The sequence below is a fragment of the Shewanella waksmanii genome, from assembly GCF_043643685.1.
GTDB classification, from domain to species: domain Bacteria; phylum Pseudomonadota; class Gammaproteobacteria; order Enterobacterales; family Shewanellaceae; genus Shewanella; species Shewanella waksmanii_A.
Genome location: NZ_JBHZSN010000006.1, coordinates 173,014 through 230,684, shown reverse-complemented (window position 1 = coordinate 230,684; position 57,671 = coordinate 173,014). Strand labels below are relative to the sequence as shown.

Below are 57,671 nucleotides of genomic sequence, written 5' to 3'. Positions count from 1 at the left end.
ATGGCTGCTTCGTGCTGGTCTTGTAAATCGCCAGATGTGGCTCGCATGTATGACTTAATTGGTGAAGGTAAGTTTGCCAATAACAGTTGGTCTACTTGGGGCCATGAAATGGGCAACACTATTGGTTGTGCAGATTGTCATGAGCTAGGAGAGAATACCATTCGCTTGTCTCGCCCTTATGCAGAGCGTGCGATGGAAAAAATTGGCTATACCTTTGCTGAGCAAGATCATAATGGTCAAGCCAGTCAAACCTGTGCCCAATGCCACGTTGAATACTACTTCGATGGTACCGATGACAAAAAAGTGCGTTATCCATGGGATCACTGGGTACCTGGCGTAGAAACAGACTATGCCGATGTCGTAAGCTATACAGGTACTGACATGCTGTACAAGGGTTTTGCTGCGGAAGCGCAATTGGCCTACTACGATAAGATCAATTTCAAAGATTGGACTAACGCAATCTCAGGTGCGCCTTCATTGAAGACCCAGCACCCTGAGTATGAAAACTTAATGGATCGCACCAGCCATATGATGCCGAACCATTTAGAATTTAGTTGTAATACTTGTCATATGCCTAAAGCTGAAAATGCTCAAGGTACAGAGTACTCAAATCATAACGTTAAATTTGATGCAACTAAGTTGCCTAGCGATTGTACTATGTGCCATAGCGCCAGCGACTTTGAGACTAAGTTTGCTAACAGAAAAGCTGAAATCAATGCATTACGTTTTGAGGCCAACGGTACAGATCCTCGTTTAACTGAAGCACACTTCAAAGCACAAGCGATTTGGGCTGCAAATGGGGTTGAAGGTATCGAGTCTGGTAAGACAATTGGTGAAGCGAAAGGTAACTATGAGGCTGCACTTAATGCGGGTAATGAGCTAGCGACTGAAATGAATAGCTTGCTTGGTAAAATCCGTAATGCCCAGTGGTTCTGGGATAGTGCGACAGCATCGCATGGTATTTATGCTCACAACTTTACCGAAGCTAAGCGTCTATTGGTTAAATCAAATACTATTTTAGATGCAGCTATTGTTGAAGCTGATGCATTACTTGCTAAATATGCGCCAGATTACGTTTATGACGCTAGTAAGTACGACACTAAAGCGAAAGTACAAGTGGAAGCCGGTCTTGATTACGACAAGATGAAATCTGATAAAGATAACTTCATCAATGAGCGTGTTAAGAAAGAGTGGCCAGTTGAACTGCGCTAATTAGTGTAACCATCTCATCTCTATAATTCTCCTGCAAAAAGCCAGTCCGCTCCAGACTGGCTTTTTTTATGAGGAACGCCTAACAACGCAGCACAATAAGTCGTGAAACTTGTCTATCTATGCTGCATAATCAATATGTTAAGGAGTGGCTTAATTAGCCTGTTTTTTATTGTCAGCAGGGAAGTATGATGAATCAGTATGGCAACCAAGTTGCGGTTTTATGTGGTGCTTTGGTCATTAGTGCCAGTGTTTCTGCCAAAATCTATCAATGCCAAGTCGATGGTAAAATGGTGTTCCAAGACCATTTATGTGAAGCGGTTGAAAGTCAGCAAGAAGTGGCCGTAGTAGAAAACATCAAAAGTGAATTCTCTGAGCAAGAGCGGCGTTTAATTAACAACAATGAAGTGGCCATCGGCATGAGTGAGCAAGCGTTATTAAAAAGCCGAGGTGAGCCCAGTGAAAAACATCGCTCAGGCCGTGGTGCGGAGCAATGGTTGTACATGAGTGAAGATGGCCGACTTTTTCAAGTGCTGCTCATCAATGGTAAAGTTTATGACTGGCGCGATTAGCGATTAAATTGGCCAATAAAAAGCCCACTGTGTTTTGTGGGCTTTGATGTGTTTATTACCAATAAAGCAAGATTACTCTGGATCGTAATCTAACACTGGCGCTAACCAACGCTCAGTTTCTTCAATACTCATGCCTTTACGTTTGGCGTAATCCTCTACTTGATCGCGGCCAATATTAGTCACACCAAAGTAGCGTGATTGTGGATGGGCAAAGTACCAACCAGATACCGCGGCTGTTGGGAACATGGCGTAGCTTTCTGTGATATTTAAATCAATGGTTTCGTCCGGTTTAAGCAGATCCCATAGCAAGCCTTTCTCGGTATGGTCTGGGCACGCTGGATAGCCAGGTGCAGGGCGAATGCCTTTGTATTTTTCGCGAATCAGCGCTTCATTATCCAGTTGCTCATCAGCGGCATAACCCCAGAACTCTTTACGCACTCGCTCATGCATACGCTCGGCGAAGGCTTCTGCGAGTCGGTCAGCTAAACACTTAAGCATGATGGCGTTGTAGTCATCATGTGCAGCTTCAAAACGCGCCACATGCTCATCAATTCCATGACCTGCAGTCACTGCAAAACCGCCCATATAGTCAGCGACACCTGAATCTTTTGGTGCCACAAAATCCGCCAAGCAGAAGTTATCATTACCCACGCGTTCAATTTGCATGCGTAGATGGTGGGTGGTCATTTCCAATTCATCGCGGTTTTCGTCGGTATAGATTTCGATATCATCATGGTTAACGGTATTCGCTGGGAACAGGCCGATAACGCCTTTTGCTGTCAGCCATTTCTCAGCAATGATGGTCTTTAACATCGCCTGAGCGTCTTGGTAAAGCTTACGTGCTTCTTCGCCAACGACTTCATCATCAAGAATTTTAGGGAAATGGCCGTGTAGTTCCCAACTGCGGAAAAACGGTGTCCAGTCGATGCGATCAATTAAATCCTCAAGCGGATAATCTTCAAAGACTTGGCGCCCTAACTGTTTAGGAACAAATGGGGTGTAGTTTTCCCAATCATGCTGACAACGGTTATCTCGGGCTGCTTCAATGCTGACAATTTGTTTGCGTTTCGCCTGTGAGTTACGCTTATCGCGCATTACTTGATACTCGTTATAGGCATCATCAATGGTTGCTTGGCGCGTTTCATCGTTAATGAGTTTAGACACCATGGGCACAGCACGTGATGCATCGGCAATGTATATGGCACCTTCAGGTGAATGCGGTGCTATTTTCACTGCGGTATGAATTTTTGAACAGGTTGCGCCGCCAATAATAGAAGGGATCGTTAGCCCTGCTTTGTGGAACGCTTTGACGTTATGGACCATCTCATCCAGACTGGGTGTGATAAGTCCCGACATACCGATAATGTCAACATTCTCGGCCTTGGCAACCTCAATGATCTTCTCCACTGGCACCATTACGCCGAGATCGATCACCTCATAGCCATTACACGCTAATACTACGCCAACGATATTTTTGCCGATATCGTGTACGTCGCCTTTAACGGTGACCATCAAAATCTTACCGTTAGATTCACCTTCCACTTTTTCAAGCTCAATAAATGGATTGAGGTAGGCTACGGCTTTTTTCATTACCCTGGCAGATTTCACCACTTGAGGCAGGAACATCTTTCCTGAACCAAATAGGTCGCCGACAATGTTCATGCCATCCATTAACGGACCTTCAATCACATCCAGTGGACGGCTTGCCGCTAAGCGGGCTTCTTCGGTATCTTGGTCAATAAAGTCGGTGATCCCTTTAACCAAGGCGTGGGCTAAACGCTCATTAACGGGTTTATCACGCCATTGCAGGTCTTCTTTCTTACCGGCTGAACTACCATCTCCTCGATATTTTTCAGCAATATCAAGTAACTGTTCAGTATTGTTAGAATCTGCAACCGGGCAGGGAGTGTTTCGTACAACCGCTTCAACTTTTTCTTTAAGTTCGGCATCAATATCATCATAGATAGCTAACTGACCCGCATTGACGATGCCCATGTCCATTCCAGCTTGAATGGCATGGTAAAGGAACACCGCATGAATCGCTTCTCGCACAGGGTTATTGCCGCGGAAGGAGAATGAAACATTCGACACCCCGCCAGAGACCATGGCGTGGGGTAGGGTACGCTTGATTTCTCGGGTCGCTTCTATGAAGTCTACGGCATAGTTATCGTGCTCATCGATACCGGTTGCAATAGCAAAAATATTGGGGTCGAAAATAATGTCTTCCGGTGGGAAGCCGACTTTATCGACTAGCACGTTATAGGCGCGGGTACAGATTTCAACTTTACGCGCCATGGTATCGGCTTGGCCGACTTCATCAAACGCCATGATGATAGCCGCAGCACCATAACGCTTAACTAACGTGGCTTGCTCAATGAACTTATCTTCACCTTCTTTGAGTGAGATGGAGTTAACCACACCTTTACCTTGAATGCACTTGAGGCCAGCCTCAATCACTTCCCATTTCGACGAGTCAATCATAATGGGGACACGACTGATGTCTGGCTCGGAGGCAATCAAGTTCAAGAATTTTTGCATGACTTCAACGCCATCTAACATGCCTTCGTCCATGTTGATGTCGATGATTTGTGCACCGTTTTCAACCTGATCTCGGGCTACTGACAGCGCTTCTTCATATTCACCGGTTTTGATAAGTCTTAGGAACTTAGCAGAGCCGGTTACATTGGTACGTTCACCCACATTTAAAAAGAGCGAGTTTTCGTCGATGTTTAGTGGCTCTAGGCCTGACAACCGACACGCAACGGCTATTTCAGGTAATGGGCGGTGTTGATGCTTTATGACCGCTTCTCGAATGACACGAATATGATCTGGCGTGGTGCCACAGCAGCCACCAATGATATTTAAAAAGCCTTCTGCTGCCCACTGCTCGATAACTTCAGCCATCTCTTCGGGCGTTTCATCGTAGCCGCCAAATTCATTGGGCAAGCCTGCGTTGGGGTGAGCGGAGACATAACACTCTGCAATTTTTGATAGCTCTTCAACATAGGGGCGCAACTCTTGCGGGCCTAATGCACAGTTTAAACCAATAGAGAGCGGCTTAACGTGACGTAGCGAATTGTAAAATGCTTCGGTTGTTTGTCCGGTGAGTGTTCGTCCTGAGGCATCGGTAATGGTGCCAGATATCATGATGGGTAAACGCTGACCTAGTTGGTCAAAGACGGTTTCAATCGCAAACAATGCCGCTTTTGCGTTGAGGGTATCAAAAATGGTTTCAACCATAATGATATCGCTACCGCCGGCTACTAGCGCTTCAATTGACTCAATGTAGGCCTCAACCAGTTCGTCGAAGGTGATATTACGATAGCCAGGATCGTTAACATCTGGGCTAATTGAGCAAGTACGGTTGGTGGGGCCAAGTACCCCAGCGACATAGCAATGGCGGCCGGTTTCAGCTTCAACTTCGTCGGCTGCAGCTCGGGCGACGCGGGCGCCTTCAAGGTTGATTTCAGCCGATAACTCTTCCATTTCGTAATCGGCCATGGCGATACGCGTGGCGTTGAACGTGTTGGTTTCGATGATGTCAGCGCCTGCTAACAGGTACTGTTTATGGATATCTTTAATGATGTCAGCTTGGGTAAGTACCAGCAGGTCATTGTTGCCTTTAACATCACATGGCCAATCCTTAAAGCGCTCGCCGCGAAAGTGTTCCTCTTCTAACTTTCGCTCTTGGATCATAGTACCCATGGCACCATCTAAGATTAGGATCTGCTGTTGAAGCTGAGCTTCGATTTGTGCACTGATTTGCCTAACTTGTGTTATCGGGGTACGGGTCGCCATAAATTCTACCTATTAAAACTGACTGCAGACACACTCGCTTAAAGCGAAACAAGCTGATAAGCACGCTATATTGTGATTATTGTTTACACCATTAACGGTGCTGTGCCTAGCTTGTTATTTGGATGTTTATACGTATAGACGTCTATACTAATCAGTTGGCTGCCGAAGAGCAAGAGTAAGCCGTGATGTTTGTGCCGCTATGATGGTGAATTTTTTCATCATACATAGGCTGTATAGCTGGTCCTTATAGTACGCAATCTTTGTACTATGCTTATGGAAACAAACTCTTTGGAGGTGATGGTGATAAACAGGACAACCCTACCTGCGTTTAGGTGGTTAATTGTTATTTTAATGTCGATGGTGATCAGTTGGCCAATTGCCACCCATATCGTATTTGATATCGCCAGCCTTATCGCCGTTGTCTCTGGCATCTGGCTTGGGTTAATCGCCTTACTTTTTGTGATGAGCCGTCACAGTCAATAACTAGCCTGCAAATATGATAACACCACTGACACTCGTGCTAATCATCGTTGGGTATATCGGCGCTTTGTACGCCATTGCTCACTGGGCGGAGTCTGGCGGTCAGCGCGCCAGTCAGCTGACCAATAGTGTGTTAGTTTATGTGCTCTCCATTGCCATCTATTGTACCAGTTGGACCTTTTTTGGCAGTGTCGGCATTGCTACTACCTCGGGTATTTTAATGCTGACCATCTATTTGGGACCCAGCTTATTGATGTTGGCCATTTGGCCATTAATGCAGCGGATTTTATTAGTTAAGCAGGTATATCATGTCACCAGCATTGCCGATTTTTTATCGGCACGCTTTAACCGTAGCGTGGTGTTAGCGGCACTGGCTTCAATTGTCGCAATGGTGGGGATCGTGCCGTATTTGGCTTTGCAGTTAAAAGCCATTAATAGCGCCATTAATACCCTTGTTGACGGTTCGGAGCAGAGCTTTCAGCTATTTACTTGGTTGATATGGGGTGGTGTCGCTCTGTTTACTATTGTGTTTGGTATCCGTCACCTTGACCCAACCGAGCGCCATCCAGGGATGATGTTAGCGCTAGCGATAGAAGGCAGTGTGAAATTGGTGGCGATGTTGGTAGTCGGGTTATTTGTCAGCTTTTACCTGTTTGACTCTCCATGGGATATTTTTAGCCAGTTGCAACAAAATTTGCCACAGATGGCAGATACGATGGCGCAAAAACCCGCGCTGATGACATGGTGCAGTTATTTGTTGTTAGCTGGCTCAGCTTTCTTACTGCTGCCTCGGCAGTTTCACGTCATGGTGGTGGAAAACGCCAAACCCAAACATGTTTTACAAGCTCAGTGGTTACTGCCTTTATATCTGTTTTTGATGACGGTTTTTGTTACACCTATTGCAGCAGCCGGTTTGCTGATGCTTGGTCCTGAAAACCCAGACATGTATATGTTAGCCTTGCCAATGGCATCAGGCGCGACTTGGCTTACTTTGTTGGTATTTGTTGGTGGCTTTTCCGCCTCTATGGCAATGTTGATGGTGTCAGGTATGACGCTATCTACCATGTTCAGTAACCATATCGTGTTGCCGTTTTTACAGCGGTTTTTCCCAAAATCCGGTTTAAAGCGATATTTACTGCAAAGTCGGTGGCTGGCGGTGTTTGTGATTTTAGGCGCGGGGCAGTTCTTTTATCTGTTTCTTGGTGAATCTTACATGCTAGTCAATATGGGCATGTTGTCTTTTTGCGCGGTATTGCAATTTATGCCGTTAGTGATTTGCGGGCTTTACTGGCCTAGCGTCACCACCAAAGGCGCTATTGCAGGTTTAATCGCTGGGTTCTTAATTTGGGGTTACTGCTTGTTATTGCCCTCCTTGATGAACAGCGGCTGGTTAAACAGCAGCATTTTAACTCAGGGGCCATGGGGTATTGCTTGGTTGCGCCCAGAGCAACTGTTTGGCTCGCAAATGCAGAATATTAGTCATGGCACTTTTTGGTCTTTGATAGCCAATGTCTCTTGTTTAATCATGGTGAGTTTATTTACCAGCACAACAGCGGAAGAGCAGCGTTATAACGCTGAGTTTATTGATGTGATGTCTGATAAAGGCGAAGACAATGAAGCCTTGTTTGAGTTACTGCCACAAGATATCGAATTGGCGCCGAAGCTCACCATTATCGCCGGAATATTTGGCCAATACCTCAAAGCGGATTTAGTCAAACTGAAAGTAGATATGTGCTTGCTTGAAGTCGGACTCTCGGTCGATGAACCGGTGAATGTGCAAGAACTGGCAAATTTGGAGCGCGCTACAGAGCGTTTGTTAAGCGGTATCACCGGTGCCTCGGTTGCCCATATGGTGGTCAGTCAGTCTAATTTGTACTCTCAATCTGAAAAACAGGTGTTAGCGCGTTATTATCGTCAGCTATTGACTCAACTGAAGATTAGTCCTGCCCAATTACGCCAACAATTAAATTACGCCAAAGAGAAAGAGCAGCTTGCTAAGCAATACTCGGCCAAAATGGAAGCACTAGTTGCCCAGCGTACTGAAGAGTGGCAAGCGGCAATGGACAAGCTAAAGCGCACTCAAAACCAGCTGGTGGAACATGAAAAACAAGCTTCTTTAGGCAAGATGGTGGCGGGCATTGCCCATGAAATTAATACGCCCATAGGTGTATGCGTGACTGCTGCTTCGCATATGAATGATCAGGTTAATGAGCTGAAACGGTTATTTTTGGCTGGGGAGCTTGATGAGCAAGAGTTTGTGCGTTTTATCGATACCTGTCTTGAGGCGATGGACATTATTTTAAAGAACAATGCCCGAGCATCTAATTTAATCCAAAGTTTTAAGCGAGTTGCCGTGGACCAATCCAGTGAGCAGCAGCGGCAATTTTTATTAAAAGAGTATTTAGAGGAAGTACTGTTGTCGCTGCGGCCAACGTTGAAGCAATTACCTCATCAAATCGTTATTGAATGTGATGCAGATATTAGCTGTCATACATACCCGGGGGCATTATCGCAGATTGTTACTAATCTTATTATGAACAGCATTTTGCATGGCTTTAAGGCGGACCAAGTGGGCAATATTGTTATCGAGGCCAGTTTAGCTAATCAGCAGGTGGATTTTACCTACCGTGATGATGGTGTGGGCCTTGATGATGAGGGAGTAAAGAAACTGTTTGACCCGTTTTATACCACCAAACGTAATGAAGGTGGCAGTGGTTTAGGGGCGCATCTTGTCTACAATTTGGTGACGCAAAAATTGCAAGGAAAAGTTGAGATCACGACCGCGCCCGACCAAGGGTTAATTTATCATATACGCTTCCCTCAGGTGCTAGAAAACCAGTCGCACGACACTCATTATCAAATTTAGCGGCTTACCGATATCAGCTGTTGTTGTACTCTTTATGATAGTTTCGATAGGCTAGCGTCAGATAATCTAAGCTCGCAGTTAACTGAATTATGCAAACAACCAGTTTATATTTATTACGCCATGGTCAGTGCCAAGGTGGCCAGATCTTGCGTGGTGCAACCGATGTCGCGTTAACTGCAGCGGGGCAAGACTTGATGTTGCAGCGCGTTGATACGCTGATATCACAATTATCGGCTCAGTCAAAACAGCTTGATCTTTGTCTTAGCTCGCCCAAACAGCGTTGTGTGTCGGTGGCGAAGCAATTGCAACGCCGTCATGGCTTATCTTATCAATGCCGACCTGCATTGGCTGAAATTGATTTCGGTGATTGGGATGGCAAGCTATTAACCGACCTTTACCAGCAGCAAGCGTCATTGATGCAGGAATACTGGCAAAATCCATGGCAAAACACACCGCCTAATGGCGAAACCATGGCCGATTTTGAGTGTCGAGTAAAGCAAGAGATTGGGTTAATTGCCGAGCAATATCGCGGTCAACAGCTATTGCTGTTGACCCACGGCGGGGTGATTCGCCATCTGATTGCCACGGCGCTGGGTGTGCGGCAGGCAAATGGGGTTTATACGCAGCTCGATGTACCTTATGGCGCTTTGGTTCAAGTCTCTCTAATTCATGACGATGACGGCAAGATGTACTATCGATTGCATTGGCCGGCCTAACCAGTGAACAAAAAACTCATGGCAAAAAGACAAAAATACTGCGGGTAATGTCAAATAAGTCATCTGATTACTTTGGATTTTAAGGCTTAGATTTGCGCCTTAGGTCAAAATCGGCATAATAGCTGCCATTGAAGGTTATTGGCCATCTAGATGTCGATAATCGAAAGTGAGGTGTTGAGCGTCTTAATGGTGAAAATCATCAAGATAAGCTTAACTTAATAGGGAATTGTGCAAATAGTGATGCTATTTGGCACAAGCTGTGCCCGCAACTGTGAGTAAAAGTCATGCCGACGGCGATGACTGATTACCAGCCAGGATACCTGCCTTACTTTTTGCCAAGAAACTCGAGCGGGTAACTCGAGGGAGCTTGAAATGATCCACTTTGCTAATCTCACGTCAATTGCGACTGAGGATAACCGTTGCCACAGTAGCGGTAATGCTAGCCTGAATTTGCCACCCTTCACATGGTTTTTGGGGCTGGCGAGTTTGCCTGCACGGAGTGCGGGTTAACCATGGCTGCTACTCACTCATCAAAGCAACTTGAACTCGCCTTAGCGGTGAGCGATTTGAGTTGGCATACCAACAACAGAACCATTTTGGACGGCGTTAACCTACAACTTCCTGCTGGGAGCATGTTGGGGATTATTGGGCCTAATGGCGCGGGTAAATCCAGTCTATTGCGTTGTTTGTATCGCTATCTTAGCCCCAGTGCCGGCAATATCCGTTTGTTTGGCGACAATATTCACAAATACCAGCTTAAGGCTTTTGCTCGTGAAGTGGCGGTAGTGCTACAAGATACGCCACAGCATTTTGATATGACCACTGAGCAGCTGGTGATGCTCGGTATCACACCGCACAAATCAGCATTGTCTATGACCAGCCAGGCTGATCATGTCGCTGTTGCAGAGGCCCTGGAAAAGGTAGGCTTATGCCACGCCGCTAAACAAGCTTATGAGCACCTTTCTGGCGGTGAGAAACAGCGGGCTTTAATTGCCAGAGCGATTGTGCAGCAACCGAAATTATTGATCCTCGATGAACCAACAAATCATCTGGATATTCGTTACCAAATTCAAATTTTAGAGCTGTTACATTCGTTAGGCATTACTGTGGTGATCAGTATTCACGATCTTAACTTAGCCAGTGCCATGTGCGATCAACTGCTATTGCTTAATCAAGGCCAAGCTGTTGCGCAAGGCAGCCCTTCACAAGTGTTGACAGAGCAGATCATTGGCGATGTTTTCCAAGTTTGCTGTGCGGTTGCGCCGCATCCGCAGCATCAACGGCCGCAAATTACCTATTACTACGGTTATCAAGCTGAAAATGGCCAGCACGGGGAGCAAGATGATGTCTGAACAAGCGCAACCTAAGTCGTGGTATGTGTTAGCTCTTGCTTGCTTAATTGTCGCAGTGACGGTGCTTACGCCTATGTTGGCGGCAAGCTTTGGTGCCGCAGACATCAGCTTTAATCAAGTTTATCGTACGCTGACTGCGCAGTTGTTAGGTGATACGGCCAACTTTAGTGTCACAGAACGCATTATTATGGAGCTACGCTTGCCGCGAATTGTACTGGCTTTTGCTGCTGGTGCTGGACTTGCGGTAGCAGGTGCAGTGTTGCAGACAGTCACTCGCAATCCGTTAGCCGACCCTTATCTGTTTGGTATTTCATCTGGCGCTTCATTGGGTGCGGTAGTGGTGATTACTTTACAAGGCCAGAGTGAGTTAGCTGCGCAGCTAAGTTGGTTAAGCTTGCCCCTTGGCGCATTTTTTGGCGCTGTGCTATCGGTGCTGTTGGTGATGGCATTTTGCGGTGGCCGCTTAGCTATTCAGGTTGAACGGATGCTACTTTCTGGTGTAGCGATATCCTTTATGTTTGGTGCAATGACAAGCTTGTTGCTGTACTTCAGTGGCCCACAAGCTGCGGCATCAGTGTTGTTCTGGAGCCTAGGTAGCTTTGCCAAAGCCACCTGGGCCGATGTCGGCCTACCTGTATTGACTGTCTTGGCTGCCACTGGGGTGGTGTTACTGTTTAAACGCCAAGTGATGGCAATGAAAGCGGGTGATGAAACGGCACATACCCTAGGCATTGCCGTCGGGCGACTGCGTATCGGCATGTTATTACTATGCTCGTTAATCACCGCGGTGCTGGTGGCCAATTGCGGTGGTATTGGCTTTGTCGGTTTAATGGTGCCACACATTGTCAGGATGTTGATGCCGGGGCGTTTTGCGCTACTGACCATTGCCTTAGCGGGTGGATTATTCATGATTTGGGTGGACGTGATTGCCCGCAGTTTGTTGAGTTATCAAGAACTCCCTATCGGCATCATCACAGCGGTGATAGGTAGTGGGTTTTTCTTATTTATTCTGGCAAATAAACGACAAGCCTAGTGAGCATCAGCAGAATAATAGTGACTTGATAACCCTAAAGATTACCATCTTAATGATTAAAAAAATAACTAATTAGACCTTGAGTTCAATAGGAAGCAGCATGTATCAAATAGACCCCATTGATCATCAGCATGATGAAGCCATTCAACATAAAATCGATAATAAAACCAAACCGATAGGCGCATTGGGTGAGTTAGAAAACTTGGCGATGCAGTTGGCTCAAATTCTTGGTGATCCGATAGTGATTCGCCGACCTAAATTATTGGTATTTGCCGGTGACCACGGCATCGCGGCGTCGGGAGTATCCATCGTACCGAGTGAAGTTACCACGCAAATGGTAGTTAACTTTCTCGAGGGTGGCGCAGCAATCAATGTGTTTTGTCGTCAGAGCGGGTTTGAGATGGAAGTCATAGATTGTGGGATCGCCCAGCAGCTTGATATGCCCGGTTTGATTGACCAAAGATTAGGAGCTGGTACTAATCCAATACACCGACAAGCAGCTATGACCATTGGCGCAGTGAAACAAGGCTTCGCTCTGGCTAAGTCTAGAGTCGCTCATCATCATGCTCAGGGGACGAATTTACTCGGCTTTGGTGAGATGGGAATTGGCAATACCTCATCGGCATCGGCGATTATGGCGGCAGCGCTCAACATTGAGGTTGCCGATTGCGTTGGACGCGGTACCGGAATCGATGCAGCAACACTAAAGCGCAAACAGCATTTAATTGAAGAGGCACTGCGAATTCATGAGACGAGCCTTGCCGATCCCATTGAGCTGTTAGCCGCACTAGGTGGATTTGAAATCGTGCAAATAACCGGTGCTATGCTTGCCGCCGCAGAGTTAAAAATGGTGATTGTCGTCGATGGGTTTATCACCACAGCGGCTGCCATCATGGCAGTAAAAATTAATCCACGATGCCGTGACTACATGGTGTTTGCTCACAAGAGTGATGAACGCGGTCACATGTTAATGCTGGAATTCCTGCAAGCCAGACCGCTACTTAATTTAGGTATGCGCTTAGGTGAGGGGACGGGGGCTGCTATGGCATTGCCTGTGATTGAGGCTGCGGCAGGATTTTATAATGAAATGGCCAGCTTCGATGACATGGGGATCGATATCGACACTAAGCAACCACCAATTAGTTAACCGGAGCAGATTATGGTATCACGTCAACTGGCGCTGTTTCTTATAGCAATTGGTTTTTTCACTCGCATTCCGATACCTGCATCGGTGCGTATCGATGCTGAACGACTCAACCAAGCCAGTCGCTATTTTGCCGCAGTCGGTGTAGTGATTGGGTTGGCGAGTGCTATCTGTTTTGTTGCGCTGTCTCAGGTACTGCCCACCTCGGTGGCAATTATTGCTGCCATGATTGTCAGTGTCATTATTACGGGTGGATTTCATGAAGATGGTTTGGCCGACACTGCCGATGGCTTTGGTGGTGGCTGGACCGTGGCTGATAAGCTCGCCATTATGAAAGACTCTCGCCTAGGCACTTATGGTGCTTTGGCCTTGGTATTGGCGTTATTGGCAAAGTTTGTTTTGCTAAGTGAGATAGCGCTGCTAGACCACTATTATGTCGCCGCGTCATTGGTGCTGGGACATTGTTTAAGCCGTATGGTGGCGGCGAGTATGATTTTCTCTGCCACCTATGTTCGCGATGGTGAAAACAAGAGTAAACCGTTGGCGAATAGCCAAACCATAAATGAATTAGCGGTGTTACTGATAACCGGGGCTTTGGTGCTGTGGTTATCTCCTATCAATCACTATCTGTCTTTATTTGCTTGCTTGTTTTTATGCCGCTATATGCTGCTATGGGGCTTTAAGCGTCAGATTGGTGGCTATACTGGTGATACTTTAGGCGCGGCTCAACAAGTGGCTGAGTTGGTCATTTATCTATTTATCTTAATGGTATTAGCATGATTACTTTAGTGTTAGGTGGCGCTCGTAGTGGCAAATCCCGATATAGTCTTAAGCTGGCCAATATAGCAGCCAAACAAGGCAAATCATGTGTGTTTGTGGCCACTGCACAGGCTTTTGATGATGAGATGCGTCAGCGAATTGAGCGTCACCGCCAAGAGCGCGAAACTGGTGAGACCCCGTGGCAAGTGATAGAAACCCCGATGACCTTGAGCGATACTCTAGCGCAGCATGGGGGCGCACATCAATTTGTGGTGGTTGATTGCCTGACGTTGTGGTTGACCAATCACTTAGTGAATCACAGTGATTGGCAGCAGGTGAAAGCTGAATTGCTGCAAACCTTGATGCAAACATCGGCAGACGTGGTCTTGGTGAGTAATGAAGTGGGCTTGGGGGTGATCCCTGCTGATCCATTAAGTCGACGATTTGTCGATGAAGCGGGGTGGCTACATCAAGACTTGGCGCAGATTGCCGACGAAGTGGTGCTGGTGACAGCTGGTCTGCCTCAGCGGCTTAAGTCTGCAACTTTGTCGACAGCTTCTGTCGATGACATAGGGGCGACAATATGAGCACCGCTGAATTGCGACACCCGGTTTTGATGGTGCAGGGCACCACGTCCGATGCCGGTAAAACCACATTAGTCGCTGGTTTGTGCCGTTATTTTGCTAATCAAGGTTGGCGTGTTGCGCCATTTAAACCGCAGAATATGGCATTAAACAGTGCCGTGACGGAAGAAGGGGGTGAGATTGGTCGTGCCCAAGCGCTGCAGGCGGTTGCTGCCCGCGTTAAGCCTCATATTGATTTCAATCCGATCTTACTTAAACCCAGTTCTGATAGTCAGGCGCAAGTTATTGTCCATGGTAAAGCGCTGGCAAACATGGAAGCGGCAGAGTATTTTGGCAAAGATAGCCAAGGATATCGCACCAAAGCAATGGCTGCGGTTGAGACTTCATTACAGCGACTAACCCAGCAATACCAATGTGTATTTGTTGAGGGAGCCGGTAGCCCTGCCGAGATTAACTTACGGCAAGGCGACATCGCCAATATGGGCTTTGCCGAGCAGGTAGACTGCCCAGTGATCATTATTGCAGATATCGATAAAGGCGGAGTATTTGCCCATTTAGTTGGCACGCTAGCGTTACTGTCTGAGTCTGAACAAGCGCGAGTAAAAGGCTTTGTGATCAATCGTTTTCGTGGTGATATTAGCTTGCTGCAAAGTGGCATTGATTGGTTAGAGCAATACACCCAAAAGCCGGTGTTAGGGGTGTTACCTTACCTAAATGATTTTCACCTTGATGCAGAAGATGCCATCGATAGTGTACCTGCCAAGCGAGCTGCACGTTTTAAGGTCTTAGTATTAGTTTGGCCGCGTGTTAGCAACCATACTGATTTTGACCCGTTGCGATTAAACCCCGCGATTGAATTTCAATATGTGCATGCTCAGCAAGGTATCGATTGGCAATCTTTACCCGATGTGGATTTGATTATCTTACCTGGCAGTAAGAATGTACGGGAAGACTTGGCTACCATGTTATCCCTTGGTTGGGACAAAGCGATAAAACGGCATCTGCGCTATGGCGGTAAAGTTTTAGGGATCTGTGGTGGCTACCAGATGTTGGGACTCGCCATTGATGATCCACAGGGCATAGAAAGTGAGATAGGCGAGTCAGAGGGGTTAGGTTTACTGCCGATGGTGACCACTTTAACACCCAACAAACGCTTGACTCAGGTGACGGGTGTCGTTGAGTTGCAGGGTAAACAAGCACCATTACAAGGCTATGAGATTCATTGTGGCCAATCTCAATTGCTCAAGCCATTGTTGCAACCGTTTAAGTTAACCACTGCCAATGCTGATGAGTTCCCTGAAGGTTGTATCAGTGACGATGAGCAGATCATTGGTACTTACGTGCATGGGGTGTTTGACCATCCACAAGCGGGACAATTGTTACTAGATTGGGCAGGCATGCAGCATGCTGTTAGTGTGGATATCAGCGCTCAGCGCGAAGCGCAATTGCAACGTTTATCTGATGGCCTAGCAAAGCATCTCGATATGGCCGCGATAGCGCGTATTCTGACAGGGTAAATCGTCGAGAACAAACCGTATTAAAAAAAGCAAAATAATAACGCATTAATCCATATAGGAAGGGACCATGAGTTCGGATCAACCAAAAACGGATAGTCAACTTGAGCGCGATAAAGTGAAAGCGCAGCGACACAAAGCTAGGCAGCAAAAAGTAAAAGCTGAGGTGGATGCAAAGATAGCCAAAGCCCAAACCGAAAAAGGGGTGTTGTTGGTGCTTACTGGTAACGGCAAGGGCAAATCTACGGCTGGCTTTGGTAATATTACCCGCGCTGTTGGCCATGGTAAAAAAGCCGCTGTGGTGCAGTTTATCAAGGGCAATTGGCCCTGTGGCGAACGGGCTGTTTTAGAGCAAGTTGGCGTTGAGTTTCATGTAATGGGTACCGGTTTTACTTGGGAGACGCAAGACAGAGAAAAAGACACCCAAGCAGCGATGGGAGCTTGGCAAGCGGCTGAAGCCTTGCTTAGCGATGAGACGCTCGATATCGTGTTATTGGATGAACTTACCTATATGGTGACCTATAACTATATTGATTTAGAACGTGTTCTAACGGCACTGAGAAACCGTCCTCCTATGCAACATGTGATTATCACTGGCCGTGCTTGTCACCGGGAAATTATTGCGCTGGCAGATACTGTAAGTGAAGTCCAGCCTATCAAGCATGCGTTTGAAGCTGGGGTTAAAGCCCAAATTGGTTTTGATTATTAAACTACTATTGTCGATAACTCATACTGCTTGCCAGTGTTGCTGTTGAAGCCAAAGATACATTAACCCGATACAACAAAGGATTGAAATGAGATTAGTGATACAGCTGCTTTGTTCAGCATTGCTTATAAATAGCGCTGCGGCACAGGCAAGCAAACCGGCGGAAAAGATCATTGCCTTGTCCCCCCATGCGGTGGAGATGTTATATGCCATCGGCGTGGGCGATAAGATTGTCGCTACAACCGATCACGCCGATTACCCAGCCCAAGCGAATAATATCCCACGTATTGGCGGTTACCATGGTATTCAGATTGAACGGGTGTTAGAGCTTAACCCAGATCTTGTTGTTGTATGGGGTAGCGGCAACAAGCAAGAAGAGATTGCGCGCATTAAATCGTTGGGTTTTAAGGTGTTTGATAGCGACCCAAAAACGTTAGCGGCGGTGGCCGACGAGTTAGTGGCGCTGGGGGAATTAACAGGGGGCACCAAGCAAGCACAACGTGAGGCTGACAAATACCTGCAATCTTTGGCACAGCTGCAAGCTCAGCATGCCGATAAACAGGCTGTTGATGTGTTTTATCAGTTGTGGTCGACGCCATTAATGACAGTGGCTAAAAATAGCTGGATCCAGCAGATCATTGCGGTGTGTAACGGCAACAATGTGTTTGTTGACTCCGACAGCGATTATCCACAGATAAGTATTGAAAGTGTATTGTTAAAACAGCCGCAAGTTATCTTGCAAAGTCAGGATGAGGGCAATATCTTAGGCGTTAATTGGCAGCAATGGCAGGATATCCCAGCGGTGAAGAATGGTCATGTTTACCAGCTAGATGCCGATATTTTACATCGCGCATCACCTCGGGCTATTGCTGGTGTTGAGGCATTGTGTAGTGCGCTCGATAAAGCGCGCTAACTTTTTATGAGATCACCAATAAAAAATACAAAGGATTGAATTGCTTATGACAATATTATTAACCTGTCTGTTTATCGCGATGTTATTGCCTTATTTGGCTAAGGGGCCTGTGGCCGTGGCCATGGCGAAATTGGGCGGGTATGACAATAATCATCCTCGAGAGCAACAAGCTAAATTGACAGGGTTTGGTGCAAGAGCAGTAGCAGGGCACCAAAATGCATTTGAATCATTGCTGATTTTTGGTTTAGCTGTGGTTACCGTTATTGCCGCGGGGAAGGTTAATGAAGTTGCAGAGATAGCGGCGATAGTCCATGTGGTTGCCCGCATTGCTTACCAATTGTTATATCTGGCAGATAAAGGAACCTTACGTTCATTATCTTGGTTCGTGGCCATCATCGCCTCATTTACTATTTTATGTCAGGCATTTTAGTGGCCGAAGTTGGCAGCAAAATTTAACATTTGATATCAAAAGCCCCACTGATAACAGTGGGGCTTTTTTGTCGTGCTAGCTTAGGCTAAAGCTGGTAATTAAAGGTCAGCTTAGCGTTACGCTCTTCACCAGGCATGCCTCCTAAGAACATCGCTTTGTTGTAATAGCTTTCGTTAAATAGGTTGTTCACGTTCAGCTGCAGTTGCCAGTTATCCGCTTGATAGCTAATTGCGGTATCCATTACTGTGTAGCTCGGCACATATCCGTCTGGAATACCAAATGAGCTTGAGTTGGTGCTGCGCTCATCAACATATTGTGCACCAAGGCTAATGTTTAATGGGCTGGCAAGCGAGAACCAATCAGCGCCGTAGGTGACCCAGGCGCTTGCAGTCACATATGGCACGCCTTTTTGGCGGGTATCATAGCTGCTGCGAGTTGGGTCTTTCTTGTCACGCGCATCTTGATAAACACCATTGACGTTGATAGACCATTGCTCGTTTAGGTGCGCATTCATGTCGAGCTCAACACCACTGGTTTCTTCCGCGCCATCATAGAAGTACTGAGCAACATTGGGTGCTGACACGCCTTCTTCATAGTCTGGATTGGTGTAACGTAGGTTAGTACGTTTACTCTTAAACACCACCAAGGAGGCCAACAGTTGATCGTCAAAAGCCTTATAGCGGATACCCAAATCGTCACTGACTGATTCAGAGTCTGGTCTGTCGTCATCACCACTGATGCTGCCTAATATGCTGTAGGCAGTTCTGCCTTTTGAGTGATTAATAAATAGCGACAAGTCGTCGGTCGGCATGTATGTGACACCAAGGTTGTAGGTGATACCATTATCGGTGGTATCTTGCTCAGGGGTTGGCTCAGCAGCGCTTGCGCGATAGCGAGCATCTACGCCTAGGTGTTCATAAGACTGTTTGATTTCGTTGAACGCGACCCCGATACGGGTGGTAAAGCCATAACCGAGGTACCCCACATGTTGGACACCGACACCCCAAGCGTTAACAGTTTTATTGTAGTTGCTGGTAAGCAGTGGATCGTAGTCTTCAAAGCTCCCTTGGCCCCAGTTAGGCTGACGAATATCGTAGATATAAGGGTGTTTACCTTGATAAATCACCTCGCCATTTTTGTCTTTGATGATTTTGTCAGCATCATAGATAGAAAACTGTTTGAAGCGAATTGTACGGTCTTCAAAATTGGCATTAACTAGCAGCTCGTTATCAATGCCGCCTAATTCAAAATCGTAGCGTAAATCAGCAAAATATTGCCATGAGGTCTCATCGGCTTCTACTTTTCGGTATTCCTGGCGACGAGCAGCAAATGGGTATAACACGCCATCTTCTACTAAGGGGCCACGAGGATCGGCGTTGATAGTGCCACGACGGTTCCAATAAACGTAGTTATAGGCACCGGTTTGGCGGGCAAAGCCCGAGGTGTAGTCGCGGTATTGCAGTTGCTGATTTAAGAAGAGGTTGTCAGTAAAGTAGATATTGTGGGTCAACTTAAAGCGCAGTTCTTCACCTTCGTTATCTTTAGCAATCGGTGAGATAATTCCGGCATCACCAAATGCGTAGGGGGTGAGGCCATCGTTGCTGGCGAGCGAATCAGCAAGTTGTTTCCGTTGCTCGTCAGTAAGATTGATGCCGTTGCCACTGGGATCGTTAATTAAATCTTCCCAAGTCACCTGATCTGCCGTTTTACCGCCAACAGACTCTGCATTAAAAATTCGAATAGGATGACCAATAGAATCTACTGCAATAGCATCTTTGATATAAGAGGCTGCAAGCATGATATCTTGAGTGTCATCAATAACATATTTCAGTGAGGTATAGACTTCATCGCGATCGGTACCAATATCACGGTAGCCGTCGCTGCGAGCGGTTTTAGCGACGACGCGGTAGGCTAAATCGTCTGTTATGCCACCTGTACTATCAACTGACAGGGCGTAGGTATTCCACTGACCCACTTCCACACCAATATCATGCTTTGACTCAAACTGCGGCTTTTTCTCAATCAGGTTAATAACCCCGCCAGCACTACCCATGCCATATAGACCAGTTGCCGGTCCCTTGAGGACTTCGACAGACTCAACATTGGTCAGTGAGCGAGTGGGATTGAAACTGTTACCAAGTCCAGCACCACCATACATACCATCGAAGGTGTAATTGGCCCCTAAACCACGGATAACCAAGTTGTCGCCAATGCCGTAGTTGTTACCTGCTTGGGTAACACCACTGATATTACGAACCAAGTCCTGCAAGCTATCGGCCCCTTGCGCGTTAATCAGTTCTTCATCCACGATCACCACCGCGGCAGGCGTTTCCATAAGTGACATATCAGATTTAGTTGCAAGACCTGAATTCATCACAACATGGTTCTGTCTTCCATAGACAGTAATATGTTCCACATCCTTGTTTTTCTCTGCTTCTGCTTGGCTTACGCTCGCTGGGTTCTCGGCTGAGACATCGGCTTGTTGTGCCAATACTCCAGCTGAAGAAAAGCTTGCGGCACAGGCGACTGCAAGTAGTGAAAAACGAAATTGTTGCATAAGTTAATACCCCTCATCATCATTGTGTGGCGAATGATAATTATTATCGTTCGCATTGCAATAGATGTTTCTGCGATTGATACAGTTTTGAGAGCTTTGTTATGTTTTTTAGGGTTTTAGCGGGGTGATTTACAATGTAAATCTTGTTTATTTAGTGTTAAATGTTTATTTTTGCTCAAAAAACAAGCTGAGTTAACAAAGGGAGTGCAGCGACTGATTGGTTACAAAATAGTAATAACTCAGGTCAGTTAGGGTATTAAATGCTTTGTCATTCTATTAAAGCGAGAAGCGAAATCTGCAACCCTTGATGGGAAGTTGGTTGGTAGTGGACGCTAGCTGAGGGCTGAGGGCTGAGGGCTGAGGGCTGAGGGCTGAGGGCTGAGGGCTGAGGGCTGAGGGAAGTGGTAGTGGTAGTGGGCAGTGGTAGTGGGCAGTGGTAGTGGGTACTTGTTTAGCCTGAGGAGTTGATGACCAATAGCCGCTCATGCAGACAAGCTATCAGTGTGAATTCAGCTCCCCGAAAATAAGTTAAGCAAGCTTGAAGAAAACGATACTCGCCATTAATACCAACATGACATAACCAAGAAATAATCTACCCGCTTGGCGGTGGTGAGTAGCTAGTTGATTTATTTTATAATTGTCTATGTTTTCTAGTAGATGACGGCCAGATTTAGAGACAAACACCATGGGGATTTTTAACCCTTTCGGCGCGCCTAATTGCTGCCAGATTTCTGGTTCAAATTGTTTTACTGCTTGATAGTAGCGATACTCCGCCATGACTGAGCGCAGCATTAATACTGCCCAAAGCGCCACAATAATACTGATTAGCCACATCTTAACTACTCCATGTCATTATCAATGGGGGATTTTAAGTAAAAGCTTAGTCGCGATAGTGAATCATCGCGACTAAGCTAGCAGGGAGAGTATAGCACTAACTCATTTGTAGGTGCGCTCTGCAGCAGTGTGAGTCGATTAGCGCTTCATATTGGGGTATTTGAATTCATGGCATTGGTTACAATATACCTTGCTGGATTTATGTTCCTGATGACAATAACTGCACGCGAGATCGGTGCCGTAATGCAGGCTGTCATGGGGGTTAGGTTCGACATCATGGCCAGCGTTGGCTGGACGTTTTGTTAGCTCTGCAATATCGCCTGGCGTGCCATGGCAAGTTTGACACGCGCTGGCGTCAGGAATGGTTTTGCGTTTTGCGTCACCATGGCAAAAGCTACATTCAACTTTGCCGTTATCATTGGTCATAATCTCTTTGTGGTAGTCTTTTAGTTTCATGGCGTTAGCACTCGGCAACGCCAAAACGAACACGGTAAAAATAGCCGCAATTATTCTTAACATCTTAATTCCTATCATTTTATGTGCCTTCAGGGGCAAGGCTATGCGGGGGGACCGGGGATTTGATGCTGGCAATGGGAGCGGTATCGCCGGCATCAAGCCCGGTCTATGCTTAATCGTTATGTTTAGTAAGCCGCGATAAAACTGGTGGCCGCCTCAATATCGGGTGTAAACGGACGGTCGATATCAACAAATGGCACCTGTTTACGGAAGCTTGAATACATCGCCTGTGTCGCTTGACCTTGTTTCAGTTGACTGTCTTTAAGTTTTCGTAAATCAATTGCTTGAGTCGAGTGCATTAGCTCAAGTCCATACATCACATTGGTGTTATCAACAATTTCAATAAGATTGTCAGAGGCCAACTTCAGGTTAGTGAATGTATCTTCGATGTTGCCAGCGATGGCGATACCATCAAATGATACTGGGTTAGCTAACGCTTTATTACGGACTTGCATGTCAACAAAGGTTTTTTGAATGGCACCAAAAGCATGGCCATTGTTACCCGGTGCGCTGAGGAAGCGTGGTAGCTGGGTAAAGTGGTTATCAGACAAATGAATCGTGCGCATCGCGCTATTGTGTGATACATGGGTGAGCGCAATGCTCAACTGCTGTACGGCTAAAGCGACCGGTAGTGGTTCAAAGTTGGTGGTTGGGAATACGCCGCCTTTTCCTTCAACTAAGTACTTTGATACTTGTGAGTTGTTACCATAATCTTTACCCGCGCCAACAATAACGCCAGGATTATCATCAGAGTGATTAATCTGTATATCAATCATCTGGCCGAGATTGGCTAAGGCTTTATAGGCGCCGGCAAAGGTATAGGCCGTAGTTCGGTAGCTTAGTGGATCTTGTAAGGGGCGCTCGCTGTTTGCGTCCCAAAGGTAGCTGCCAGTTAAACTGTTACGCACATCAGCTGTTGCTTCTTTTAGAAAGGGAAATGGGCGAATATCATTAGTTTGCGGTAAGAATGGCGCCACGTTTCCGTTAAGTCCTTCAAGGCTTAAACTAAATACCGTTGGCGAGACCTCAAGCAAGTGTTTTGCATCGCGGTAGCCTTTCATGGCATAACTCACAGCCACCGAGTTGTTTGATAAAATCGATAACGCATCTTTACCAACTGGATCAAGTGGTTTAATGCCCGCAAGCTGCATTGCTTTGGCGCTGTTCATGCGCTGGCCTTTATAAATCACATCCCATTCACCAATCATCGCAAGGCCCACATGAGATGACAGCAAGATGTCAGCTTCTCCAACAGTACCTTTAGCCGGAATGATGGGAGAAATGTCATTGTTTAAGAATGCTTTATATAAGTCTGCCACATAAGGTTGAACCCCAGTATGGCCTGATAATATGGTGTTTAGACGTACTGCCAATGCAACCCGAGTGAGGTTTACTGGTATGGCTTCGCCAACGCCGGCACTGTGGGCGCGTAAGGTACTATAGTTGAATGCCTTTGATGCTTTGATCACTTCAGGGCTTAGCTCACCATTGGCGCTAAACAGTTTATGATCTTTGTTTAAGCCGACCCCGACCGTTAAGCCATAAACAGGTTTACCTAAGCGAGCGGCTTCCATAAGTAGATCATGGGCTTTAACCAGCGCAGTTTTAGATTGGGCAGCGATATCAACTTTGGCGCCGTCAGCAATAGCCCAAGCCTGATCTTGAGTTAAGTGTTGTCCATCCAGCATCACAGTTTCTGTTGCCATAGCTTGGCTGCTAGACACTGCCAATGCGAGCGCAGTTAATGCAATTTGTTTGGTTGCTTTCATCTTCATCATTTCCATTATTTTCGGTTAACGATCGGGCGCTAACTTTTAAGTCATTAAATAAGTTGCAGTTCTACAGCAGGGCTTTGTGCACAATGTTGTCCAGCGTTGCGACCGGTTACTACCCCTTCTGCTACGGCGCAGGCACCAAGTCGGCTGGCACCATGGATACCACCTGTGGCTTCTCCAGCGGCATACAAGCCTTGAATAGGTTGATTGCTGACAAGGTGAAGGACTTCAGAAGCGGTATTGACCTTAACGCCACCCATGCAGTAATGAACTTTTGGCCACATACGTACTGCGTACCAAGGTCCTTGCTCAAGCTTAATGGCTTTTTGCATCGGGCGACCAAACTGCTCATCTTTACCTTGTGCTACCGCTTGATTCCAACGTGCCACTTGGTCTTTTAAAGCCTGTGCTGGGATACCGTATTGTTTAGCTAAGTCATCTAATGTGGCGGATTGACTAATGACTTTATACTTCAATCCCCAATCTAAGGTTTGTGCATCTTTTGCACCGATAGCGTTGGTAAATCCGATGGGGTAGACAGGTTTACCGTGCTCATCACGACGGGTCATAATGGCATCTGCACGGGCTTTGCGATCAGCAAGCTCGTTGAAGAAACGCTCACCTGTTCGCACATCCACTACGATGCCGCTTGGGTAGGTGGCGATGGTGTTAAATTGTGAAGCCGTGCCAAAACCTTTTTCATCGGGAGAGGCCCAAGGGCCTAACTGAATTTGATCTAAATGAATGGGGTTTGCACCGAGTAACATCATCTGTTTCAGCGCTTCAGAGGTTGCACCAGGGTGGTTAGTGGAATCTAATTCACTGGTGAGTTTAGGTTGCTGCATTTGCCGGTATTCGATATCGCGGCCAAATCCACCTGTTGCCATAATCACACCTTTACGGGCGCCTAATTTGGCCAGTTTACCCGTTCGTTGCTTAGGAAAATAATAACCTTCGCGAACTTCGACGCCGATCACGCGCCCTTGGGGATCTTTAATAAAACCTTCGAGCTTGGTCTGTTTTCGCATGTCGATGCCATGCTTAGTGGCGGCTTGTATTAATGGTCGAATGATACCGGCGCCAGAGCTTTGTATGGTTTGCAGTACTCTTGGTAATGAGTGTCCTCCGAAATGCTGCACAAACGGTTTCCATTGCACACCATAGTCTGTAAGCCATTGGCAAGACTCAGCAGTACCGTTACATACCAACTTGAGCATCTCAACGTCATTCATGCCGCGGCCAGCTTTAAGCATATCGGCGACCATGGTTTCAACAGAATCTTCAATACCTTCTTTTTTTTGTAGTGGCGATCCCGCCACTGCCATGGCACCGCCATTGATGGTTGAGTTGCCACCAAAAACCGGCATTTTATCGATCACCATAACGCTGGCACCGGCCTCTTTGGCCTGCAAGGCTGCAGACATGCCAGCAAAGCCACTACCTACAACGATGACATCAACAACGTGGTCAAACTTTGGTGGTTTTGCGGTGCATTCGCTGGCGTTAGCCGATAACGTAGTGCCAGCACTGATGCCAGCTACGGCAAAAGCAGCACCGCCTTTAAGCAGTTGACGCCGCCCAGGACTGGCCAGTTTATTGTCGTTCATTTCTCGCTTCCCTATTTGCATGTGTAATTAATGAATTGCAGCGATTTAGCTGTAATCACATACCGATAAAGTTGCACTGAGTGTGCCAACTGCCCAAAAAGAGGTAGATAACAGGTAATTTATGAGCAGGGGCACAGAATCACGAAATATAATGATTTACTATCACGAAACTTCGTGGCCACCTCGACATATCAATGAAGAAACAGTTTTATTACCAGGCAACCCAATGTTTATGCTGCAGCCTGTCATTGGAAAGCGCCCTTAAAAGTTACTTTGAGTATGTCAAACAGTACTTGCCCATTGACGGTATTTTCTTGAATATCTACCGCCCAGAGCATAGCGATATTCAGTTCTTGTCCCATGTTAACGATAACCAAGCCGTGGCCCTCGATAAGCAGGTGCCGATATCGGAGAAAATGGAACAGCTGCTGCAAAGTAACGATCGACCTGTTATTAGAATCATTAATGACATTGAATTAGATCATGTGACTAGCTTTGTTGCACCACAGGTGATTCCTGAGATTCGTTCGGTGATATTGTTGCGAATGGTGAGCAGCAATACCCATCTAGGTGTGGTGGGGTTTTACGCTAAACAGGCTGGGCAGTTTAAACCATTGCATGCCGATTTAATCGAACCTCATAAAGATACTTTCTCGTTGATCACCGCGTTCAATTTGCGCGGACGCAACCTGCTTAAGGCCAATCAGCAGCTGAGCCAAGAAAACGTTAATTTAAAACGCGCCATGTTCCGTGCCGATGGGGTGGTTGGTGCCCAAGGCGGTTTAAAGAAAGTGATGGAGCAAGTTGATGCCATTGCCGGGCTTAATACCACGGTATTGATGCAAGGAGAGACGGGCTGCGGTAAAGAGGTGATAGCGAATGCGATTCATGCCAAGTCAAACAGGGCCAATCAACCGTTTATTAAAGTCAATTGTGGCGCGATACCAGAAACCCTGATTGATTCTGAGCTATTTGGCTATGAAAAGGGTGCATTTACCGGTGCCGATAGCCGTAAAGCTGGTTATTTTGAGCAGGCCAATGGTGGCACCATATTTCTTGATGAGATTGGTGAATTGCCGTTATCGGCGCAGGTGAGATTATTACGAGTACTGCAAAATAGTTCGATTACCCGGGTAGGTGGCTATGAGAATGTTGACCTGAACATTCGCGTGATCGCCGCGACTCATCGAAACTTACAGGCGATGGTGCAAGACGCGACCTTTAGGGAAGATTTATGGTATCGCTTAGCGGTTTTCCCTATTGAGATCCCAGCATTACGACAACGCCGCAGTGACATCCCACTGTTAGTGCAGCATTTTATAGAGACCATATCTGCAAAATTTAATTTAGAGCAGTTGCCGCGGGTAAGCCCAGAGCAGCTGGCTTTGTTAAATAATTATGCTTGGCCAGGGAATGTGCGCGAGTTAATCAATGTTATTGAGCGAGCAATCATTCAGCAGCCTCAAGGTCCACTTTGCTTTGATAAACTCAATCCGCAATCAGAAGAAGAGGTGGTTACTCAAACAGGAGAAACCATTATCGTTGACCCCACTCATGCTAGCGATAAATTAGTGCCGCTGGATATCATGATAGGTAAATACATCAACCATGCTTTGCGTATTACGGGTGGTAAACTCTATGGTCCAGGCGGTGCGGCGGAGCTGTTAGATATCAATCCCAATACCCTGAAAAGTAAAATGAAAAAGCTTGGGCTTTGTTAGCTGAGATTTAATACAAGGCAATAGGTAATAAAAAACACTTCCGAGGAAGTGTTTTTTTCATTGCAGGTGATGAGTTATCTTTAATGTCAATTAAAAGAAGTAACGGATGCCCACCGAGTAGCTGTTATCTTGCAGCGCTTCAAAACTCTTGTCATCCATGTCGCTGAAATCAAATTTCGCCTCGGCAAACATAATGGTGTCATTGCTGTAGCGATAATGCAGGCCTACTACGGCGAATTGACGCGTCCAATCGCCTTTTATGCTGGTAGATGCGTCGGTATCTAAATCTTGGTATGACAACAAGAAGCTAGGTACAAAGCCATTTTCGTATTGATAAGCCACTAAGAATTCGCCGCCTGTTGAGTCATAAAGCTCACCAGCAACAAGTTCGTTTTGTTTACTTTTGTGGGCGTTGAAACCAAGGTATAGCCCTTGTGCTTCGCGATTTGGAGCATATTGGTAGAAGGCGCCATATTGAGCACCAACGCCGATAATTTCATTGGTGTCATCGACTTTTTCACCGGCCAACTCACCTTTAAAGTCGCCTCGGTTAATACCTGCTAGCACTTTAAACTTGTCTGTGAAATGGTAAGTAATGCTGGCGCCATAGCTGGTGTCGAAACTGATGTGGGAGCCGTCATCTAGAGCGACGCCATCTTTGTCATAAAGCGCGACATCGCCATTTTGCTTAGCGGCATATTGCAGCGCAATACTTAAGTTGCCAAAGCTGTTGCGATAGATAAACGCTGAATCAGCACGGCCCGCACCAGTTAGGCCACCGTCACCAAAGGTGTAGGCACCCACAGAGTAGCCGGTATACACATTGAGCACATCGGTTGTGTAGGCCACGTCATAGTATGCACCCCACTGTTTACCGAAGGTTAAGCTTCCCCATTTATCGTTAGCAAGACCCACGTAGCCTAGGCGATTGAATAGGAAGTCAGAGCTTTTTTCTGCCCCTAATTGTCCGCCGGTGTAACGTAGTGAGTCGTCACTGGTGACCATATTGATGCCCCATTCTGTATGGGCAAAGCTTCGCCAGCCGTTTTTCTCTTGGCGATCGAAACGAAAACCGATGCGGGAAAAGTTGTCGACTACAGCGGTATCATGGGAGTCGTTAATTGCTGCAAAGCCAAGCCATCCCATCATGTTGACACTATTTGTTTGATCGTTATAAAGCTCCATTGCTTGAGCTGACCCCGCCATTAATAGCGAAGGTATCAATAACGCTAATAGTTTCTTGTTCATTTTTTTCCCTAATTTTTATTAAATAAAGCTGTTGGTTTATTGGGTCAATCCAATAGCCCGATAGAGCAGCTTGTATGCCAATGGGGAAAATGAAGCTGAAACGCGAAAGAACTTGGAGCCAGATCCTCTAACCACGAAATATCGTGAAAAGAGATCGTTAAATATCGTGTTGATAGTGAAATATCGTTGTTAATTAAATGGAGCTAAGTTAGCTGACTCTTGCAAATAACAGCTGACTGTCCGCTCGTTGATAAAGCGTACGCTGACTATTGAAGCGGACACTTTTCGGTGTCCGCGGACACTTTGAGAGTGACCGTTTTCTATATGAAAATTAATAAAATTATATTTATCAGTGGGTTGAAGGTTTTGGCACGGCTATTGTAATGAACTATGGCATTAATGAGTTTTTTGCATCAGCGGACACAGTTAGGGAATAAGATCATGATTAAGGATACCAGCGCACAGGATAGAGCCGTTGCCCCCAGCATGAAGCGTAAGCTGAAATGGCCAGTAATTATTGGTGTAGGCGTTGTGATGTTGTCTGGACTGGTTTGGGCGAGTGTTGGCGGCAGTAGCGTCAGTAAATCAATTAATCGCACAGAACTAAGGTTTGCCACCCTTGAACGTGGCACGTTAACTCGCGATATCGCCACTACCGGTAAAATTGTGGCGGCCAATGCGCCCATTCTTTATAGCCCCGAGCGCGGTACAGTCACCTTAATTGCCAACCCAGGGGATCGTGTAGAGCAAGGGCAAGTGGTGGCGACCATCGAAAGCCACAGTTTAACCAACAGTTTAAAGCAGCAAGAGGCGCTACTTGAAGGAATGCAAAGTGCGTTAGAGCGAGCTCGCCTTGATGCGAGACGTGAGCAGCTAAAAGCACAGCAAACCATAGATATGGCCAAAGTTGATTTAGAAGCAGCAGATAGGGAAAGCCGTCGTGGAGACAAACTTATTGAGAATAAGCTTATCTCCAAAATTGATTTCGAGAAGAGCAAGGATGATCTGCATAAAGCTAAGTTACTGTTTGCCCATGCTAAGCAGGAAGCGGCGCTAATGAAAGATACCCTGAGCTTTGAAGTAAAAAATAAAGCGTTAGAGGTCGACCGACAGGCATTGGTAGTGTCGGACTTACAACGTCAGGTTGCTGCGCTCAATATCATCGCGCCGGTTGGCGGCATTATTGGTAATTGGCTCACGGAACAAAAAGCTCGTATTGACCAGAGCCAACCGATTTTAACCGTCGTTGATTTAAGTGCCTTTGAAGCTGAACTCGCCGTGCCAGAATCTTATGCTGATGAGCTTGGTTTAGGCATGGATGTGGAGCTGAGTTTTGGTACCGTCACCATCTTGGGCAAAGTGGCATCAATTTCACCTGAAGTCCGCAATAGAGAAGTTACAGCCCGAGTTCGCTTTGAGCAAAATGACGCGTTAAAGCTACGTCAGAACCAGCGTTTATCTGCAAGAGTGTTATTAGAGAATCGACCTAACGTATTAATGGTCAAGCGGGGTGCTTTTGTGTCATCAGGTGGTGGCCGGGCGGTGTATAGCATGAGCGACGACATTGCCACCTTGACAGAAATTCAATTGGGTGCTCGCAGCATGAGTCACATCGAGGTGATAGCGGGTGGTGATGTAGGTGACACCTGGGTGATTTCCAGTGTTGAGCCATTTAGCAATGCAGCACAGGTATTGGTTCGCTAGGAGGCGATGATGAAAAGTTTACCTATTAATAAACAACAACTTGTTACTGTGGTTGCTCTTGCAGTTCTATTATTTGCGACCCATAACCTCACTGCGAATCCAGGGGACTGGTTTCTGCTTGGATTGAATTTACTAGATATGTCAGCGCCTGCTGTCGACCCTACTGCTGATTTTGCTGAAGTAGTACACAACAGTGTCAGTGTTTTTGATTGGCTCGCGGCTGCAGCTAAACACATTTATTTATTTGTAACGTATTAATTTTAAAGGAATGAATCTTATGCTTTCAATGAAGAATATCAACAAGGTATTTAAAACCGATTTGGTTGAAACCCATGCGTTACGTGATTTCAATTTAGAGGTTAAAGAGGGAGAGTTTGTTGCTGTAACAGGACCATCAGGCTCAGGTAAAACCACCTTTTTGAACATTGCCGGGCTACTCGAAGGCTTTACTGATGGCGACTACTTTCTCGATGGCGTCAATATTTCAAACTTGAGTGACAATAAAAGCGCCGCGATAAGAAATGAGAAAATTGGCTTCATTTTTCAGGGGTTTAACCTTATTCCTGATTTGAATCTCGCCGAGAATGTTGAAGTGCCGCTGCGTTATCGTGGTTTCAGTCGCAGTGAACGCAATAAACGCGTTAAACAGGCGCTTGAGCAAGTGGGTTTAGGGGCTCGTATGAAGCATCTTCCTGCGCAGCTTTCTGGTGGTCAGCAGCAGCGTGTGGCTATTGCTCGGGCCTTAGCCGGTGAGCCAAGATTTCTACTCGCGGATGAGCCAACGGGTAACCTCGACAGTATGATGGCGCGTCAAGTGATGGAACTGCTTGAAGAGATTAATAAAGCTGGCACAACTATCATCATGGTTACTCATGACCCCGAGTTGGCGCGTCGGGCTCAGCGTAATATTCAAATTGTCGATGGACAAGTATGCGACTTTACCATGTACCAAGGTGGTCAACCGCAGCTTGTTACTGGCAATGTTCAGGCTGTGAGCTAAGGAGGGCGTATGTTTTTCTATTACTTAGATCTAGCCTGGCGCAGCATTAAGAAAACCCCATTTCTATCTATGCTCATGGTGCTGGCGATTTCAATTGGCATTGGTATTACTATCACCACATTGAACATTTACAAAATGGCTTCAGTTAACCCGGCAGGAGAGCGTTCTGACAAGCTATTTGCCGTGCAGCTATGGAGCCAAGATGAAGATACTTGGGATGAATTTAACCCACAAATCTCATATCAAGATGCCTATAACTTGCGCCGCGGTGATATTCCGCTTAGACAAACACCGATGTTTAGAACTGGCGGGGCGATTCAAACTGATGATCCAGATTTAGCGCCTATTCTTGAGAGCGTACGAGTAACCGACAGTGATTTTTTCAATCTGTTCTCTGTACCATTTATCTATGGCCAAGCATGGGATAAAAGTGTTGATCAGCAAGCTAAGTATCAAGTGGTGATCAACAGCGAGCTTAATCAGCAGTTATTTGGCGGCGAAAACAGTGTAGGTAACACCCTGTATATTAACCGTAAGCCTTATCAAGTAGTGGGGGTGATAGATAATTGGAGTCCAAAACCTAAGTACTATGACGTCAATAATGGTGCCTTTAATGACTCAGAACAGGTATTCGTGCCGTTTTCGCTCACGCCGATAGAGGAGTACCAAAGCTGGGGTAACAACCAAGGGTGGAAGCATGAAGATACCCGCACTGTTGCCGCTAAAATGGTCTCTGAGCAGCACTGGTTACAGTATTGGGTGGAGCTAAAAGATCAGCATGATGTCGAGCAGTATACCGCTTGGGTACGCAGCTATATTGAGCAGCAGCAAGCACTTGGACGCTTTAATTCACCTAATGCCGACGTCCAGATCATGGATGTTGCCGATTGGCTGGTTGATAACCAAGTGGTCGCCGAAGACAACAAAGTGCTAGTGGGGTTAAGTGCGCTGTTTTTAGTGGTGTGCTTAGTCAACATGCTTGGTTTATTACTGGCTAAATTCCTCAAACGTGCACCAGAGGTAGGAGTGCGTCGAGCCATTGGTGCCAGCCGCGGGCAAATCTTTTCTCAACATATGGTGGAAGTTGGTTTGATTGGTTTTTGCGGCGGTATTATCGGCCTGCTTTGGGCATGGGGCGCGCTGTCACTGTTGTCGGCCAAATTCGATTTGGAACAAGCGCTAACTTCATTGGATATCAGCATGTGGCTGGTGGCACCGACCATCGCGATTTCAGCAGCCTTAGTGGCAGGTATTTATCCTGCTTGGCGAGTCTGCAGTACCAATCCAAGTATTTATCTTAAGAGCCAATAGGAAGGCCGACTATGTTACAGATAAAACCTATTTTAAGTATGTTGTTACGCAGCAAGAGCTCGCCGCTATTGCTACTGCTACAGATTATTTTGTCGGTGGCGATTGTAGCCAATGCCAGCTTTATTATTCACGAGCGTTTAGCACTGATGGATAGAGAGTCGGGGTTAGCAGAGCAAGAGGTGTTTGATTTTACCATGTACAGTTTCGACTCTAGTGTCGACTTGGTACAACAGCAACATAAAGATCTGCAGTTAATTCGTGACCTTCCTGGCGTTAAAGCGGCGACATTTAGCAGCATGACACCGTTAAGTGGTGGTGGCTGGTCTTCGAGCTTTACCATTGGCACCAGTGAAGAAGACGAGCGCAGTACTCCCAATTCTGCCATGTACTATGGTGACGAGCAGATGGTCGAGACCTTAGGAGTTAAACTGATTGAAGGGCGCAATTTACGTGCAGAGGAAATATTGCCGACATTTACCGACAGCGGTGTTAAGGGGATCGTTTCCAAGGCCTTTGCAGAGCAGGCTTTTCCTGATGAATCAGCCGTTGGTAAGGTTATTTATAACGGTAATCTTGGTGATGAAGCCATTGAGATCATTGGGGTGGTTGAACGCCTACAAGGTGCTTGGGTAAACAGTGATAACCTTGAATACTCTGTGATTATTGGGGTAGAGCTAACCAATTCGTTTATGCGTTACTTAGTGCGGGCTGAAGAAGGGACTTTTACTCGCCTGAAAGAGCAAATTCCTGAAGTGCTGCATAAGGACCAACCAAACCGGGTGATTCGCAATTTTACTACCATTACTGAACATCGCACTAGCGTGTATCGTGACCATGACTTAATGGCATCAGTACTGTCTTTGATGGTGGTATTGCTGCTGCTCATCACCAGTTTAGGTTTGACGGGGATGGTGATGTTTAATATTGAGCGTCGTACCAAGCAAATAGGTACTCGCCGCGCATTAGGTGCAAAAAAGCGCGATGTAGTTAGCTTGTTCTTAGTCGAAAACTACATTATTTGTTTGGTGGGCGGCGTTATCGGTGGCTTACTTGCCGTTGCACTGGGTCAGCAACTGATGCAGCACTATGATCTGCCACAACTTGAATGGCAATATCCAGTATTTACCATACTTGGGTTGGTGATTGTGACCACGCTAGCGGTGATTTTTCCCGCCAATAAAGCGGCAAAAATTTCACCTGCGATTGCTACCCGTAGCGTATAACCGCGTAAAATGGGGGGTTGTCGTTCATGTAAACCGGATTGATGGTGGTATTCACTGTCAATCCGCTTTATCTTCTACACAGCACTTTTAACCGATAGATAAATAAGGACATATGGATACGATTCTTATCGTTGATGATAATCATGCGGTTTGTAGCGCTTTAGCTTTGATGCTTGAGCTTAACGGTTATCAAACTATCAGTTGTTACTCTCCGGATGAGGTATTGCCATTATTGGCGCAGCACGATATCGCTTTGGTGCTACAAGATATGAATTTCACCCAAGACACTACGTCTGGTGAAGAAGGTAAAGCGTTGTTTTATCAGATCCGCGCTCAGCAACCTAAGTTGCCGATTATCTTGCTTACCGCTTGGACACAGCTTGAAGTTGCGGTGGAGTTAGTTAAAGAAGGTGCCGTGGATTACATGGGTAAGCCGTGGGATGACGACAAGTTACTCACTAGTGTTAATAACCTCATTTCACTGCATGCATTAACTCGCGAAAATAGTGCCTTACAAAAAGCCGAACATGAACGGATGCAAGCGCTCAGTGGTGCTGATTTGTGTGGCATCGTATTTGGCAGTGTCGCGATGCAGCGTAGCGTTGATTTAGCGCTGCAGGTGGCAAAATCTGATGTGTCCGTATTGATAACTGGCCCCAATGGCGCAGGTAAAGATAAGTTAGCGGATATCATTCATGCAAATTCACCGCTAAAAACTAAGCCATTTATTAAGGTCAACATCGGTGCCTTACCCATGGAGCTGCTTGAGGCCGAACTATTCGGTGCAGAAGCGGGGGCGTTTACCGGCGCGAATAAAGCCAGAATTGGTCGATTTGAAGCCGCTGATGGTGGCACATTATTTCTTGATGAAATTGGCAACTTACCGTTATCTGGTCAGGTGAAATTATTACGTGTGCTACAAACCGGTGAGTTCGAGCGCTTGGGCAGCCATCAAACCCGCAAAGTCAATGTAAGGGTGATCAGTGCCACTAATGCCGATCTTGCTGATGATATTGCCAATGGCCGATTCCGTGAAGACCTGTTTTATCGCCTTAATGTGATTGAGCTGGCGCTCGCACCATTGCAGCAACGTGTCGAAGATATTGTGCCATTAGCCCACCATTTTGTGGGGGATAATTTCAGTATTGATAAGCCGGCGCAGCAAGCTCTGCAAGCACATAGTTGGCCAGGCAATGTCCGTGAGCTGGAAAATGCCTGCAAACGTGCGGTGATTTTAGCGCAAAGTAGCACACTAACTGCCACGGACTTTGGTTTAGATGGTGCGCAAGCTCCTGTCGCTGCTGCGCCTATGGCGCCGAGTGCGGCTTACCGTCAAGTCGATGAAGTTGCCGATGCGGGAATAGATGCCAATGCTGATAAGCCTGAGGTTGATAAGCTCGCCATAGAGCAAGCATTGGCGCAGCACAATGGGGTGATTGCGCGGGTGGCCAAATCTTTGGGGCTGAGCCGCCAAGCACTTTATCGGCGTATGGATAAGTTTGGGATCGAAAAGTAGCGTCGTTTAATAGGAGTGGATGGAGTGATGACACTACGGGCTAAATTAGTCTTGGCTGCCATGACAGCCAGCAGTGGCGGATTGTTATTGCTGCTGTTGTTTATCTTACTTGAGGTGCCCGACTTAGTTAACCTAATGGGCTATACCGCCTTAGGGCTAATCGTGGCAACTTGCTTATTGGTCAGCTGGTCGTTGGCAATCTATTTTACCCGTAACTTAGCCAACAGTTTAACGGCGCTTGAAGTCGGGTTGTTAAACTTCAAGGACAATGATTTTAGCGTTAATATCCCGGTAACTGGCGATAAGCAGTTACAGGCATTGGCTGATCTATTTAATGAATCCGCCGCAATATTGCGTAAAGAGCGACAATACATTTATCAGCGGGAGTTGTTGCTCGATAAGGTGATTCAAAGCTCGCCTAATATCATGCTACTTTTCGATGATGAGCAACGAATTATTTATGCCAATGATGCCGCCCGGCATGCATTTAATCACGGCAATCGCATCGAAGGCTGCTTATTACCTGATCTATTAACTTCGCAACCCGAAGAGCTGGTGAACGCGTTAAATAATCCCAAAGGCGGGTTATTTACTAGCGCAGGCCAAGAGGGGGCGGAAGATGAAACTTGGCACTTATCTCGCGGTCGCTTTATGCTCAATGGCCAGTATCACCATTTACTGCTGCTAAAACAGATGACGCGGGAGCTCAATCGCCAAGAAGTGGCAGTGTGGAAAAAGGTGATTCGCATTATCAGTCATGAGTTAAATAACTCGGTAGCGCCTATCGCATCAATGGTGAAATCAGGGCGTAAAATAACAGCATCGATTGATGATCCTAAGTTAGCGCTAATCTTCGATACCATTGAAGATCGCACTCAACATCTGAGCCAATTTATCTTTAACTATGCCCGTTTTGCAAAGTTACCTTTGCCGAAAAAGGCGGCAGTTGATTGGCAAAAGCTGACTGAGCAGTTGCGGCAGCACTATCAGTTTTCTATCGAGGGCGAACTGCCGCAAAGCCAAGGTTATTTTGATTTAATTCAGATGGAGCAAGTGCTACTTAACTTACTTAAAAATGCCCATGAATCAGGATCGGATGTCAGTGATATTAGTTTGTCGGTACAAGCAACCCAGCTTGATGAGCAACAAAGTGGTGTGTTGATTGTCATTGCAGATGCTGGCAGTGGCATGTCATCGGAAGTACTCGCGCAAGCACTGCTGCCGTTTTACTCCACTAAGCAAACGGGGACCGGATTAGGGCTACCGCTGTGCCGTGAGATCCTTGAGGCACATGATGGCCATATCAGCCTGCATAATCGCCAACCTAAAGGCTTAGAGGTGCGGTTATGGTTGCCTGATTAACCAAGCTCAACCCGCCAATTAAGTTGACAAATTTGCGCTAAATCAAAGTTCGTTAGATTTTTCTAATAAAAAACTTTTGCATATACTTGCGATTATATTACACTGCTGCATATCTTATGACGTGCAGAGGTTGAGATGAAAAAACTATTAATTGTTGGTGGTGTTGCTGGTGGTGCATCTGCGGCAGCGCGCGCAAGGCGACTGAATGAGCAAGCTGAAATCATCATGTTTGAGCGGGGTGAATTTGTTTCCTTCGCCAATTGTGGCTTGCCCTATCACATTAGTGGTGAAATCGAAAACCGGGACGCTTTAGTGTTACAAACTCCCGCGAGTTTTAAAGCACGTTTTAACGTTGATGTCCGAGTGCAGCATGAGGTGATAGCCATTGATAAAGTGGCTAAACAGGTCTCAGTTAAACACCTCGCCACCGGTGAGATTTACCAAGAAAGCTATGATGCATTGCTGCTTTCACCAGGTGCAGCCCCAGTTATTCCACCGATCCCTGGCCTACAAAACCCACTGACGTTCTCACTGCGTAATATACCCGACATGGATCGTATAATGGCCCAGCTTGCTAGCCAAAAACCACAACATGTCACTGTGGTCGGTGGTGGTTTTATCGGCTTAGAGATGGTGGAAGCTATGCGCCATTTAGGTATCGATGTCAGTTTAGTTGAGTTGTCGGATCAAGTGATGGCGCCCGTTGATTTTGAGATGGCCAATATGTTGCACAAAACTTTGTGCGACCACGGTGTTGATTTGAAACTGAATGTGGCTTTACAAAGCGTTGAGCAGGTCGAGTCAGGTTTGCAGCTCCACTTAAGTGATGGCAGTCTGCTTACCACACAAATGTTGATCACTGCGATCGGAGTTAAGCCAGAAATAGGCCTCGCTGTGGACGCAGGACTGGAAATTGGCTCGCGAGGAGGCATTGCAGTCAACGAGCAGATGCAGACATCCGATTCGGCAATCTACGCCGTTGGCGATGCCATTGAGTCTATCGATTTTGTTACCGGTGAGCCAGTATTGGTGCCGTTAGCTGGACCTGCTAATCGTCAAGGTCGCATTGCGGCTAACAATATCTTTGGCGCAAACGAATCTTATAAGCGCACCCAAGGCACGGCAATTTGCAGAGTATTTGATCTTGCCGTTGCCAGTACCGGTTTAAGTGAGAAGCGGCTAAAACAGATGGACATTGATTATGACAAGGTTTATGTCCACGGGGCGAGTCACGCAGGCTACTTCCCAGGCGCCCACCCAGTGTCACTCAAACTATTATTTGCCACTGAAGATGGCAAAATCTTTGGCGCACAAGCGGTAGGTAAAGACGGTATTGATAAGCGTATTGATGTGTTAGCTGTGGCGTTAAGAGCAGGCTTGAGTGTTTATGATCTGCAAGATCTTGAATTGACCTATGCTCCACCATTTGGATCAGCAAAAGATGTATTGAACCAAGCTGGTTTTGTCGCTGCTAACCGTCTTAAAGGCGACACTGTGCTGTGTCATAGCGATGAGGTTGCTAATCTCGCTGCGGACCAAGTGCTATTAGATGTGCGTAACCCAGCTGAGTTGACTCAGGTTGGCAGTATAGATGGCGCGATTAATATTCCCTTAGATCAGTTACGCCAACGCACTGATGAGTTACCTAAAGACAAACAAATCTTAATATTCTGCCAAGTGGGATTGCGTGGCAATGTGGCCTATCGCATGCTGCACAATTTGGGTTTTGATGCCAAGAATTTAACGGGCGGATATAAAACTTATCAAATGGTACAGGCTAAATATTAATCCGCTTAACCTTGATTGAGGAGCATTTGATGTCGACATTCATCATCCCTTTTATTGGGGGGCTATTAATTGGTTTAGCGGCGATCTTATTGATGATTGCCAACGGACGTATCGCAGGTATTAGTGGCATATTTTCCCATGCCCTGTTTGCCAAAAGTGATAATAAAGGTCTTAGCTGGCAGATGGTTTTTATCATCGGCCTGCTTATAGGCGGTGGCTTATATCGTATTATTGTGCAGCCAGATTTAAGCGTTCAGGTTAGCGTGATGCCGCTTATTATTGCTGGTTTATTAGTCGGTTTTGGTAGTGTTTTGGGCTCGGGTTGTACAAGTGGTCATGGCATTTGTGGCATTGGTCGGTTATCTAAACGCTCCATTGTCGCGACTTGTGTGTTCATGTTAAGCGGTATTGTGACCGCAACCTTAGTGCATTAGGAGGTCGTATGAGCCGAGTTGTTGCATTAATCTCTGGCGTGTTATTCGGATTAGGGCTGATGCTTTCCGGCATGGCAGATCCTGATAAAGTGATTGGGTTTCTTGATGTCAGTCGAATGACTGATGGCAGTTGGGAGCCCGCGTTAATGATGGTGATGTTAGGTGCATTGAGTCTCTATATTCCTGTCTATTACGGGTTTATAAGGCCGCGTGTTGCCCAAGGTGGAAAACCGCTATTTGATCAAAGTTACCAACTACCCAACAAAACTAAGGTCGACGTTAAGCTGCTAATGGGGGCAGGTTTATTTGGTGTAGGTTGGGGCCTAGCTGGTATGTGTCCTGGGCCGGCGATTGTTAACCTAACCAGTTTTGACCCGTTATTTGTATTGTTTGTATTGAGTATGGTGCTAGGTATGTTTTTGGGGCGCTTGTGGCAATCAAGGCGACAATTTACTGAATCAACCTGCCAGGTTGATTAATCTAGACTTCTATCTTCAGGTATTTTATAAGGCGTTAAATCAGTGGTTTAACGCCTTTTTTAATGCATTTTTTTCATGCGAAAGGATTATCCTTAGGTATTAAACCTAATACTTTATTCCTAGTTCTAAATGCTGTTTTATGCGCATTATGACTCAGTGTCGATGACGCACTGCGAAGATAACTGATAAGGTATCTGCACTCGTTTCAAGTACAAACCCGTGATGGATAAAACTGGTTAAAAGCGAAGGTCGGAAAGGGAATGATGATTAAAGGATTACTGCTAATTGTGCTGTCTTTGTTTAGCTCGCTGAGCTACGCAGAAGAAAGTGATATTGAAATCAGCGGCCTAGTGATCGATCGAACATTAACACGATTTGGTAAAGACTTTAGTTATTACTATTCGAGTTACTGGCGCGACTTACCTTTTACCCAAGGGTTTAACGTTAGCTTGAACGAAACGGTTTTCCCCCAAGCAGGTACTCGCCTTACTTTAGATATCAATGGCCAAACCTTGTATGTCACCCATTTCGGACGTCGTGCTAGTCCTATTAAAGAGCGTGCTGAACAGGCGATATTACTGACTATTGATTACATCGCGCAGGTGCGTGCCAATGCTTTAACGGGTGAGTTTGCCGATGCTGATGAGGGATATTAAAAGTAACGCTAGCTAAATGACCATTTAACTAGTGCTATTTCAGGGTTTACATAACTAGAGAGACTGAAAATGAATTACAGGATGTTAATCATTGCTGCGGGCGCTGCGCTGTCATTGAGTGCGCACAGTACAGAACTCGTCTATACACCGATCAACCCCAGTTTTGGCGGATCGGCATTGAATGGGTCTTACTTACTAAATAAAGCAAATGCACAAAATGACAATAGTGCTGACACCAACGATAAGGACTTTGTGACCCGCTTTAAAGAGTCTTTAGAGCGCAATATTATGAATACCATTACCCGTGGGGTAGCTAATGGTGAAATTAGCGATGGTATTTATGACACTGGCGATTTTCGCATTGAGGTTGCGACAGTGGGGGATGGTGTCATGCTGACGATCACTAACTTGCTTAGCGGTGAAGTGACCGTGATTGAAATGCCAGTGTATGGGGTATAAGCAATGAAACAGTCAATTTTATTGTTATTTGCTTTAGCCTTAACCGGTTGTAGTTTAGTGCCAAAACCTGAGTTGAATATCCACGAAGCTGAGCTCAATCCTATGAGCGAGACGATGCAGGCGTTGCAAGCTAAACAGGGACCTAAATATCCGATACCTGTTGCGGTATATTCCTTTAGAGATCAAACCGGTCAGTATAAGCCACAACAAAATGTTAGCTCCTTTTCGACCGCAGTGACCCAAGGTGCGACATCCATGTTGGTGCAAACGCTGTTGGACTCAAAGTGGTTTACTCCCGTTGAGCGTGAAGGGCTACAAAACTTGTTAACTGAGCGCAAAATTAGCAAGAAACAACCCAAAAAGCCCAATGATAAAGACGTACCGCAGCTAACCAATGCGCGCCTATTGTTAGAAGGTGGGATCATCAGTTACGAAACCAATATTAATACGGGTGGTGCTGGTGTTGAGTATTACGGGATTGGTGCATCAGAGATGTACCGTGAAGATCAGGTTACCATCTATCTGCGTGCGGTAGATGTGCACACTGGTAAGGTATTGATGTCGGTTTCCACTACCAAGCGGGTCTTTTCGCAGGAGATGCGAGCTGGGTTAATTCGCTTTACCAGTTTAAATCGACTGGCTGAGGCAGAAGTCGGTTTTACCACCAACGAGCCAGTGCAATTTTGTGTACTACAAGCGATTGAATTAGCAGTTGCTGAAATGGTAGATAAAGGCGTGGAAATGGGTTACTGGTCGCCCGCGGCGCAAAACGCTAAGGAAACAGCATTAGGCGCATCGTCATAGCGACCTTGCCGTAGAGAATAAAATGACGCCCCGAAAGCTGTGCTTGTCGGGGCGTCATGCTTTGAGGGCTATCGTTTAAAGCTTAGCTAAGTGGGCGCATCGATTGCCAGAATAGTTGGAAACTGGCTTCTCGGTGAACATCGTCTTGCCACAGCTCAGGGTTGTCTAAGAAAAAGCGTGTAGTAGCAATGTATTGGCCATGGCAGCTTTCGCGCATTAACGCCAGCGGGTGGTTGGCAAGTAATCCTGCTTGCTGTCCTTGTTCAATAAGCTGAGCAATAAAGCTCAATATTCCTGTCATTGCTTGTTCGCGGACTTGGTGTGCTACCGAAGGTGACAGCGAGTATTGGCTAAAGAACTCTTGCTTCAACGGATTCTCCATCGCCCAACCGATAGCACTTAACCATAACACTCGTGCATCTGATTGCAGGTCGCCGCTTTGCTGCAACTTGTCGACCATCGCATCGGCAAACTCTTGCTTTATTGACAGGTATAGATGATTCATCAACGCATCTTTAGAGGCGAAATGATGAAACAGTGTACCTGTCGCAACCCCTGCTTGCCGGGCAATTGAGGCAGTTGAAGTGGCATAGAAGCCTTGCTTTACAAATAGCGTTAATGCGGTATCTAGCAAGGCTTGTTTTTTATCTGTGGCCATATTCACTTTACTTCATTGTGGATTTGATAGGTTATCTGCAAATTATCAGCGGACGAAAAATTTCATCAGCATTTGCTGCAAACTATTGCCATAGGGCGGGTGCACAATTTTCCCTGTGTTGAGCTTACCACGGCGTAAAATGGTTTTCGCATGACTCATGGTTAAAAAGCCCTCTTTACCATGATAATGTCCCATGCCTGATGGGCCAATTCCACCAAAAGGTGCATCGTCTGCGGCAACATGGAAAACCGCATCATTAATGCACACGCCACCTGAGTGGGTTTGTGCCAAGATTTGTTGTTGCGTGGCGTCATTGAAGCTCATGATGTACAGCGCAAGCGGGCGTGGGCGTTGGTTGACGTAACTAATGGCCTGCTCGAGCGTGTCGTATTCCACAATGGGGAGTAAAGGACCAAAGATCTCTTCTTGCATGACGAGCATGTCATCGTTGACCCCACTGATTAGCTGCGTCGGCAACTTGCGATAAGAAGAGGTTTTTTGCTCTTCACTGGCAGGTTCAATATGGGCGCCTTTGTCTTTTGCATCTTGCAAGACCGCATGGATACGATCGAACTGACGTTGATTGATGATCGCGCCGTAATCGTCATTGTCGGCAACTTGGCCATACATTTTGTTAAATTTAGCCTTGTAAGCGGCGATAAAGCCTGCGGTTTTTCCTTTCGGTAACAGCACATAATCGGGTGCGACACAGATTTGCCCCGCATTAAGGCATTTGCCGTAGATCAGGCGTTCAACAGCGGTTTCTAGATCGATGTCATCTGCAATGATCACAGGCGATTTACCGCCTAATTCTAGTGTGACAGGTGTGAGGTTATCGGCTGCAGCGCGCATGACATGCTTACCGACCGTAGTCGAGCCGGTAAACAGTAAATGATCAAAGGGCAGGGCAGAGAATGCCGCTGCGACATCGGCTTCGCCTTCAACTACCGCTACAGTTTGCTGCTCAAATACCTCTGCCAACATCGCAATGAGTGCTTTATTCGTGCTAGGGGTGAATTCTGACAGCTTTAACATTGCTCGGTTACCCGCAGCAATAGCAGTGATCAAAGGGCCGATGGCTAGCATCACCGGAAAATTCCACGGCACTATGATGCCGACAACCCCAACAGGCTGATATTGAACACTAATTTGAGCTGGTGCTAAAAGTAATCCCGTATGACGACGGCTTGGCTTCATCCATTTTTTCAGATGCTTGAGGCTGTAGTTGATGTTGTTGATACAGGGCATGATATCGGAAATCATACTGTCATCGATTGAGCGGTGACCATAATCTTGGCGCAGTGCTTGGGTTAAGTTGTGCTGATGCTTAATCAAGCCTTGCTTTAAGCTTTGAAGCTGACTGACACGCTCGGCATAGCTAGGGGCAGGATTTGCCTGAAATGCATCACGCTGGATCTGCAAAAGATCAGTTAAGGTTTGTTTGACTTCAACGGGCATATTCATCGTAACTCCTGTGCCTTCGCTTTGGTTAGGGTGAGTTCAAGCTAACTATCCCCCGTCATACTTGAAGCTGCAGCTTTGTTAACTGCGCCAATTTACCCTAATCACATAGAACACCTATGCTCATAGGGAAAAATTGGCTTGTTGCTGTGCTGCAACTCCAATTTTCTTGGGTATAGCTATACAGACTGACTAGTTAGTCGGTTTTATCGTAGGCGAGTTTTTAACCGCTGTCAACTTTCGGTTCAAAACAGCAAAATTAGTGAGCGAAGATCATCAAAATGTCATGTTTTTACGCTACAATAATAGTGCGCAGTAGTAGGGGGGAGCGCGTAAAAGACTTAAAGCAATCAATCCGCTAACCGTTTGGAGGTTGTTATGCGTACCGGTCAAATATTATGTCCAACAGACTTTTCTGAAACAGCATCTCATGCCCTGCAATATGCCATTGAGATGGCTAACTTTTATCAAGTAGGTTTTCGATTACTCCATGTTGTAGAGCAACCGATTGGAGACGAGAGCTTTCAAATTCTCGCAATAACCCCTGAAGAATTGGCTCAAAACATGGAAGCTGAGGCTGCCGAGAAAATGCAAAAAATCTTGGCGGATTTGAACAGTGATTTGACCATTGAAACAGTGGTTCGCCGTGGCGATCCGGTGGAGCAAATCATTAATGAAGCACAAGAAAGCGAAGCTGGCATGATTGTCATCGCCAGTCATGGTCGCAGTGGTTTAGCCCATTTTTTACACAACAATGTTGCTGAGGCGGTTGCCAATAAAGCTGCTTGTCCTGTGCTCGTTGTGAAGTAACCTTAGGTTATTTTGCGCAGATGTGATTGAGCAACTCATGGCCGAGTTGCTCAAGCTCTGCCGCCTTAGGGTGGGTTTGCGCAAAGGTTCGTAATCCATAGATTCCCATCACCAAGTAACGACCTAAATGTTGGCTATCTTTTGATGCGCTAATGTCGCCTTGAGATTGCGCTAAGCTGATTTGGTCAATGATAGCTTGCTGCCAAGCAGTAAGGTGAGCACATATCATTTGCTGTACTTCAGCATCTTGTTCGGCGATTTCATTGAGCGCCTTGGTCAATAAGCAGGCTTGATCGCTATCTTGGCTAATACATTGGCGCACTATTTCATCGATGTAGGCCTTGATATTGATCGCAGCACGATTGTCAGCTGGGAAAAACTGTTCAAATTCGTTAATTCTATCTAGGCGATATTGGTCGATAGCTGCGATTAACAAGCCACGTTTATTGTCAAAAGCGCAATAAATGGAACCTGGGTGCAAGCCCGTGGCTTTGGTAAGGTCCTGCATACTTGTTTTGCTATAGCCTTTGGCGAGAAATGCTGACATGGCTGAGCGCAAAACGTGTTGTTTATCGAATTCTGCTTGACGCATAGATCATAAGGGCTCGTTAAATTTAGCTTACAGCGATTGTACTTAATTTTGAATATTTGTTCAAAAATTACTTGAATGTTCATTCAAGTATGTTTATCTTGAATGCATATTCAAGAAAGGGACAGCACAATGACACAGCAACTTTTTCAATCCTATCGCTTAAACGACACGCTCACGTTAACCAATAAAATCGTCATGGCACCGCTAACACGCTGCATGGCGGACGACAACTTAGTACCAACAACAGCTATGGCTGAATACTATGGGCGTCGTGCTCAAGCGGGCTTAATTATTTCTGAAGCAGTCATTATTCGCCCTGATGGCCAGGGCTACCCTAACACTCCTGGTCTATTTACCCCTGAGCAGATCCAAGGTTGGCGCCAAGTAACCGATGCAGTTCATGCCAATGGTGGAAAGATTTTTGCGCAGCTATGGCATACTGGTCGAGTTGCTCACCCACATTTTTATCAGCAAAAAACCGGATACAGTGATGTATTTGCACCGTCAGCAGTAGCCGTAGAGGGCACAGTGCCTCGCATGCGAGAGCTGACTTACCAAACCCCCACACCGGTGAGCGCCGTCCAAATAGAACAACTGGTGAACGATTATTCTCAAGCTGCTGCTAACGCGATTGATGCAGGCTTTGATGGCGTAGAAATACATGGTGCCAATGGCTACTTGATTGATCAGTTCTTGCATCACGATAGCAATCGTCGTGAAGATGAGTTTGGTCAGACTCCTGAAAATATGGCGCGATTCCCCCTTGCAGTTGTTGATGCCATTAGTCAGCGTATCGGCGCCGACAGAACGGCGTTGCGGGTATCTCCGGGGGCGTATTTTAATATGGGGAGCGACAGTCGTGATCGTGATGTATTTGATTATTTCTTAGCGCAGCTGCAAGCGCGTGACCTTGCTTACCTGCATATCGGTATCTTTGATGATGCGATGGAGTTTGACTATCTAGGCGGCACCGCATCAGCTTATGTACGTCAGCATTATACCAAGACCTTGATGGGGGTTGGTAGTTATAGTGCTGAAACTGGAGACCAGGCGATAGCAGAAGATAAATTTGATTTGTTAGCAATTGGTCGGCCTTTCATCGCCAATCCAGATTATGTTGAGCGTGTTCGCAGCGGTGAGAAGCTGGTGGATTACAGCGAAGAGATGCTCACGACATTAGTGTAATTGTCATCATCAACCCTTTGCCACTTAGTGTTATGCCGATTGGTATTAAACATTCTACTAAGTGGCTTTTTTGTTGCAGCTTGCTCACGATAACATGGCCGCGACACTACCGCATAAAGTCATAATGAACAGAAACCATTTTAGTGTATCTGCTTTTACCTTAATCGCCATTTTAACTGCGAGATGGGCTCCCAACATCGTTCCCGCCGCGAGGATTAACCCGGGTAACCATTGAATTAAATCTTCAATAATAAACACCAGTAGCGAGGCTAAGGTAAACACTAAAGTGCAGAGCACTTTTAACGCATTGGCGCGAACCAGGTCATAGCGCAATGAACCCGCTAGTGCAGCCAGCAGTACAAAGCCAACACCTGCTTGGACAAAGCCACCATAGATACCTGCAATTGTCAGCCACCACCAAGAGCTTGGGGTGTCTTTCACTCGTTTATTGGGGGTACCTAATTCCGGTGAGATAATTGCGGGTCGAATAAGAATCACTGCCGCCATTGCCAACATGGTGCCTAGCAGTAAAGGTTTAATCCATTCACTGGGGGCATAGGCTGCGCCAACAGCGCCAATCACACCACCAATAATGGTAGGCAGCATGATTGCACCTGTATCTTGTGTATCTAGCTTATCGTGTTTTTTAAAGCCAAATAGCGCGGTAATTGATTGTACAAACACCGCAACACGGTTGGTGGCATTGGCCACTTCGGCGGGCATTCCCATGACCATTAAAGAGGGGAGTGTCAGGTTCGATCCTCCGCCAGCTAGCGTGTTGATAATACCGGCCAAAAAGCCGGTTACCAATAATAGGCACGCATAGGTAATACTGATATCCATATACAGTGCTCTTTGAATTTAGAAGCTAGAACCCGGTTGTGATAAAAATTCCAATTCATCCTGAGTCGACGGGCGGTTTAAAATTTCGTTTCGATGCGGGTAGCGGCCAAAGCGGTCAATGATTGCTTTATGGCGTCGTTCAAACTCAAGATTGCCTTTGGCGGCGTCACGACTGAAAAGTACCATGGCAATGTCGTGAATTTTGGCGGACTCACTGTGCATGTAGGGCATGTAGAGAAACGGGACTTGATTAGGTTTAAGCTCTTTGTCAGCGCCTTGAGCAACTGCTTCTTGTGCTAAGGCTAATGCCATCGAGTCGGCGGCGAACGCGCCTGGTGTATTGCGGTAGATATTACGACTAAACTGGTCCAGTACTATCACTTCGGCAAGTCGCCCAGTGGGTGTCGTCCGCCAGTGGTAAAGCTCGCCCTTTTTTGCCTGTTCCAGTAGTAGGCCAAACTGATTGGTTAGCTGTTTATCAAAATCATCATCTTTGACCCACCAAAGTTTAGGGTCTATGTCATTGAACCAGAAAGTGATAATGTCATCAGGGCTATATTGAAGATTCGTCACAGGCTTCTGTCCTATATCCAGTTTTGATGATCTTGCTGCGTTAAGGATAATGCTCGTTCGGCAATTATTCGGGCGTCAGCAAGAGGTATATATGGAATATGTTGCTCGCCACTGGCTAACCCAAGTGTGATTGAAGCCAGTTGCTTTTTGCGTTGTCCAGCAGTTTGACTAATCTCTACATGCTGTACTTTGCGCAGTGCCACTAAGTTCCAGTTTTGGCTCAACATTCCACTATGTATCCAACAATCATTACCTTGAATGAGGTAACCCCAATGACGATAACGTAAGTACAATCCAAGTACAAATAGCAAGGCAACAACGATTAATATTTCAGTAAAAGGATTAAGTCCTACGCCAATGACATTCGCCGTGGCAATTAATGGTGGTAGCCACATCCGGCGCCAAAACCAGCCAATGTCGATGGACTGATATTGACTGGGCAAACTCTTCGCTTTAGCCGTAAGGCCGGATAAGGTCGATAACAGTTGCGTAATTTGTTGCCGTGTCATGCTAGGCACTAACATATGACGCTGTGCCATCCCTTCGACTTCATTGCCTTGAACCTGTCTAAAGCTAACGGTCCATAGCTTCAGCAATCGACCTATAACGGGTTGCGAAAAGCGCACCAGTTGCACACGCTTAAGTTTAAGCGCGTCGTTTTGCTTGGCGATAATGCCGCCTGTTCTGTGAACAGTTCGCTGCTTCAAGCTAAGTTGGTAAGGGTGATATTTCAAAATAGCTGCTGCGATTGAGATCAATGACAGCAACAGATAGAGCAAAACCAGGCCAAAAACAGTAATGGCAATTTGCCCCAGCAAGCTGATTGCAGCGACCTGTGAATACCAAGCTTGGATTTGTTCTACCACCGGATTAAATTGAGAGGACTCCCAATCTAGCTGCCCGAGTATTGAACCGGAAATCACTGAAAACCAGATTAAGTTATTTTGGTAAAGTCCAAACAGTACTATGTCTTTAAGGCTCTTTTTGACGATGGGGGCTTGTACTTGTTGAACTTGCTGAGTTTGCCCATTGGCTTCATCAGACGTTGACGGCTGCTGTTGCGAAAAAAGGCGCTGTTTCAGCTGCAAAGCCTGTCGATAATTAACTGCGGCAAGCACTGCTTCATCCTTTTTTGAGCCCGCGGTTTCAACCACTAGGCTATATAATCCCATTGGCCTGAAATACAAAGGCTGCTCTAAACGTACGTTTTGAATGCGGTTGAGTGGGATTTCATGGGCGCGTTTATACAGTAATCCTTGGTGGATCCCCAATTTACCTTCGTGAAGTCGATATCGATATTTGAGCCATTGCACCACGCTGTAGCCCAAAGTGAGGCTGATAACCGCTAAAATAGCGACGATAACCCAAGGTGAACTAAAGCCTTTTTGCCACCCGGTATAAACGACCGGTATCAAGGCATAGCCATTATTAAGCATCGCCTTTATGGTGCCAAAACTAAAACTGACAATAGACCAAGGTGATAGCGCTGACCATTGGCTAAAGCGACTAACTGTCATGTTGTTCACCCGACGACATAGATGAAGCCTGTTTTGATTCTTGCGCTGAAGGCGCTTTCGACGCTTGCGCTGAAGGCTCTTTTGGAGCTTGGGTTGAAGGTTCTATTGACGCTTGTGCTGAAGGCTCTTGCGTTAGTGGCTTATTTTGGCGCTGGGCAGCCTTAGCAAGAAGGTGCTGTCGCATCGGCTCGGCGCTGGCACCATTTATGCCCGGTAAACTGATTTCAGCATGACCACTGCCAGCACTAAAACACTTTAACGTATATTGATTAAAGTGACGTTCTAAAGGGCCTTGGCTTAAGGTGACATGTTGAAGACGACTGTAGGGTAAAGCGATTTTTTTCTGCCAAATTAGTCCTTTTTGCATCACTAACTCATGCTCAAATACCCCATAAGTGATGGTTTTTGCATAGCTAAAACGCCAGTAACTTAGCGCCGCTAACAGCAGTAGTACCAAGGTAACGATAGCAATCAAGATCACGCCTGGGACACTCAGTAGCATAGGTATCACCGTGGCCAAAATCAGTATAGGGCAAACGATCATCAAGTTTTCTGTGTTCACTTGCTTAATATAGTTTTCATCGATAGCGATGAGTGGTAACTGATCAAAACTGAGCCACTGCGAGGGTGGCAGTGATGTTTCTGTATCTCTTGAAGGGGGCACTAATTCACTGTGCATGACAGACATCCTGTATGGCTTGCATAAAACCACTATATCAGGATTAAAAACACGGATGCTAGCGTCAGACATATTGGCTAACAATATCGGTTTTTGTTTTACTCTTTGGTTTGCATTCAAGCCTGTATTCAAGCCTAGATTCAAGCATTGTGGCTCGGTGAGCGAGTATTGTTTAGTAATTGGATTAACATTACAGCGCGTTGCTGTTAAGTTATTGGGTAAACACCATTTTTGAACTGGATATCAGTCGTTGACCCATTTAAAGCCACCGCTGAGTAAGCAAAAGATCGCCTTTTTTCGAAAGCTCTACCTTGCCGGGTTAATTGAAGCTGAGCAGCATAATTTATTGTCGTTAAATAAACTGACCGGCATGCCACGTCGTACTTTGCAAGACGCCATTGCTGCCTTTGCCGATATTGGTATTGAGTGTCAGTTTATTCAGCAGGGCGAACGTAATAACGCTGGTTTCTATCAAATCAATGCTTGGGGACCGATTGATCCTCAATGGCTATCGCAGCATAAAGATAGTTTGCAGCAGTTGTTCGCGCCCGTTGGTGATGCGCAGCAATAAACAAGATTAAACTTGCTTCACATACTCCCAAGGCAATTGTGTTAATACCCTGGGTTAAGCGATACTTAAGTCTACTTTGATAGCGTAGTCCCTTTGCGGTCAAACTGCGCTCAAATTCCCCCTGTTTTCGGTCTACTAACCCCCTTTGTTTAAGGAGAATATCGTGCTGGCGAATGTTTCTGGCATTCAAGAAAAACTAAAAGTCATTGATAGCAGTAAAATGTTTCAAGGCTTTGTTATTTTTGTCATTATTGTTTCTGCGCTATCGATTGGTGCACATACCTATCATTTACCTGCATGGATGGAAAAAAGTTTATCCATGTTGGATGTGGGCATCACCATCTTTTTCGCGGTAGAAATTGTCATTCGATTTCTTGCCAGTGATGGGCCGAAGAAGTTTTTCAGTAATGGTTGGAACATATTTGACACCATCATTGTGATTGGCAGTTTAATACCCGCTGGCGGCTCAGCGGTATTGCTTGCTCGTTTACTGCGTATTTTCAGGGTATTGCGTTTGGTCTCGATGATCCCTGAATTACGTATGTTGGTGAATGCGTTGCTCAAAGCTATCCCGCGTATGGGATATATTGCACTGCTGATGTTCGTGATTTTCTACATCTACGGCGCAATAGGCAGCATGTTGTTTGCCCACATTAATGACTTCCTTTGGGGAGATGTGTCGGTGGCAATGTTAACCCTATTTAGGGTGTCCACCTTTGAGTCATGGACTTCAGTGATGTATGAGACCATGGCGGTATATCCGCTGAGCTGGCTATATTACTTGAGTTTTATTTTCCTTACCGCTTTTGTGTTTTTAAACATGATGGTCGGCGCGGTGCTCGATGTTATGACGCAAGAGACAGCAGTCATGCGCGCAGAAGAGCAACCTGCTGAAGCACTCACGAGTGCTGAGCAGCCGGCAAGTGCCGCAGATGTCGCAGAGTTAAAGGCACAAATTGCTGAACTTAAGGGATTGCTAACCCAGAAATCAGCTTCTTAGCTTCTGTTCATATCTTTTCATATTGTTAATTTAATGGTTCATATCCACTCCCAAGTTCATTAATAACTTGGGAGTAAGCTTTGCCTCAAACAACAAAGTATGATTTTGATGGGGTAAAGACGATGAACAAAACCATAGCAACTTTGGTCAGTGGTGCGCTACTTGCGGCCAGTGTTCCAGCGATAGCCAATGATGACGGTCAACTGTTAGGCGGCCAAATAAGCGGTAGTGTAAAGTTCGCCACCGATTACGTGTTTCGTGGTGAATCAGAAACCATGGACGGTGACGTCCCAGTTGTTCAAGGTACCTTAGGCTGGAGCAACGATGATGGCTGGTATACCGGTGTGTTTGCATCCAACATTAAATTTGCAGACCCCAATCTGGAGATTGTCACCGCGCCTTATATTGGTAAAGCCGGTGAGTTTGGTGATAGCGGTTTTACCTATGATGTCATGGTATTTTCATACCTTTATGCGGGAGCCTCTTATTCAAATTATACCGAGCTGTGGTTGAAAGTCGGTAAACAGTTTGGCCAGGCTCATGTGCAGCTAGAAGTGACGCCAACTTTAGATGATTGGTTTGGTGTTTCTGGTTGGCAAGGTGTTAACTATGCGATTCACCCAAGCTATGACTTTAATAATGGCATCAAAGTGTCGGGATCGTTTGGATATCAAGACCTTGATGGTGAAGGTGCTGAAGGCTGGACACACTGGAACTTAGGTTTAGAAGCTAACTATGTGGGCTTAAACTTTGATCTGCGTTACCACGGTAGTTCCGTTGACGAAAGCCACTTAGTATACGGCAGTCAAACCGAGATCTTCGATGACCGCGTCGTATTTGGTGTCAGCAAGAGCTTTTAAGTTTACTCATTTCAAAAGCCAACCTTAGTGGTTGGCTTTTTTATATCTGCTGAATCCCCGCTTTTGGGTAACTGTTCGTGAAATAGGCATACATTTCTTATATTATGGGTCGCTAAACAGTGCGTTATGCCAGTGCTAAGCAGTACAGTAATTAATGAGAAGGTGAGCTATGGGCTATCGAGTGCTAGTGGTCGACGATGAAGCCGTGATCCGAGCCAAGCTAAAAGGCTATTTTGAGAAAGAAGGCTACCAAGTGGTAGAAGCCCAAGATGGCGACCAGATGTGGCAGCAATTCAAAGCACAAGCGATCGATCTGGTGATGTTAGATATCAACTTACCGGGAACAGACGGCCTAAGTTTAGCGCGGCAGTTACGCAGTAAAAGCGATGTGGGCATTATCCTGGTGACAGGCCGTGATGAAACCATTGATAAAATAGTCGGGCTAGAGATGGGCGCTGACGATTATGTCACTAAGCCATTTGAGTTGCGAGAGCTGCTGGTCAGAGTTAAGAATCTGCTTTGGCGCATCTCACTGGTACAAAAAGCTGCAGCGGAAGCTAGCCATCAAAATGATGCTGACGACAACATCATCGCTTTTAATGATTATGTGTTAGAGCTCAATAGTAGACAGCTGACCTGCAATGGCGAAGCCATTAAACTGACCAAAGCGGAATTTGAATTATTGACCGCTTTTTCTCTACATCCTCAGCAAGTGCTGACTCGCGAACGCCTAATGATGCAAACCAGTCATCGAGACCAAGACGTTAATGACCGTACCATCGATGTCATTATTCGCCGTTTGCGCAACAAGTTAAGTGCTGAGCTGTTTGTCACCGTCCACGGTGAAGGCTATTTATTTGCCGCCAAAGTAAAAGATTAGTGAGTTGCTGATACGCGATACAGTGGGTAGTAACTGGCTGGCGCTAGGCTTTCACTAAGTACGTCCTCGCTAATCTGACCAATGCGCTGTGCTTTTATGCGTGGTCCAATATCGCCATAGGCTGGCTTGCCCTGTAGCTCTTGCACGACGACATCGATGGCCAGCTTGCCTTGCAGCACCACACTATCATCATTGCTGTAGTCGATTCGTTGTCGGTATATTCCCCGCAGCACAGCCGGAGACAGGTAACTGCTCAATAGTTTAACCTTTGATTGTAACTGACGTTGATGCACGATAGCGACCGCGGCTTCAATTGCCACCGCACTGCCGAGAATATAGTCCGGGGTGTTGCCGGACAACATTTTTTCAATCTGGTCGCGATACAGATTTCGATTATTGTCGGCATGGTGGACTGAACTAATGCTAACTTGGCTACCGGTCAATGCAGCCGCCAGTCCTTGCTCAACTAAATCACTACCGCCTTGTTTATCTGGACCGGAAAAGATGGCTAGCTGGCTTGGCTTGTTAGCTTGTTGCTTAAGGTATTGTCCGGCATGAAAGCCCATTTGGTACCAATTAACACCAATGCGAGTTTGCACTTGTGGATGGTCGAGTCGATTCACCAGCGCGATGATAGGTTTTGTGATTGGTGGCTGATAATGGTTTAGCAGGTCAGGTTTTACACTGCCTAACAAGATGGCGTCAAATTGATGTTTTAAGCAGTAATCAAGTTGACTAAGCTGTTTGTCCACATGGTAGTAGCTACCGGCTTCAAAGAGTTCTAAATCGAGATTGAGCTGCTTGGCATGCTCAACTAAGCCGTAATTGATACCCGTCCAATAGCTGTCTTTTAAATGGGGGATGAGGACACATAAACGCCAGCTTTTTTTAGCTTGGGTCAGCGGGGTGTAATTGACCGCCGTTGTTTGTTGTACTTTGCTGGCGAAAGGCTGTCGCTGTTCAACTTGCCACGGGCTAGCTATCGCCCATTGGCTACAGCACCCCATTAATATGTAAAGACAGTATCGGCAAATTAAATCGGCCATGTGCTGGCGTTTCCTATCAATTGCAGCAGTTAATGATTAATATTGTAACAGCTAAATGAAAAAGAGTGATCGTCTTGTCGTTACCACAATTGTCTTTGTTTTCATTACCCTTATCTCGTAAGAGCCTGATTGGCCGCTTACTGTTGGCCTTCGCGTTGTTGGCAGTGCTGCTGATTTTATTGGTGAGCTTAGGCAGTTTAAGCTTGCGCTGGGTTAAGCAGGCCGATCAGTACTTGTATGATCAAGCATTACCCGCCTCAGAAGCGGCGCGAAAATTGGTGTTGTCTAGTAATGCATTAGCAGACAATGCCAAGCAATTAGGCTTATCCGATGATGAGTCTCAGCGGCAATTAGTTGGTCGCAAGCTATCTATTAATAGTGCTGCGATGCTAAACGCTATTGGCAATCTAAAGTCTTTTGATGTCGATTTTGATGTGAGTTTGGCTCAAAGCGCTGCTGAGATCATTGCTGATTTAACCCAGCTGGGTGAGTTGGTTGGAGAGCGGATCCGCAGTGCCTACCAACTGGACTTACAAGGTCAGGCGTTGGTGAACTCAGCGAATGAAAGTACACGCCTGTTGCAGGCAGAACTTGCGATTGTCGACTCAATTATCTTATCGAAGATTAGCTTAGCTTACCCTCAAGCTGTTGGTGAACAGCAAACCACCCAATTGTTAGATAGCTTGATTGAGCAGGATTTAGACACCCAAGAAAGGCTCAATCTTGCCCTTAAAATCATTCATAATGTGGCGTTACTTGGGCAAATATTTCAATCACCAGAATTAGATAATCAGTTGATTGTTGGCCTTGAGAGCTTTGCCGAAAAGCGCACTCAGCCCGATGAATTACAGTTGGCGAGTATGGATTCAAGCTTGCAATATTTGCCATCTCTGACTCAGCTTAGCGCCATTATTCGAGACCCAGTTAGAGCTAAAGCTTTGGCCGCTGCCATCGAGGTATTACAAACAGTGCCGAGCAGTTTGCAATTACAGCAACAACATAATGGACTGTATCGCGCTCAAGAAGTACAACTACAAACATTAATGGATAAGCTTGGGTCATTGAACCAAGCGGTAGACAGTGCGATGCGCAAGCAAGGGATAACCACAGATAATGCCAGACAGGCATATTTACAACAACTGCACTGGGCCAAGTTAGGGTTATGGTTAACTGGCCTGTTGATTCTGCTGGTGATTGCTACTGTTGTATACCGGGTGATTTATAAAGGCATTGCCCTCAAACTTGATGCCGCGACTAAGGCGTTGGCGCAGCTGAGTCTAGGCAATACTAATGTGACTATTGATACCCAAGGTGATGATGAGCTGGCTGCCATGGCCAGTACCATTAAAGCCTTTAAGCAAAAAACTGATCATAATCAGAAATTGCAAGCGCAACTTCGGGAAACCGCCGCTGAATTGTTTGAACATAAACAGGCGCTAGAGGCTAAAGTTGAAGAGCGTACGTTGGCATTGGCGCAGGCTAATGCTCAGTTAGATAAAGAGGTAAAAGGCCAGGAAGTGGCAAGGGAGATGGCCGAGCAAGCTAACCAAGCAAAATCGCTATTTTTAGCCACCATGAGCCATGAGATCCGTACACCGTTAAATGGACTGTTAGGGACTTTGACCTTACTTGGGCATTCTAATTTGCCGCCAGCACAGCAACAGATGTTGGCGTTGTCTCAATACAGTGGCACCTTATTGCAAACCGTGCTCAATGATATTCTCGATTTCTCCCGTCTAGAGCAGAGTAAACTCGCAAATGAGCCTAGAGAAGTCGATTTAAATCAGCTACTCGATGAAGTGGCCGCGATTATGTTGGCTGGTGCCGGTTTAGCTGGGTTAACCTTAGTTTCTACCCATGAAAATTTACCTAAATGGGTCTACATCGACGGGCCGAAGCTGCGACAAGTGTTATTTAATTTATTGGGTAACGCCATCAAATTCACCCCCCAAGGCAAGGTTGAATTATTGGTCGAACGCCGTGGCCAGCGGTTAGCATTTACCGTATCTGATAGCGGTATCGGCATCGATGAACAAGCAATGAGCCAACTGTTTAAAGCCTACAGTAATGAACCGTCCAAAGGACGTGATCGCGGAACAGGCTTAGGGCTGGCAATTAGCAAGCAGTTGGTGGAGTTGATGGATAGCGAGCAGCACCATGAAAGCGAGCAATCTAGCTTGTGGGTTCGCAGCCAGGTGGGCAAGGGCAGTTGTTTTGGTTTCTCATTACCGTTAATCGAGTGCCAAGGGCCGACTACAGAGCAAAATCTTGCGATTCAATTAGTCGCGCCTAAGCGGGTGTTGGTGGTTGAAGATAATAAAATTAACGCCATGGTCGCCCAAGGGTTTTTGGCGCATTTAGGTCATGACTCGGTATTGGTTGGTAGTTGTGAGCAGGCTCGGGCTTGCTATCAAGCCAGCAGTGCATCTGAATTTAATGCCATCATGTTAGATATTCAGTTAGGAGATGGCTCTGGCCTGACGTTGCTTGAAGAGTTTCAGTCACTCAATAAAGCTTTAGATCTTGATACTGAAATTGCTGCATTTACTGCACAAGTGCAACCGCAAGATATGCAACATTATCAGCAGCAAGGGTTTGACCAAGTGTTGATGAAGCCACTTGATATGCAAGCGCTGCAAAACTGGTTAGGGCGGGCGCTAGCGTTATCTTCCAAGGCCGAGCAAGCCAGTGGTGATGACGATCAAGGTAGCGCAGAGAGCGATAAGAGTATCGACACGCTCGATAAGCAAGCCGTTGCAGATAACGGTGAGTCTGGGCAAGTGGCCGATAATGAGTCGTCGCAATACACTGAACAGTCGGAAGACACTGAGCCTTTACTCGATATAGCGCAGCTCAATCAAGATAAAGCGTATTTGGGGTTATCTGCGGTCGCTGAACTGTATGAGCTCTATGTCGACTCTAGTGAACAACATATCAGTACGTTGTCGCAAGCGAGTGATGATTACCTCAAGGTGTTGCATGCCCTAAAAGGCAGCAGTGCGAGCATTGGCATGCAGTCTCTTGCATCACTGTGTAAACAAACTGAGTTGCAGGTGGCGAGTGTTGATGATTACAGCTCGAACTATCATCAAGCAATCTGGCAAACTTGGCAGCATTCGCTTAAGGCAATGGCAGATTGGCTAGCTGAACAACAATAGATGATTAATGGTCAGTTAAAAGCTCGGTAGAGCCGCAGGCTTTCGTAAAAGCCATCTACTCAGAGCTTACATTTGCCGATCACATGTTAGCAGTTAGCATTTGGCTAGGCATTGCTGGCGTTGTTGATCACACCAAGATTGCGCATTACCAGACTGTACGCAATAGCCCCAAGCGCGATTACAATCTACCGCGCATTGTGAAATTTCTGCAATCACTGATGTTGAAGCCATAGACATACCAAATCCCATTGATACCGCGACCAGGGCAAATTTAAGCTTATTTTTCATTATATAGTCCTTAATTGTTATTCAATCCGTTGCTCAATATCGAGCAAAAATCAACCTAACAAGCTGTGCTTCGCCTGACAACCGCGGTGCAAGGAATTCATCATGATTGGGTGGTTTAGTATTACCTTATTTAAGCTTTAAGCCTTGGAAGTGGCTGAAAATAGTACATTTGTACTAGTTTTAATATATCTTGTTCTCGCACAATAATGGGCTTAGTGATGTTAAGTGTAGAGATAAAAGGCCAAATACTGAGTCAGTATTTGGCCTTTACAGAGATGAGTGTTAGCGAGTAAGCGAAAGTTTGCAGATGTTATTCGCTTTGCAGCCATTGCAGGTCAGATTCCACCCATGCAGCTGTGAGTTTCGCTAGGGATAAATAGAATCCACCTTGGTCAACCTCAACGACTTTGGCGACAAAGTTAGCTAACCAATTCGCCAAATTCTGACTGACAAATTGCGCTTGTTGCAGCTTATCTTGGT

Annotated in this window: 52 protein-coding genes and 1 riboswitch (2 of these 53 only partly in view); of the genes, 35 read left to right on the top strand and 17 right to left on the bottom strand. The window is 46.1% G+C overall.

Annotation, left to right across the window (positions count from 1 at the left end):
* Both ACHUFW_RS11645 and ACHUFW_RS11640 read left to right on the top strand, forming a co-directional pair.
* Nucleotides 1–1,212, top strand: partial view of an ammonia-forming cytochrome c nitrite reductase subunit c552 gene (locus ACHUFW_RS11645; protein ID WP_394203222.1) — the 3' portion only. Its footprint begins 513 nt before the window's first position; the window shows 1,212 of its 1,725 coding nt (coding positions 514–1,725); the start codon falls outside the window, past its left edge; it ends in the stop codon at nt 1,210–1,212.
* 185 nt (nt 1,213–1,397) lie between these two features.
* Nucleotides 1,398–1,781 carry a hypothetical protein gene (locus ACHUFW_RS11640; protein WP_394203221.1) on the top strand — a complete coding sequence of 128 codons (384 nt, stop codon included), beginning with the start codon at nt 1,398–1,400 and terminating at the stop codon, nt 1,779–1,781.
* Between the two features lie 72 nt (nt 1,782–1,853).
* On the opposite strand, the gene metH is transcribed toward ACHUFW_RS11640, so the two are convergent.
* Entirely contained in the window at nt 1,854–5,579 is a 3,726-nt protein-coding gene (metH, locus tag ACHUFW_RS11635) for a methionine synthase (RefSeq protein WP_394203220.1), read from the bottom strand.
* A gap of 300 nt (nt 5,580–5,879) precedes the next feature.
* Between metH and ACHUFW_RS11630 the strand changes: the two genes are divergently transcribed.
* From ACHUFW_RS11630 to ACHUFW_RS11575, 12 genes are all read left to right on the top strand, one after another.
* Entirely contained in the window at nt 5,880–6,062 is a 183-nt protein-coding gene (locus tag ACHUFW_RS11630; RefSeq protein WP_394203218.1) for a hypothetical protein, read from the top strand.
* Between the two features lie 13 nt (nt 6,063–6,075).
* Entirely contained in the window at nt 6,076–8,925 is a 2,850-nt protein-coding gene (locus tag ACHUFW_RS11625; RefSeq protein ID WP_394203216.1) for an ATP-binding protein, read from the top strand.
* 89 nt (nt 8,926–9,014) lie between these two features.
* Nucleotides 9,015–9,641 carry a histidine phosphatase family protein gene (locus ACHUFW_RS11620; RefSeq protein WP_394203214.1) on the top strand — a complete coding sequence of 209 codons (627 nt, stop codon included), beginning with the start codon at nt 9,015–9,017 and terminating at the stop codon, nt 9,639–9,641.
* A 154-nt stretch (nt 9,642–9,795) separates the two neighbouring features.
* Nucleotides 9,796–9,983, top strand: a riboswitch (cobalamin riboswitch).
* A 170-nt stretch (nt 9,984–10,153) separates the two neighbouring features.
* On the top strand, nt 10,154–10,993 hold the full coding sequence (locus tag ACHUFW_RS11615) for an ABC transporter ATP-binding protein (protein WP_394203213.1): 840 nt from the start codon (nt 10,154–10,156) through the stop codon (nt 10,991–10,993).
* The gene (locus tag ACHUFW_RS11610; protein WP_394203410.1) at nt 10,986–12,026 is read left to right on the top strand and encodes a FecCD family ABC transporter permease; all 1,041 of its coding nucleotides are present in this window, start codon (nt 10,986–10,988) and stop codon (nt 12,024–12,026) included. The genes ACHUFW_RS11615 and ACHUFW_RS11610 overlap by 8 nt, the downstream gene beginning before the upstream one ends.
* A gap of 100 nt (nt 12,027–12,126) precedes the next feature.
* Complete coding sequence (gene cobT, locus ACHUFW_RS11605; protein WP_394203211.1) at nt 12,127–13,173, top strand: nicotinate-nucleotide--dimethylbenzimidazole phosphoribosyltransferase; 1,047 nt, start codon at nt 12,127–12,129, stop codon at nt 13,171–13,173.
* 12 nt (nt 13,174–13,185) lie between these two features.
* Complete coding sequence (locus tag ACHUFW_RS11600; protein ID WP_394203209.1) at nt 13,186–13,950, top strand: adenosylcobinamide-GDP ribazoletransferase; 765 nt, start codon at nt 13,186–13,188, stop codon at nt 13,948–13,950.
* On the top strand, nt 13,947–14,516 hold the full coding sequence (cobU, locus tag ACHUFW_RS11595) for a bifunctional adenosylcobinamide kinase/adenosylcobinamide-phosphate guanylyltransferase (protein WP_394203207.1): 570 nt from the start codon (nt 13,947–13,949) through the stop codon (nt 14,514–14,516). The genes ACHUFW_RS11600 and cobU overlap by 4 nt, the downstream gene beginning before the upstream one ends.
* Nucleotides 14,513–16,030 carry a cobyric acid synthase gene (locus ACHUFW_RS11590; RefSeq protein ID WP_394203205.1) on the top strand — a complete coding sequence of 506 codons (1,518 nt, stop codon included), beginning with the start codon at nt 14,513–14,515 and terminating at the stop codon, nt 16,028–16,030. The genes cobU and ACHUFW_RS11590 overlap by 4 nt, the downstream gene beginning before the upstream one ends.
* Nucleotides 16,031–16,097: 67 nt before the next feature.
* Nucleotides 16,098–16,736 carry a cob(I)yrinic acid a,c-diamide adenosyltransferase gene (cobO, locus tag ACHUFW_RS11585; RefSeq protein WP_394203203.1) on the top strand — a complete coding sequence of 213 codons (639 nt, stop codon included), beginning with the start codon at nt 16,098–16,100 and terminating at the stop codon, nt 16,734–16,736.
* An 85-nt stretch (nt 16,737–16,821) separates the two neighbouring features.
* Nucleotides 16,822–17,646 carry a cobalamin-binding protein gene (locus ACHUFW_RS11580; RefSeq protein WP_394203201.1) on the top strand — a complete coding sequence of 275 codons (825 nt, stop codon included), beginning with the start codon at nt 16,822–16,824 and terminating at the stop codon, nt 17,644–17,646.
* Nucleotides 17,647–17,692: 46 nt separating this feature from the next.
* Nucleotides 17,693–18,076: an MAPEG family protein gene (locus ACHUFW_RS11575; protein ID WP_394203199.1), complete on the top strand. Its 384-nt coding sequence runs from the start codon at nt 17,693–17,695 to the stop codon at nt 18,074–18,076.
* Between the two features lie 85 nt (nt 18,077–18,161).
* Here ACHUFW_RS11575 and ACHUFW_RS11570 read toward each other — a convergent pair whose 3' ends face one another.
* The 5 genes from ACHUFW_RS11570 to ACHUFW_RS11550 all read right to left on the bottom strand — a co-directional run bounded on the left by ACHUFW_RS11570 (nt 18,162) and on the right by ACHUFW_RS11550 (nt 25,365).
* A complete protein-coding gene (locus tag ACHUFW_RS11570; RefSeq protein ID WP_394203197.1) occupies nt 18,162–20,633 on the bottom strand; it encodes a TonB-dependent receptor in 2,472 nt (823 codons plus the stop codon).
* 528 nt (nt 20,634–21,161) lie between these two features.
* Nucleotides 21,162–21,467 carry a hypothetical protein gene (locus ACHUFW_RS11565; protein ID WP_394203195.1) on the bottom strand — a complete coding sequence of 102 codons (306 nt, stop codon included), beginning with the start codon at nt 21,465–21,467 and terminating at the stop codon, nt 21,162–21,164.
* A gap of 138 nt (nt 21,468–21,605) precedes the next feature.
* Complete coding sequence (locus ACHUFW_RS11560; protein WP_394203194.1) at nt 21,606–21,986, bottom strand: cytochrome c3 family protein; 381 nt, start codon at nt 21,984–21,986, stop codon at nt 21,606–21,608.
* Between the two features lie 122 nt (nt 21,987–22,108).
* Nucleotides 22,109–23,752, bottom strand: coding sequence for an HAL/PAL/TAL family ammonia-lyase (locus tag ACHUFW_RS11555; protein ID WP_394203192.1), 1,644 nt, complete (start codon nt 23,750–23,752; stop codon nt 22,109–22,111).
* A 53-nt stretch (nt 23,753–23,805) separates the two neighbouring features.
* Nucleotides 23,806–25,365 carry a flavocytochrome c gene (locus tag ACHUFW_RS11550; protein WP_394203190.1) on the bottom strand — a complete coding sequence of 520 codons (1,560 nt, stop codon included), beginning with the start codon at nt 25,363–25,365 and terminating at the stop codon, nt 23,806–23,808.
* Between the two features lie 194 nt (nt 25,366–25,559).
* Here ACHUFW_RS11550 and ACHUFW_RS11545 point away from each other — a divergent pair, with 194 nt between their 5' ends.
* Nucleotides 25,560–27,086, top strand: a complete 1,527-nt coding sequence (locus tag ACHUFW_RS11545; RefSeq protein ID WP_394203189.1) for a sigma-54 interaction domain-containing protein — start codon at nt 25,560–25,562, stop codon at nt 27,084–27,086.
* A gap of 90 nt (nt 27,087–27,176) precedes the next feature.
* Here the strand turns inward: ACHUFW_RS11545 and ACHUFW_RS11540 are convergent, their stop codons facing one another.
* Nucleotides 27,177–28,334 carry a porin gene (locus ACHUFW_RS11540; protein ID WP_394203188.1) on the bottom strand — a complete coding sequence of 386 codons (1,158 nt, stop codon included), beginning with the start codon at nt 28,332–28,334 and terminating at the stop codon, nt 27,177–27,179.
* 441 nt (nt 28,335–28,775) lie between these two features.
* On the opposite strand from ACHUFW_RS11540, the gene ACHUFW_RS11535 reads away from it, so the two are divergent.
* The 13 genes from ACHUFW_RS11535 to ACHUFW_RS11475 all read left to right on the top strand — a co-directional run bounded on the left by ACHUFW_RS11535 (nt 28,776) and on the right by ACHUFW_RS11475 (nt 41,070).
* Nucleotides 28,776–30,038 (top strand): efflux RND transporter periplasmic adaptor subunit, encoded by a 1,263-nt coding sequence (locus ACHUFW_RS11535; protein ID WP_394203186.1) that lies wholly within the window; start codon nt 28,776–28,778, stop codon nt 30,036–30,038.
* A gap of 6 nt (nt 30,039–30,044) precedes the next feature.
* Complete coding sequence (locus ACHUFW_RS11530) at nt 30,045–30,296, top strand: hypothetical protein (RefSeq protein ID WP_394203184.1); 252 nt, start codon at nt 30,045–30,047, stop codon at nt 30,294–30,296.
* A gap of 19 nt (nt 30,297–30,315) precedes the next feature.
* Nucleotides 30,316–31,038, top strand: coding sequence for an ABC transporter ATP-binding protein (locus ACHUFW_RS11525; protein WP_394203182.1), 723 nt, complete (start codon nt 30,316–30,318; stop codon nt 31,036–31,038).
* A 9-nt stretch (nt 31,039–31,047) separates the two neighbouring features.
* Nucleotides 31,048–32,349 carry an ABC transporter permease gene (locus tag ACHUFW_RS11520; RefSeq protein ID WP_394203181.1) on the top strand — a complete coding sequence of 434 codons (1,302 nt, stop codon included), beginning with the start codon at nt 31,048–31,050 and terminating at the stop codon, nt 32,347–32,349.
* A gap of 11 nt (nt 32,350–32,360) precedes the next feature.
* Nucleotides 32,361–33,572, top strand: coding sequence for an ABC transporter permease (locus tag ACHUFW_RS11515; RefSeq protein ID WP_394203180.1), 1,212 nt, complete (start codon nt 32,361–32,363; stop codon nt 33,570–33,572).
* A 112-nt stretch (nt 33,573–33,684) separates the two neighbouring features.
* Nucleotides 33,685–35,088 (top strand): sigma-54-dependent transcriptional regulator, encoded by a 1,404-nt coding sequence (locus ACHUFW_RS11510; RefSeq protein WP_394203178.1) that lies wholly within the window; start codon nt 33,685–33,687, stop codon nt 35,086–35,088.
* Between the two features lie 27 nt (nt 35,089–35,115).
* Complete coding sequence (locus ACHUFW_RS11505) at nt 35,116–36,450, top strand: sensor histidine kinase (RefSeq protein ID WP_394203408.1); 1,335 nt, start codon at nt 35,116–35,118, stop codon at nt 36,448–36,450.
* A 135-nt stretch (nt 36,451–36,585) separates the two neighbouring features.
* The gene (locus tag ACHUFW_RS11500; protein WP_394203176.1) at nt 36,586–38,238 is read left to right on the top strand and encodes an FAD-dependent oxidoreductase; all 1,653 of its coding nucleotides are present in this window, start codon (nt 36,586–36,588) and stop codon (nt 38,236–38,238) included.
* 29 nt (nt 38,239–38,267) lie between these two features.
* Nucleotides 38,268–38,672 carry a YeeE/YedE family protein gene (locus ACHUFW_RS11495; protein ID WP_394203175.1) on the top strand — a complete coding sequence of 135 codons (405 nt, stop codon included), beginning with the start codon at nt 38,268–38,270 and terminating at the stop codon, nt 38,670–38,672.
* Nucleotides 38,673–38,680: 8 nt separating this feature from the next.
* Nucleotides 38,681–39,151 carry a DUF6691 family protein gene (locus ACHUFW_RS11490; RefSeq protein WP_394203174.1) on the top strand — a complete coding sequence of 157 codons (471 nt, stop codon included), beginning with the start codon at nt 38,681–38,683 and terminating at the stop codon, nt 39,149–39,151.
* Between the two features lie 263 nt (nt 39,152–39,414).
* Nucleotides 39,415–39,807 carry a curli production assembly/transport protein CsgE gene (locus tag ACHUFW_RS11485; protein ID WP_394203406.1) on the top strand — a complete coding sequence of 131 codons (393 nt, stop codon included), beginning with the start codon at nt 39,415–39,417 and terminating at the stop codon, nt 39,805–39,807.
* Nucleotides 39,808–39,876: 69 nt separating this feature from the next.
* Entirely contained in the window at nt 39,877–40,266 is a 390-nt protein-coding gene (locus tag ACHUFW_RS11480; RefSeq protein WP_394203172.1) for a curli assembly protein CsgF, read from the top strand.
* Between the two features lie 3 nt (nt 40,267–40,269).
* The gene (locus tag ACHUFW_RS11475) at nt 40,270–41,070 is read left to right on the top strand and encodes a CsgG/HfaB family protein (RefSeq protein ID WP_394203170.1); all 801 of its coding nucleotides are present in this window, start codon (nt 40,270–40,272) and stop codon (nt 41,068–41,070) included.
* Nucleotides 41,071–41,152: 82 nt separating this feature from the next.
* Here ACHUFW_RS11475 and ACHUFW_RS11470 read toward each other — a convergent pair whose 3' ends face one another.
* Both ACHUFW_RS11470 and ACHUFW_RS11465 read right to left on the bottom strand, forming a co-directional pair.
* A complete protein-coding gene (locus ACHUFW_RS11470; protein WP_394203168.1) occupies nt 41,153–41,728 on the bottom strand; it encodes a TetR/AcrR family transcriptional regulator in 576 nt (191 codons plus the stop codon).
* Nucleotides 41,729–41,773: 45 nt separating this feature from the next.
* Nucleotides 41,774–43,192 carry a coniferyl aldehyde dehydrogenase gene (locus tag ACHUFW_RS11465; RefSeq protein ID WP_394203167.1) on the bottom strand — a complete coding sequence of 473 codons (1,419 nt, stop codon included), beginning with the start codon at nt 43,190–43,192 and terminating at the stop codon, nt 41,774–41,776.
* 375 nt (nt 43,193–43,567) lie between these two features.
* Between ACHUFW_RS11465 and ACHUFW_RS11460 the strand changes: the two genes are divergently transcribed.
* Nucleotides 43,568–43,999 carry a universal stress protein gene (locus tag ACHUFW_RS11460; RefSeq protein WP_394203165.1) on the top strand — a complete coding sequence of 144 codons (432 nt, stop codon included), beginning with the start codon at nt 43,568–43,570 and terminating at the stop codon, nt 43,997–43,999.
* 7 nt (nt 44,000–44,006) lie between these two features.
* Here ACHUFW_RS11460 and ACHUFW_RS11455 read toward each other — a convergent pair whose 3' ends face one another.
* Nucleotides 44,007–44,591 (bottom strand): TetR/AcrR family transcriptional regulator, encoded by a 585-nt coding sequence (locus ACHUFW_RS11455; protein ID WP_394203164.1) that lies wholly within the window; start codon nt 44,589–44,591, stop codon nt 44,007–44,009.
* 129 nt (nt 44,592–44,720) lie between these two features.
* Here ACHUFW_RS11455 and ACHUFW_RS11450 point away from each other — a divergent pair, with 129 nt between their 5' ends.
* Nucleotides 44,721–45,776: an alkene reductase gene (locus ACHUFW_RS11450; RefSeq protein ID WP_394203162.1), complete on the top strand. Its 1,056-nt coding sequence runs from the start codon at nt 44,721–44,723 to the stop codon at nt 45,774–45,776.
* 84 nt (nt 45,777–45,860) lie between these two features.
* On the opposite strand, the gene ACHUFW_RS11445 is transcribed toward ACHUFW_RS11450, so the two are convergent.
* The 4 genes from ACHUFW_RS11445 to ACHUFW_RS11430 are packed head-to-tail and all read right to left on the bottom strand — an operon-like array spanning nt 45,861 to nt 49,388.
* Nucleotides 45,861–46,619 carry a sulfite exporter TauE/SafE family protein gene (locus ACHUFW_RS11445; RefSeq protein WP_394203160.1) on the bottom strand — a complete coding sequence of 253 codons (759 nt, stop codon included), beginning with the start codon at nt 46,617–46,619 and terminating at the stop codon, nt 45,861–45,863.
* Between the two features lie 18 nt (nt 46,620–46,637).
* Nucleotides 46,638–47,192 (bottom strand): DUF924 family protein, encoded by a 555-nt coding sequence (locus ACHUFW_RS11440; RefSeq protein ID WP_394203158.1) that lies wholly within the window; start codon nt 47,190–47,192, stop codon nt 46,638–46,640.
* 11 nt (nt 47,193–47,203) lie between these two features.
* Complete coding sequence (locus ACHUFW_RS11435; protein ID WP_394203157.1) at nt 47,204–48,709, bottom strand: PH domain-containing protein; 1,506 nt, start codon at nt 48,707–48,709, stop codon at nt 47,204–47,206.
* The gene (locus ACHUFW_RS11430; RefSeq protein WP_394203155.1) at nt 48,699–49,388 is read right to left on the bottom strand and encodes a PH domain-containing protein; all 690 of its coding nucleotides are present in this window, start codon (nt 49,386–49,388) and stop codon (nt 48,699–48,701) included. Before ACHUFW_RS11430 ends, ACHUFW_RS11435 begins: the two co-directional genes overlap by 11 nt.
* Nucleotides 49,389–49,638: 250 nt before the next feature.
* Here ACHUFW_RS11430 and ACHUFW_RS11425 point away from each other — a divergent pair, with 250 nt between their 5' ends.
* The 4 genes from ACHUFW_RS11425 (at nt 49,639) to torR (ending at nt 52,699) form a co-directional block, all read left to right on the top strand.
* Entirely contained in the window at nt 49,639–49,959 is a 321-nt protein-coding gene (locus ACHUFW_RS11425) for a winged helix-turn-helix domain-containing protein (protein ID WP_394203153.1), read from the top strand.
* Nucleotides 49,960–50,179: 220 nt separating this feature from the next.
* Nucleotides 50,180–50,959, top strand: coding sequence for an ion transporter (locus ACHUFW_RS11420; protein ID WP_394203405.1), 780 nt, complete (start codon nt 50,180–50,182; stop codon nt 50,957–50,959).
* A gap of 122 nt (nt 50,960–51,081) precedes the next feature.
* Nucleotides 51,082–51,819: a TorF family putative porin gene (locus ACHUFW_RS11415; protein WP_394203152.1), complete on the top strand. Its 738-nt coding sequence runs from the start codon at nt 51,082–51,084 to the stop codon at nt 51,817–51,819.
* Between the two features lie 169 nt (nt 51,820–51,988).
* Entirely contained in the window at nt 51,989–52,699 is a 711-nt protein-coding gene (gene torR / locus ACHUFW_RS11410) for a two-component system response regulator TorR (protein WP_394203151.1), read from the top strand.
* On the opposite strand, the gene torT is transcribed toward torR, so the two are convergent.
* Nucleotides 52,696–53,745: a TMAO reductase system periplasmic protein TorT gene (torT, locus tag ACHUFW_RS11405; protein ID WP_394203149.1), complete on the bottom strand. Its 1,050-nt coding sequence runs from the start codon at nt 53,743–53,745 to the stop codon at nt 52,696–52,698. The genes torR and torT overlap by 4 nt on opposite strands.
* Before the next feature lie 74 nt (nt 53,746–53,819).
* Here torT and torS point away from each other — a divergent pair, with 74 nt between their 5' ends.
* Nucleotides 53,820–56,903, top strand: a complete 3,084-nt coding sequence (gene torS, locus ACHUFW_RS11400; RefSeq protein WP_394203147.1) for a TMAO reductase system sensor histidine kinase/response regulator TorS — start codon at nt 53,820–53,822, stop codon at nt 56,901–56,903.
* A 93-nt stretch (nt 56,904–56,996) separates the two neighbouring features.
* On the opposite strand, the gene ACHUFW_RS11395 is transcribed toward torS, so the two are convergent.
* Complete coding sequence (locus ACHUFW_RS11395; protein WP_394203145.1) at nt 56,997–57,191, bottom strand: hypothetical protein; 195 nt, start codon at nt 57,189–57,191, stop codon at nt 56,997–56,999.
* Nucleotides 57,192–57,501: 310 nt separating this feature from the next.
* A protein-coding gene (gene torD, locus ACHUFW_RS11390; protein ID WP_394203144.1) for a molecular chaperone TorD crosses the window boundary here: on the bottom strand, nt 57,502–57,671 show its end. The gene runs 466 nt beyond the window's last position; only the last 170 of its 636 coding nucleotides appear in the window; the start codon falls outside the window, past its right edge; the stop codon is at nt 57,502–57,504.

Excerpts from the sequence above, each read along its gene's own strand:
- ACHUFW_RS11560 (WP_394203194.1), bottom strand. The coding sequence starts at position 21,986 with ATGTTAAGAATAATTGCGGCTATTTTTACCGTGTTCGTTTTGGCGTTG.
- torR (WP_394203151.1), top strand. The coding sequence starts at position 51,989 with ATGGGCTATCGAGTGCTAGTGGTCGACGATGAAGCCGTGATCCGAGCC.
- ACHUFW_RS11465 (WP_394203167.1), bottom strand. The coding sequence starts at position 43,192 with ATGAATATGCCCGTTGAAGTCAAACAAACCTTAACTGATCTTTTGCAG.
- ACHUFW_RS11550 (WP_394203190.1), bottom strand. The coding sequence starts at position 25,365 with ATGAACGACAATAAACTGGCCAGTCCTGGGCGGCGTCAACTGCTTAAA.
- ACHUFW_RS11490 (WP_394203174.1), top strand. The coding sequence starts at position 38,681 with ATGAGCCGAGTTGTTGCATTAATCTCTGGCGTGTTATTCGGATTAGGG.
- ACHUFW_RS11545 (WP_394203189.1), top strand. The coding sequence starts at position 25,560 with ATGAAGAAACAGTTTTATTACCAGGCAACCCAATGTTTATGCTGCAGC.
- ACHUFW_RS11610 (WP_394203410.1), top strand. The coding sequence starts at position 10,986 with ATGTCTGAACAAGCGCAACCTAAGTCGTGGTATGTGTTAGCTCTTGCT.
- ACHUFW_RS11460 (WP_394203165.1), top strand. The coding sequence starts at position 43,568 with ATGCGTACCGGTCAAATATTATGTCCAACAGACTTTTCTGAAACAGCA.
- cobT (WP_394203211.1), top strand. The coding sequence starts at position 12,127 with ATGTATCAAATAGACCCCATTGATCATCAGCATGATGAAGCCATTCAA.
- cobU (WP_394203207.1), top strand. The coding sequence starts at position 13,947 with ATGATTACTTTAGTGTTAGGTGGCGCTCGTAGTGGCAAATCCCGATAT.
- ACHUFW_RS11455 (WP_394203164.1), bottom strand. The coding sequence starts at position 44,591 with ATGCGTCAAGCAGAATTCGATAAACAACACGTTTTGCGCTCAGCCATG.
- ACHUFW_RS11600 (WP_394203209.1), top strand. The coding sequence starts at position 13,186 with ATGGTATCACGTCAACTGGCGCTGTTTCTTATAGCAATTGGTTTTTTC.
- ACHUFW_RS11520 (WP_394203181.1), top strand. The coding sequence starts at position 31,048 with ATGTTTTTCTATTACTTAGATCTAGCCTGGCGCAGCATTAAGAAAACC.
- ACHUFW_RS11505 (WP_394203408.1), top strand. The coding sequence starts at position 35,116 with ATGACACTACGGGCTAAATTAGTCTTGGCTGCCATGACAGCCAGCAGT.
- ACHUFW_RS11485 (WP_394203406.1), top strand. The coding sequence starts at position 39,415 with ATGATTAAAGGATTACTGCTAATTGTGCTGTCTTTGTTTAGCTCGCTG.
- ACHUFW_RS11590 (WP_394203205.1), top strand. The coding sequence starts at position 14,513 with ATGAGCACCGCTGAATTGCGACACCCGGTTTTGATGGTGCAGGGCACC.
- ACHUFW_RS11555 (WP_394203192.1), bottom strand. The coding sequence starts at position 23,752 with ATGAAAGCAACCAAACAAATTGCATTAACTGCGCTCGCATTGGCAGTG.
- ACHUFW_RS11470 (WP_394203168.1), bottom strand. The coding sequence starts at position 41,728 with ATGGCCACAGATAAAAAACAAGCCTTGCTAGATACCGCATTAACGCTA.
- ACHUFW_RS11500 (WP_394203176.1), top strand. The coding sequence starts at position 36,586 with ATGAAAAAACTATTAATTGTTGGTGGTGTTGCTGGTGGTGCATCTGCG.
- ACHUFW_RS11435 (WP_394203157.1), bottom strand. The coding sequence starts at position 48,709 with ATGACAGTTAGTCGCTTTAGCCAATGGTCAGCGCTATCACCTTGGTCT.
- ACHUFW_RS11565 (WP_394203195.1), bottom strand. The coding sequence starts at position 21,467 with ATGTGGCTAATCAGTATTATTGTGGCGCTTTGGGCAGTATTAATGCTG.
- ACHUFW_RS11625 (WP_394203216.1), top strand. The coding sequence starts at position 6,076 with ATGATAACACCACTGACACTCGTGCTAATCATCGTTGGGTATATCGGC.
- ACHUFW_RS11480 (WP_394203172.1), top strand. The coding sequence starts at position 39,877 with ATGAATTACAGGATGTTAATCATTGCTGCGGGCGCTGCGCTGTCATTG.
- metH (WP_394203220.1), bottom strand. The coding sequence starts at position 5,579 with ATGGCGACCCGTACCCCGATAACACAAGTTAGGCAAATCAGTGCACAA.
- ACHUFW_RS11570 (WP_394203197.1), bottom strand. The coding sequence starts at position 20,633 with ATGCAACAATTTCGTTTTTCACTACTTGCAGTCGCCTGTGCCGCAAGC.
- ACHUFW_RS11510 (WP_394203178.1), top strand. The coding sequence starts at position 33,685 with ATGGATACGATTCTTATCGTTGATGATAATCATGCGGTTTGTAGCGCT.
- ACHUFW_RS11495 (WP_394203175.1), top strand. The coding sequence starts at position 38,268 with ATGTCGACATTCATCATCCCTTTTATTGGGGGGCTATTAATTGGTTTA.
- ACHUFW_RS11620 (WP_394203214.1), top strand. The coding sequence starts at position 9,015 with ATGCAAACAACCAGTTTATATTTATTACGCCATGGTCAGTGCCAAGGT.
- ACHUFW_RS11395 (WP_394203145.1), bottom strand. The coding sequence starts at position 57,191 with ATGAAAAATAAGCTTAAATTTGCCCTGGTCGCGGTATCAATGGGATTT.
- ACHUFW_RS11575 (WP_394203199.1), top strand. The coding sequence starts at position 17,693 with ATGACAATATTATTAACCTGTCTGTTTATCGCGATGTTATTGCCTTAT.
- ACHUFW_RS11515 (WP_394203180.1), top strand. The coding sequence starts at position 32,361 with ATGTTACAGATAAAACCTATTTTAAGTATGTTGTTACGCAGCAAGAGC.
- torT (WP_394203149.1), bottom strand. The coding sequence starts at position 53,745 with ATGGCCGATTTAATTTGCCGATACTGTCTTTACATATTAATGGGGTGC.
- ACHUFW_RS11540 (WP_394203188.1), bottom strand. The coding sequence starts at position 28,334 with ATGAACAAGAAACTATTAGCGTTATTGATACCTTCGCTATTAATGGCG.
- ACHUFW_RS11450 (WP_394203162.1), top strand. The coding sequence starts at position 44,721 with ATGACACAGCAACTTTTTCAATCCTATCGCTTAAACGACACGCTCACG.
- ACHUFW_RS11580 (WP_394203201.1), top strand. The coding sequence starts at position 16,822 with ATGAGATTAGTGATACAGCTGCTTTGTTCAGCATTGCTTATAAATAGC.
- ACHUFW_RS11445 (WP_394203160.1), bottom strand. The coding sequence starts at position 46,619 with ATGGATATCAGTATTACCTATGCGTGCCTATTATTGGTAACCGGCTTT.
- ACHUFW_RS11475 (WP_394203170.1), top strand. The coding sequence starts at position 40,270 with ATGAAACAGTCAATTTTATTGTTATTTGCTTTAGCCTTAACCGGTTGT.
- ACHUFW_RS11420 (WP_394203405.1), top strand. The coding sequence starts at position 50,180 with ATGTTTCAAGGCTTTGTTATTTTTGTCATTATTGTTTCTGCGCTATCG.
- ACHUFW_RS11415 (WP_394203152.1), top strand. The coding sequence starts at position 51,082 with ATGAACAAAACCATAGCAACTTTGGTCAGTGGTGCGCTACTTGCGGCC.
- ACHUFW_RS11430 (WP_394203155.1), bottom strand. The coding sequence starts at position 49,388 with ATGCACAGTGAATTAGTGCCCCCTTCAAGAGATACAGAAACATCACTG.
- ACHUFW_RS11615 (WP_394203213.1), top strand. The coding sequence starts at position 10,154 with ATGGCTGCTACTCACTCATCAAAGCAACTTGAACTCGCCTTAGCGGTG.
- ACHUFW_RS11640 (WP_394203221.1), top strand. The coding sequence starts at position 1,398 with ATGATGAATCAGTATGGCAACCAAGTTGCGGTTTTATGTGGTGCTTTG.
- ACHUFW_RS11525 (WP_394203182.1), top strand. The coding sequence starts at position 30,316 with ATGCTTTCAATGAAGAATATCAACAAGGTATTTAAAACCGATTTGGTT.
- ACHUFW_RS11535 (WP_394203186.1), top strand. The coding sequence starts at position 28,776 with ATGATTAAGGATACCAGCGCACAGGATAGAGCCGTTGCCCCCAGCATG.
- cobO (WP_394203203.1), top strand. The coding sequence starts at position 16,098 with ATGAGTTCGGATCAACCAAAAACGGATAGTCAACTTGAGCGCGATAAA.
- ACHUFW_RS11530 (WP_394203184.1), top strand. The coding sequence starts at position 30,045 with ATGATGAAAAGTTTACCTATTAATAAACAACAACTTGTTACTGTGGTT.